The following is a 57,671-nucleotide window of genomic DNA, read 5'->3' as shown; positions in this document are numbered from 1 at the left end:
GCACCTTCCATGAATTGGTCGATGCGGACGTGCTGTCCAATGCCGGTCCTTGTGTTTGTATTACGCTGTTACTGGCAGGCCGGATTCGGTTTGGCTACGACGCAATGGATAATGTGCTGGATGCCCGTGATGGCGCAAAAGCGATTGCGGTGAATCTGGCTCGTCAGTGTGCCTTCAGGCGTCATATTGTTGCCAATGCGCAAGAGATCCGAAAGGTGAACCTGCTGGTGAATCCGGAATGGTTTGATAAAAATAATCTCTCTCTGCCTGAACCGCTCAGTCAGTTCTTGCAAACCCATCTGGCGCGCTGGCGGTGGCAGCCGGATCAGGAAATGCTGCATCTTTGCGAAGAGATCTTAGCGGTAGAACAGGTTGATGACCCCTGGCTGCATCAGTTGATGCTGGAATCGCGAGGGCAGCAGATTCTGATAAAGTTATGCCGGCAACTGGTGAACAGCGAATCGGCACAGTTTCAGCCAAGGAATCATGAGATGCAGCAAATCCCCGATCAGTTATCGGGCGTGGTTGCGTATTTAGAGGCACATTTGCATCATGACGTACGCTTACAGGAGGTGGCTTCGGCATCGGCGATGAGTGTCAGCGTACTACAACGCCGTTTTCGGACCGGACTTGGATGTACCGTTTTCGACTATGTTCGCAACCGTCGCCTGGAAAAAGCGAGGGATATGATGCAGTTGGAAAATATCTCGGTGAGTGAAGCCGCCTATTTATGTGGGTATCATCATCCGTCGAATTTTATTACCGCATTCAAGCGGAAGTTTGGTGTCACGCCGGGTGAGTGTGGTGCGAGCGCTGGCATGGCGGACTCGCCGGTTTTTAAAAATTCGGCTTTTCATCATGAGTCGTAATGACGTTTAAGGAGTGGAACTATGACAGCCGTCTGGATTGTTGCCATCATTTTTGGGGCGCTCGTGTTGCAACAATATCTGCGTCTTCAGGCGAAGCAGCAGGAGAGTGCACGTTTGGCGAGTAAAGAAGCCGAGTTACTGCGGGCTGAGATGAGCGAGCTGAAAGCACGTGTGGCGGTACTGGAGAAAATTGTGACGGACAAAGGTTATCAAATTCAGGATGAGATTGATCATCTGCCTTAACTTAATCAGCCAGAGCAGCTTCCTCTGTCATCGCCTGACTGAGCGTTTGTTCCAGTTTGTCCAGTAACGGTCCGGAACGCATCAGGATCAGTTCTGCTTCCTCGGTGTGCACGAATTGCCCTTGTGAAGCAAGGTTACCGAGTTTGACGATTTCAAGCAGCGCATCTGCCAGATGTTGCTGCAGGATGTTTTCTTTTGCCAATTTGGTTAATCGGGTTGTGAGAGCGAAACGAGAAGAGGGTAAATCTGGCTGATATTGCCGAACAATTTTTTCAATTTCCACCCGCTGCGCAATAAAAGCCAGGGATGTGTCCACCCCCTGGAAACCATTGGTCGGGAGAGCGCCGTCAATTTCTGCCGAAGCTTGTTCGACTTTTTTCAGGACGTTTTTCATTTCAACTTTGATGCCCCCCGGTAATTCCAGTGATTTCAGATATGGAAAAACCCAGGGCAAAGCGGCTAACACCATCAGCACAATGGTAATGGCATCGATATCTACGGAGGAGATAAAGAGATGCACATAGGCCAGAGAGAGAAAGACGATTGAGAAGGTCGTTGAAATGATCATCACGGTTTTCCTTCCGGATAGCACGCCCATGGTAATGACGGAATGAATTGTTCGGATTCCTTTCTTGAGGCGCGTGTGAAGTGAATGCTAATAATGTAGCAGGCAAAAGTTTGCTACACATGTTTCATATAACGTCCGGGTGTGATCCCCATAGCACTTTTGAAATGACGATGGAAATGGCTTTGATCGTGGAAACCGGCTTCAATGGCTGCATCTTTAATTGCGATTCCCTGTTTTAACAGGCGTCTTGCCAGTCTCAGTCTGACCTGTATTTGATAGGCGTGTGGCGGTAAACCAAATTTACGTTTAAACGCGCGCACCAGACTGTACGGGGTCATGCAGGCCAGTGCAGCCAGTTCTGTGAGCGTGATCTGCCAGTTTGGATACTCATCCAGAAACTCTTTCACCATCGCCAGCGCTTTGTCTGAGCCTTTGGCCGGTTTGATATCGATGCGTGAACATCCCTGCCGGATAACCAACTGAGTCAGTGCCGTGTAGATGAGCGTTTCTCTGTATATTGGATCTGATGAATGATCTAAAGTATCAAAGAGTTGCCGAAAATGAGCGGCAAGCTGGTCGTCTCTGACAACCGATTGCCGGAAATAGGGGGCACCGTATTCGGGTTTGCCCAAATCTTCACTGATTTGCTCAAAGAGCTGGGGGAGCGGATACATGGCCCGGTAACTCCAGCCATTCTCTGTGGCGGCATAGCCGGTGTGAATTTCATCGGCATTGACCAGAATGATGGTATTTTGCGGCGCCAGATGTTCCGCGCCGTTATGATAAAACCCTTGTGTGCCTTGACTGATCACACCCACACAGTACCCTTCATGAGCGTGCCGGGAAAACGTCTGCTCGATGTATCTGGCATTGAGATAGTCCAGCCCTTCAATTTCACTGACCTGACCATAAGTGATTGCTTGCTTTTTCTTTGTCATCGGTGCTTCCTGAGTCTTTCTCCCCGCATCCGGTCAATGTACCGTACTTTGCCTGATTTGTTTTGTACAAAGTTGTCTGGGTTGTGGTCGTCAGGTGAAACCGATGCTCAATGGCGGACATGGTCTGGTGATGAAAGCAGGGCTCGCCTCAATTACCCTTTTTCGACCATCTCAACAATCTTTCTTGCCTTTTCGAAGTGATCGAGCTGATGCGTCTGAATCCACCAGGTGGCGGCTTCCATGAGTAATTCCGGGTCATCGTTTTTGTTGGCAAAAAAAGCGTAAAAAGACACACCGACGTTCTCGCCTTTTTGATCAATTTTCTTTTTGCAGACTTGAATGATTTTTTGTCGTAATGAATCGCGCATGTTGATTTCCTGAATAGTGGTGACTGGGTCGTTAAGTCTGATCGGCGAACGATTTGAATTGCGAGTAAACATTGAAAATAATGTTTCCTTGTTCATTCTCTATGACATAGATGGTATATGTGTCTCGAATGTCAATGATAATTTTATTATCGTTTGTTAAATGAACTTTATTACTCCTGCTTGTAGATAAAATTGAGTTTTGAATGAGCAGAGTTAATGTTGATTGCTTTATATCTTTAATGTCACCTTCAGAAAGAAACCATTGGCTTCTATAGCTTTTGGGTTGATATAGTAAAAGTGATTTTGCACCTTCTAAACTGTCAGGAAAACCAAGCTGAGGGAGATTTTCTAATAGAAGGAATCTTTTTTTGTGTCCTGTTTTAGATAGTCGAGTGAGTTGTTTTATATTCTCTGAAGTGGCCGGAATAAAATCGATTTTCTCATGTGAGTACTGAGCGATGATAGTCTCATGAGTCAAAATTGTCTTTTGAGAGAGGCTGTAGTAATAGAGCACGCCAATCGTTACCAATGAGATCAAGATCAAAATGAATAAGTTCTTTATTTTTATCTTGTTATTAATCATATTATCAAAACTTTTTATCTATGGCTTCCGAGTCCTCAATTATAAGGATATGAATCGGAATAGCGATACATTTCTTTTTGTTTAAATTAATTAGATGCTCGTCGATAACTTGTTGTTTTTTAGATAAATATAACCCTCGATGATTTCGGATATAATGCGATGCTCTTTTTTGTCCTCCGTCTGATGTTTATTTTTGCACCCCAAACACCCGAAATTATAGTTATCGGGCGGGAGTGACGCGTTGAGCGGATGACTGGGTTGCCATCTGGTGTTGACGGCGTTTTGTCAGGAATGAAAATGGCAGGGTGATGATGAGGTTGGCCAGCAGAGCCGTGATGACACCAAAAGCAATGCCGCTGAGGGTGAAGGGGATGCCAGGCTTGAAGTTTGTCAGTGTTTTTTCCAGATCGTGAAGCCGGGTTGGATGGAACATATACATCACTTTTGAAAACAGATTGCCTTGTCGGAATACTGTCATCCCGTTTTGCAGCGACTGATAGCGCGCGAGGGTTGCCTTTTTCTGATTGGCATCGGCCCGGACACTGGGCTCTTCATTGGTTAAATGCCTTTCTATCATGGCTTGCACACTGGTATAGCCGAACCGGTGAGCTGTAGCCTGATAACCATTGACCTGCCATTGGGTCGATTCATACATTCCGGCAAGATACTGCTGATAATGATCAGCCAGCAAAGGCAGTTGAAGTGCGAGCAGCAAGGCCGCACCGAATATCAGCTTATCAAGCAGCTTTCCAATCATGGTTTCTCTCCTGCTCAGATCATCAGCCGACAGGCTGCGTTTTCCAGAAATGGTCATCGTGTAAAAGAGCACTTTACACAGTGTCGTGATAACCCGCGACGAAGGAAAGCGACATTTACGGTCTGGATCAAGACATCAATGATTCATGATTGAATGATCGATTCAGATTCAATCAAACCTGATCTTTGTCCCATTTTTAATGGTGACTGTAAATAAAGTAAAAATGACAGGCTGAAACGACATTTGGAAATGTAAATTTTCATTTTAATCAATTGGTTAGCGTGATATTTTTGAGCGAAATATCTCACGATGGATTGATTATGGACAGTGATCGAAAAAAGCAACCGATAAGGTATGTGAACGCGGGATTTAAGCCCCTGGATGATCATCTGTTTTTAAACAAACCGCCTGTTCAAACCCTCGAAAAGACAGAAGAGCCAGCGGCTGACTTTGAATGTAATGTCCTCATTTATTGCACCCCGGATGAGCTTCGTTCGTTACAAACCGGTTTCTGGACCCTGAAACATACAGAAAAAGAAAAATCGATCATGCATTATCCGGTTTAACCCAGGCCCGCATGAAACAGCAAGCTGAACTTGCAGGGATAAATTGGTTTGATGAAGTATTAGTCCATCCCGAGGACTTTGAAGAAGATTCAAATATTCAGCAGTTGTGGCAAAAATTATCGGCGCAGCCGTTAGGAAGCATCACGCCTGAACATTGGGCGGATGAAGTCAGCCGATTCGGTCATTTGTGGATTCATCGGCCCCATGATGCTCTCATCAACCCAGGCTGTACAAGTGCTTATGAGTGGTTTGTGAATAAACCCAACCGAGATGCGAAAGATAATATCGTGAGGCAAAAATTTGAAAACAGTTAATTGGTCATGGCCTTTTATTGCCATTGTATTGTTCAGTCTGGCAGGCTGTTCATCCTTTGGTGAAACCAAAACAATTGCCAGAATCGGTAATGCAGGCTCTCTGGATGGTCGCTACATTCTGAAAAGAATCTTTATTCAAGATGCCCGAGGCGCCTGGGTGAACTTTGGTTATGGTGCCGTGAATGGTTATTCCGGCGCCAGTTCAGATATTGGGGCAATCAGCTATCCGCAATATATTGAGGGGTTCTGGTCAAAAGGTTGGGATAAAAGTGAAAGATACTTCAAGATTTCAGCGCCGATCGATTTGGAATTGGCAAAACAGAAAATAGATACGCTTCGAGACTATTATGTTGATTTTCATGACTTTATAGCGGCATTGATTGTTACAGTAGACGGGCCTCGTATCCGGGTTTTCTATACAATGAATTGTTTTTATGAATATGATGAATGTACGCCACGTAAAAGTGCCGATCCAAATGGTTGGGTTGTACCTTCTTCTCATGGCTTGAATGATGTCGTTCTACTGTTCGACGGTATCGGCGAATCTTCAGATACGCCATTTCCGGGGTCGCCATACGATAAAAAATGATGCAGAGCCTTGTTCTCAATGCTGGTCCGGATCAGCCAATGATTTGCCGGGTTTGATGACAAAGCCGCGCTCAATGCCGGATTGAAACCCGATTTTTTCGTAGAGCTGGTGGGCAGCATGTCGGGTTTCCCCAGAGAGCAGCATGACTTTATAGCAGCCCATTTCCCAGGCCAATGACAGGGCATGTTCGAGGACTTTCCGGCTGAGTCCTTGTCGTCTGAATGCTTCTGCCGTAATTACATGCTCAATGACCCCAAACGGTTTACCACCATTGGTCAGCGTTGGAATCACTCCTAACTGACAGCTTGAGGCGAGCTGGCCGCCGATGTCGGCGACGATAATTTTGGTGTGATGATGATTCAGCAGGTCTTGCCAGCAATCGCGGGCGTTTTGGCCGGAAAGTACCGGATCCTGTGGTCGAAGTGTCCGATAGAGCTGAAGCAGCTTGTCTAAATCATCCCATTGGCAGCAGCGAATCGTTTCCATCAAGGCTTTCCATTAAAGTTTTCCATCAAGGCTTGTCACAAGCGACTCGCAACTGCTTTTCATAAAAGCGGCTCACAATAGCTATACACAAAAGATTTCTGAAAAGATTATCCTAGTTCAGTGGCAATGTTCTGTACTTAGGAAGCCGTGTCCTGATGAACGGCACACAGTCCTTTCCAGTCTTCCAGATCTTGCGCCGGTTTTTCTTTCCGGAAGCGGGCGTACAGTGCAATCCCGGTTTGATCTTCCAGAATACTGACCTGAAGTCCCTTGGCGAGCAGCATCCCCTCATTTCCTGATGCATTGGTCACATCACCAATGACGACGCGGGCAAACCCACGCATGTATAACAAAGTCGCGCAGACGTCACATGGACTCAGGCTGGTAAACAGGGTTGTTTTGCTGAAATCAATCCGGCCGGCATCCCGAATGGCAGAGGTTTCACCGTGGTTATACGGGTGGTCTTCCTGAACCAGAGTATTGTGGCCTTTTCCGACAATCTGGCGGGTTTCATTATCGATGATCACGGCGCCAATCGGACAGCCGCCCTCAAGATAGCTTTTTTCTGCCAGAAGAACGGCAATGCGCATGAAATCGGCATCAGACAGCTGCTGCGTGAAGTTGCTGTCCATCAGTACGGGCAGGCTTCGGGTTGGCATATGGGCGATGGCTCTGAGTGCTGCTTCATGTTTTTGCGAGTCTTTTGTGAGTAAAGGCGTCATGCGGTGCTCTCTTTGAGGTGCTTTTTTGAATAGACAGATGTCATGCCGGAAGTATAACGTCTGTTTGAGTTGTTTCTGCCTGAAAGTGAATCGTTTTTTCTGCAATATGGACGCCCTCACACGATGAGTGGCGCTAACCTGTAACCGCGCGCTGAAGATGTGTTATTGGATGATCTCCAGTACACCTTCATGATTGCTGACCTTGAATTTTTTCCCTTGCAGCGCTTCGAGCGATAGGCCGTTGAGTGTGACAAAGCTGCCAATTTGCGTCCCTTTGCCAAGCTGAACGGCACCGATTTTGAGCGGGTATTTGTTGATGTAGTGACCTTCCGTATCCGCTGTAAACAAACTGTCGAATGAAACCATGCCTGAATGACCGTCTCGGGGAATTTCAGCAAAAAAGTAGTTCACAGAGAGACTGACACACCCGAGTACCAGGAGTGCCGCAAGGCAGATGAGGAATCGTTTTTTCATGGGTTGCTCATTCATCATATTTGTCCTATTTCTTTTTTATGGCTGATGCTGATTGTCTGAGGCGACCTTGTTCAGGATGAGATGAGAACATCTCAGGCGTTTTGGGGAGTCAGCCTGCGACAGATTGGGCAACTTTCCAGATCCGAATACAAAATGCGCCAAAGTCCGATTGGCTGATGAGGTTTCCGGCCGGGTGTGCATAGTTGGATAATTGGCTGTAGAGCTTCGTCTCCGGGGATGAATTATCCAGTACCAGCACAACATATTGATCTTGTTCTACGGCGTTGGAGGATAACTTGCGAAAGTCGTTCTCAAGGTCATTCAGCACTTTCCTTTGATATTGACCGCCGAGTATTTTCAGCTCAATCGCAAAGTGACCTTTTTTGTAGATATCAAATTTATACCGGGTTGCATTGGTGCGCAGATCATTATCATTGAGGTAAAGATAGATATCTCCCTGCATCCACAGTTCCCGACAGCCGCCAATGTTCAGAATTTTCGCAATCTGTGCGTGTCGGTCTTTGAAATACGTTGAAAGCCATGCGACAGCAGGCTGATGTTCCATGCTTTTTGCGAATGCGTCTGTGCCTTCGCATACCTCACTTTCATCGCTGAAATCTGAAACGATGTAATCGTCGTAATCAATTTTCTGATAAGTACCTGCATCGAGCTTGAGGGTATGGAATGCTTCCTCACCGTTTTGATCCGAAAAGTTCACTTCCAGCCAGATTTGATCATCTTCATCGACTGCCCAGACTTTCCAGAGTAAATCTGAGTGCGCCAGTCTGGAATAGGTTTGTGCTGTCGAATAAAGGGGATCATCCGGGTTTTGCGATGCAGAAATCAGGTCTGGTGGCACTTGGGTGACACGGACTAAATAGTGAAGCTTTTTCAAATGAATCTCGTTTGATGTGGTTTTTCTGAAAGTCCTCAGCATAACAAAAATGTATTTCATTGTGCCGCTGAGGACTCAGGTTTTAAAGTTCACCGGATTCTGGAAAGCAAGGACTCATTTTTTTGATAACCAAAAGACTGACCGTGAATCGAAAAATCCTGTGCACTTTTCATTGAAATTATTTTTCCCGGGCTAAATCGATGATCGCCTGAATGGCATGCCTTGCCTGCGGGCTGTTATGCCAGCAGGTTGAACCCATCATGTGAGAGATTTGTTTGGTGATGTCTGCCGGGTCTTCATTTGCCAGTTGCGCGAGCGAAGAAAAGCCGATTTGCTCAAGCCGTGAGACGACCGTTTCTCCAACACCTTTCAGTGCCAGCATTTTTACTCTTTCAGCTTCAGTAAATTTCATCGGTTATACCTCATCCTGGAGATTTGTTGAGACAGAAAACCTATTGGTAAGCCGTTAAAGGGGTGCCTTCAGTCTCACACGCCCTCCGGATTGCAGGTCGCTGTGCCAGTGTTCTTAAATATCGGCCTAAATGTTCGAAAGCAAGCGGTGGCCGGGTCAATTCGCTGGCCCAGTGCGACAGCATGAACAGGAAAAAATCGCAGACGCTGATGTGGTCACCAACCAGAAAATTTTTGCCTGCCAGCGATTGGTCAACAAAAGCGAACATGTCGGTGATTCGGGCTTCCTGTGCGCTGGCAATGGCATTTGCGGTGTCAGGAAGTGTGGTGTGCCTGTCCGGATAAAAATACAGCATCAGTTCTGGCTGAAGGGTAGTTGTCAGGTAAAACAGCCACTGAAAGAAACGGGCTCTGTCCGGATCGCCGATTTCAGGAAGCAGATTGCTTTCCGGGTGTTTTTCGCACAGATGTAAGCAAATGGCCGCACTTTCAGTAATGATTTGGTCATTATCCGCCAGTGTCGGAATGCGCCCGGTCGGATTCAGTTTCAGGTATTCGGGCGATTTTTGCTGTTCAGATTTTCGGTCGACCAGAATCAGTTCAAATACTGTGTCGATTTCTTCAAGCAGCATGTGTGGCGCCCAGCTGGCATTTCTCGGGTAATAAAACAGTTGATACATGGCCATCTCCTTTGGTTTGTGAAATGTCTGGATGGAGTGTCGTTATTTCCGGCCCGGTTCATGGGCTTCGTATTGCGGGAGGTCGATCCCCAGACTGTCCCAGTTGGCTTTGGAGGTGACAAAATTATGGGAGATAGGTCTTTCAGCAATGTCACTGTCGAGAATGCCTAATCTGAGCCGGATTCGGGTGGGATCGGCAGCATTTGCGCTGTAAACCGGGGCCGCACAGTGACTGCAAAAATAGCGTTTTCGGCCCGAACGTAACTCAAAAGACTTCAGTAATGCCTGACCTTGGGTGATCGTGAAATCTTCAAGATTGACAAAGCCGTTGGTGGCGAATGCAGAGCCGGTCGACTTTCTGCATAAAGAACAGTGACAGTGAATGATATCGCTGATTTTTCCAGTGATGGATAGCTGAACACCACCGCAGAGGCAGCTTCCCTGATACATACGATTTCCTTGCTGTTAAGCCAATGAATGTTGTTGAGCCAATAAAGTTGACGTGCATCCCCTGTGAGATTCCCAGACGATTCATCAGGACATCACCGGAAAAATCGGCCTGAGAGTGCTGTCAGGTGCCAAGTATTTTACCTTGGGTCATTGATTGATTTCACGGTCATGATTGAATGGAAATCTATTTTTGTGCGTTTGAGCAACCGGATGAATACGATGGTGCTTCGTTGTGTCAATTCAGGTGATCTGAAATGATCGGCGCCATTCACTGGGCGTGACATTGAATTTACGTTTGAAATGATCCCGCAGTGAAGTGGCGGAGGTAAAACCGGCCTGACTGGCAACGGACTCAACCGGCAATGTAGTTGTTTCAAGCAGTTCCTGAGAACGCTGAAGTCGTTCCGAGAGTAACCACTCACCGGCAGAAACGCCAGTGGCTTTATGGAACTGGCGGGTAAAGGTTCGGCGGGTCATCATCACGCGATCAGCTAGGCTGTCGAGATCATGCTGCAGATGCAGGTGGTTGCGCAGGAATTCAAGCAGACTGTTCATGCGGGCATCCTGTGTGGTGGCGGGCACCGGGCGCTCAATGAACTGCGCCTGTCCGCCGTCGCGATGGGGCGGAATGACCATGCGGCGGGCAACTTTATTGGCTATGGCACTGCCATAGCGCTGACGCAGCAGGTACAGGCAACAGTCCAGTCCGGCAGCCGTACCGGCTGAGGTCATGATGTTGCCGTCTTCGACGTAGAGAGAGTGGGTATCCAGCGTGATGTCGGGGAAGCGATTTTTGAAGTCCTGTTCAAACTCCCAGTGCGTTGAGGCACGGCGGTTGTTTAATAATCCGGCATAGGCCAGCACATAAGTCCCCAGGCAAAGGCCGACAATCTGAGCACCGCGTTGATGGGCTTCACGCAGAGCATTCAGTAAGGCTTCGTCGGGCAGTGCTTTGGTTTTTCGCCAGAAAGGCACCACAATGATGTCGGCGTCACTCAGTCCTTCAAGACCATATGGCGGTTCAACCGTCAGGCCATGACTGGATCGAAGCGGCCCGCTTTCTCCGGCACAGATCCGCAGGTTGAACAGCTTCATATCTGGCAGAATGTCATCAAAAATGATGCAGGGCACCGAAAAATGAAAGGCACTGAACTGATCAAACGCAATCACTGCAACTGTCGGTAACGTCATGTTTTTTTGCTCCTTGCCGTCGCCCTTCACCGGATAGCCTGCCCGGAAACGGGCAGGGCACAACATCATAGAGAATGATCAGGCAAAAGTGTATGACTCACCATCTTCCGGTACCAGTGTCCGGTCTGTCATTTGTTGCTCAGCCAGATAGTCGCGCAGCGCCGGGCGGGACAGCACGGCATGGTTGACCGCTTCCATATGGCTGGCGATCAGGGTTGCTTTTGGTGCGGCCTCATAGACACTGCGGACATCTTCTTTGTTCATGATGATCGGGCCAAGGCCAGTGATTTGTGCATCCCCGCTGTTGAGTACAATCACATCAGGCTGAAATTGCGTAATACTGTTGTGAACATGAGCGTTCCAGACGGTATCTCCGGCAATATAAAGCGTCTGTTCGTCAGGGTGCCGGAACACAACGCCAGAGACTTCGCCCATGCGTTCCCCCAGCACCGCCATTAAATCATCGCTGCCATGCTGGCCGCCGGTCATGCTCAGAGTGATGCCGTCGTAGTCTGTGTGTTCAGACAAAACCCGAATATTGGTGAAACCGGATTGCTGAATGATTGCCGCATCATGTTCATGCTGAGCAAAAATCAGCAGGTCTTTCGGAATGACCTGTTTAGCGACTTCGTCCCAGTGATCCGGGTGGGTATGGGTGACGATGATGGCATCGACATCGAGCAGTGTTTCAAGGGGAAAAGGCAATTCGACTAGCGGGTTTCTCAGGTGGCTGTTGGGCGTGCCTTCGAATCCCGGATAGGTGCCTTTTTCCGCCAGCATGGGATCGATCAGGAATTTTTTTCCTGCATAGTCGATGATGAGGGTGGCGTTACGCACTTGTGTAAATTTCATGGCTGACTCCTGAATGACATGGCACTTGAAAGATTTGTGTGTGGAACAGGCGCCATTATCTTGCTGTCAGCCTTGATGGTGTGAGTGGCCCGTGGGACAGATAACCATGAAATCGGGACAGATTGAAAGATTGAACAGATGGAAATGCTGTGTGATGGATCTGCGTTGTGATTCAGCGCAGGCGCTCACCCCATTGACCGTTGTTTTCCCGCGCACAGTCTTCTTCAGTATCGTAGTGAATTTGGCTGGCCGGTTTTTTCAACCGAATACCGGCTGAATTCAGTTTCTGGCTGATCCGTGCATCGAGTACAGTTTTCCCGTCTTCTGCAAGGAACGTTGACCGATTTTCATTAGTATCGAAGACACAAATGATGCGGAGGCTATTCGGGAAGTCGGCATAATTCACCCGATGGGTAAGCCACTGAAAACCGGTATAGGTTTCAAGGGCATGATTGCAGATATCAGTCAGGATCACTCTGAGTTGGTTTTCAGTTTTCTTGTCAGTTTTTCGCATTTTGGTATTGAGATGTCAGGGTTGATTTCAGCCAATACGGTAACTTTTTCATGGGTCCTGTCAATCTGACATCTTGTTTACAGCCGAGGAAGCCGGGTTTTATTGAACACCAAACTGAATTTCGACAACATTTTTGTCTGAATCCGGCCCGCACCAGGTGTGGTAGACCTCGCGGCTTTCACCGGTCAAGCTGTGTTCCTGATCCCGGATCGCTTTGACAAGCGGCTGATATCCTTTCTCAAATAAATGTTCCAACGGCCCTTCATAGACAGCGCTGGCACACTGGAAACGGGTTAATTCCCGGGCCTGAACGTCGTCATTCAGGAATTCATCGCATTCGCCGGCAACCGGCAGACAGAATTCAATCTCGAATTCAGTGTGATTGTCCTGTGGCAGATTGTCAGCCACAAAATGCCACGGGCCGGTCACATGGAGATTGGATTTATCAATGATGTCCTGAATGATCCGGCAACTGTCGACACTGGCCGGACCGACTTCAGAAATCATCAGGCGGCGGCGGACAGATAACACCTGGCCGATGTGAGTCTCTTTGATTTGCATGGGGAGTCCTATCAATCTGTATAAAAATCATGTGCTGAAAATGCAGCCAGTATTTCAGTAATCTGCCAACGTGACAAAGACAGCGTATGGGTCTGGAATAATCATCACAATATGTGTTCGGTTGCATTTTTTGGTTGAGTGTACCGTGATGCCGGGTACGCTAATCACGCATTGTTCACGCAGTATTTGATCTGGATGAAATCATTCGCAAACGCTGTTGCTGTGATCTGCTCAAGTTTGACTGGCCTGTCGAGCGAACCAAACAGCGGAATGCCTTCCCCCAGCAGCACCGGGGCCTGCGTGACCGTGATTTCCTGAATGAAGCCTAAATTGAGAAAAGAAGTGATGGTTTGCCCGCCATCGACATAGGCATGGGTGTATCCCTGACGGGTCAGGCGAGTGAGCAGCGTCTGAATGTCACCGGCATAGATTTCTACCGGACTGTGGCAATGGGCGGGCGGTGTTTTCAGCGTCTGGCTGAGTACGATGATCGGCAGATCGCCATAGGGCCATTGTTCGGGTGATAAGTGCATGGCGTTAATCACTTCCATGCATTTTCGGCCCATGATCATACAGTCTACGTTGTTGATGAAATCGTTGAACCCCATGTCCTGATTGTCGCCTAAATCTGCATTCGGGTTGCCTGCGGTATGCAGCCATTCAACACCGCCATCGGGGGTTGCAATATAACCATCAGCACTGATGGCGATAAAAACAGAGCATTTCATGGCGAGATTCCTTGTTGCCGTTTGATGTTTGTTATTCAGGCAGTTTACTGTACATGGGAATCTCCTGGAGGTCGTGATCCCAGTGGGCTTTGCTGGATGTAAAAAGATGTGCGGTTGGAGGAATATCAACGGCCTGATTCAGGCTGCCTGCTGGGACAACCAACAGATTTCCTTGTGATTGCAATGTTGGTAATGCCGCGCCACAGACGGTGCAGAAACTTTTCTGATGCCTTGTCGAAGGCAGAGTAAATGTGTTTACTTTTTCCTGACCAGAAAGCCACCGCAGCGTCGCCGTGGTTGAAAACAAATTTGCAGCATGGGCAGAACCTGTGTCTTTCTGGCAACGCTGACAATGACAAAGATAAAAAGCGTCAAAATCACCTTCAATTTCAAATTGAACTGCACCGCATAAGCAAGCCCCCGGTTTAATTCGATGCATCGTCTGATCTCCTCTCGTGGGATAAACCAACAGGAAGTCTTCTGAAGCCCAGAGTTAACCATGATATTGCTTTCATGATGACGCTTCGGCGCCGGTATAAGACATGATGGCAACTAACCCTGAAGATTGTGAGTAATTGATGGTAATCACCCATCTTTCCACGATTTTCGGGCCTTGAATGATGTCATAGGCGGTTGTTCTGAGGTCTCCTGAAGATGAAATGATCTGTTTGGTAAATGTGTAACCACTGTCTTTTTTGGGTAACCAGGCTTCCATGCTGGCCTGGATGTCATCCGGATCACCCTGATGAACAAAAATGGAGCAAAGGTGATTTGCTGCCAGCAGGCTTAACCCATAGTGGCCTTGTTCATTTTCTAACACCCAGGCTTTGCCCGGATTACCATACAGGTAATGTCGTGCAGCATCTGAAGGGGCGGCTTGAAATCCATTTTTTTGTGCCAGTTGCTCAACGGCGGGTAAATCACTTCTCCCGACCACACAGGTGGTCATGAATAATTGAATGGGCTCGGATTTTCTTAACGCGAGCGCGTCACTGTCCTCTGCGGGCGATGTTGAGCTGCATCCAGCGACCCCAAAGCACAGGGTTGAAAGGAGTAAACACATCATTTTTTTCATCGGTTTGCACACCTTCTCTGTCTGTCGCTTTGCTGCTGTTGAGAACATTGGTTGATATATGGAATCCGAACCCCAAGCGGGCTTGGCTGTATTGTGCCAAATGATAGCGGTATATGTAACGAGGTGCATTATCGGTGTGAAAATTTGAGTGGTTGATCGGGTGCGCATCATTCCCATCAGCGCTGCCTATCTCAATCATCCGTGTTTCCGATTATCTATTTATAGGGTGCTTCGCTAACATCAACTGAAATCAATTCAGTGGGTTAGATGCAGATGAAAAAGAATAAAGCACTCGTCGTCGAAGGTGGCGCTATGCGAGGCATTTTTGCCAGCGGCGTTTTAGATGCCTTTATGGAAGATGACTTTCACCCTTATGATCTGGCGATTGGCGTCTCTGCCGGCGCATCGAATCTGTTGGGTTATCTGGCGAATCAGCCGAAGCGGAGCTACCGGGTGATCACGCAATTGGCGACAGATAAACGTTTTTTTAATCCGTCCCGGTTCTTACGTGGCGGTAACTTGCTGGATGTGAAGTGGCTGGTGGAAGAGTCGATGCGACTGTATCCCTTAGATCAGCATCGCTTGTTCGGGAAAACGGCCCTGATTGCAGCGACAACGAACATCGAAACCGGGCAGGCCGATTATTATCACGTGAACGAAGATAATGTCAGTCATGTGATTGAAGCGACCAGCGCATTGCCCGTGGCATACAAAGAGACGCCCTGCTTTTCTGGCGGCTGCTACACGGATGGCGGTGTTGCTGATTCGATCCCGGTTCGTGAAGCCTATCGACGCGGCGCACGAGACATTACGGTCATCTTATCCCATCCACTGAGTTATCAGATGAAACCGGCCAAACATCCCTGGTTGATTCAAAAGCTGTTTGCCCGTCAGCCGCAGATTGCCGGGGCCATGCTGAAACGCTCAGACAACTACAATGCATCGCTGGACTTTATCCGGAATCCGCCGCAAGACGCTACGATTCGGGTGATTGCGCCGCCTGAAAATTTCAGTGTGAAACGGTTGACGATGCGTAAACCAACCCTGGATGAAGGCTATCAGATGGGATTAAAAGCCGGGATGTTACATATCCATCGTCGCCGTGATCTGAATGGTTCCCATGAAGAAGATTGCCATTTTTGTCTCTGAGTGCGTTGAAACGCAAATTTTCTGACAATAATGAATGCAATCTTCAGGTTTTAATGGTTTTTCAGCCCTCGATAATTTTAAACTGCTCAGAAATCACACATGACGAACAGGTGCGCGGGGATGCGGGGAATGAAAGAAAGTGCTTTAGTTTCAACGGATTGGCTTCATCGTGAGTGTCAGAACCCTCAGCTCATCATTCTGGATGCGACGATGGCGAGTATTACCGGTGAAAATACGAGCCTATCGACGAGAAAGTACATTCCCGGCGCGATGATTTTTGATATTCATGGGCAGTTTTCTGATCACACGGCCTCGCTACCACATACGGTGCCGAATGAAGGTGTTTTCCAGCAGGCGGTCAATCAATTGGGGATCAAGCCAGACTCGGTCGTTGTGTTTTACGATGCCAAGGGCATTTATTCAGCCCCGAGGGCTTGGTGGCTGTTGAAACTGATGGGCCATCAGCAGGTTTATGTGCTGGATGGCGGTTTGCCTCGGTGGCAGGCCGAAGGAAAACCGATTGTGGATGCGCCCGCTCCCCCTGTCGCAGGTCGGGACTGGCAGGCAAAACGTCAGCCGACATGGATTGCGGGCTGGCAGGAGATCGCACAAGTTGCCGGTCTTTCAGGGCATCATGTGATTGATGTGCGTGCAGCGGCGCGGTTTTCAGGCCATCAGCCCGAACCGCGTCCGGAACTGAGAAGCGGGCATATTCCTCATGCGGTGAATCTACCTTTTTCCGGTTTTCTGGATGAAGGAAAATATCTTGTGTCAGACAGGTTGCTGGCCTTGTTTGAGAGGCAACAGATTCACGCAAATGATCGGCTGTATTTTAGCTGTGGTTCGGGTGTGACAGCCTGTATTGGATTTTTGGCTGCTTATCAGTGTGGCTACCGGAATCTGGCGGTTTATGATGGTTCATGGGCAGAATGGGGTAAGCGAACTGACTTACCAATTGCCTGAAGTCAGTTTACTTCGATGATGTGAATGGGTGTGTTTTGGATAAAGTTCGAATGCAATCTGTCAGTTTTGTTTCCTTGAGATGAACGATCGAACAGGTTGTTTTAAAACGGAACGGTTCAATCACACTCGAGACCCAAGTTATTCACAGTTCCAGGGAAAAATTCATGGATGAATTTTTAGGTTGTCGGCGCAGGGAGCGCCTACAACCGGCCCGGCGCGCATCAGAATATACCGAGATTGATGTGGAATTGATGCGCGACATACCATTGGACAAAACATAAATTGCAGTCTGAATAAAATACGTTTGCTCCGTTGTGAGTGATGAATCCGGCAGGTTGACGCTACACTTGAGTCAGGGCTGGCCAGCAGATGTGTCATATCAAGGATAAGTGACGACAGATCATGCAAATTTAAGAAACCACCTGATAAGCCTGAATTTTGGGCAGTTTCAGCGAGATCAGCGTGGTCAGTGCCAGAAATGCAAAAGACACCCACAGGCAAGCTGACAATCCGGCAATCTGGAAAACCCAGCCGGACAGGACAGTGCCGATTAACCGACCCATCGCATTCGCCATATAGTAGAACCCGACATCCAGTGAGACCCCGTCATCTTTGGCATAGCTGACGATTAAATAAGAATGCAGCGACGAGTTGATGGCAAAAACAGCCCCGAAGATCATCAGCCCGGCAATAATCACCAGTTCCGGTTGCCATTCCAGTTGCACACCCGTTGCAATCGCTGCCGTAATCACCGCCAAAAGTAATGCCCAGCGCGTTGCGGCATGGCCGTCGGGCACTTTGCCCTGTGACTTACCGGTTAGTCGTGGTGCGAACCCCTGTACAAAGCCATAAGCCATCACCCAGGCTGCCATAAAGCCGCCGACGGCGCTGTGGTTCCAGCCGAACACGGAACCAAGATACACCGGCAGTGCGACGACGAACCAGACATCCCGGGCGCCGAACAGGAACATCCGGGCCGCAGAGAGGATGTTGACGCTTTCTGATTTTGAGAACATCTCGGCAAATTTCGGTTTGTTTTTGGCTTTGCCCATATCTGCTTTGAGCGTGATGAGACTGCTGATAAACACCAGTGCCAGAACACCAGCCATCGCCAGCACGGCATGCTGGAAGCCCATGATGCTGAGCAGCAGACCGCCCAGGAAGAAACCGGCCCCTTTGAGGGTGTTTTTAGAGCCTGTCATCAGCGCGACCCAGTGATACAGGGCACTTTGTTTGTTGTCTGGCACCAGCGTCTTAATCGCACTTTTGGCACTCATTTTATTGAGATCTTTGGCGATTCCGGAGAGGGCTTGCGCGGCCATGACCCAGGGAATGGTCAGCATCGGGTTGGGTACCGCCAGCATCAGCAGGGCGACAATCTGCATGCCCAGACCGATATTCATGGTTCGGTTCAGGCCGAGTCTGGCCCCAAGCCAGCCGCCAACGAGATTGGTGACCACGCCGAAAAACTCATAGAACAGAAAGAGGGAGGCAATGGCGAGGGTGGAGTAGCCGAGTTCATAAAAATAAAGCACGACTAACATGCGCAGGGCGCCATCCGTGACGGTGAAATTCCAGTAGTTAAACGTGACCAGCATGTACTGACGAACCGGCTGGCTGAACTGAGCAAAATACTTGGCAAACATAGACAAGATACTCATTTGAATCGCCGTTTCTCAGATTTCAGCGAAGAAACGGCGATGTTGTGATGATTATGACGCGACCTGATGGATGTAGTCGACCTGTACCGCTTTGGTGAATGCGCCTGGGCGCAACGCCTGAACGGCTTCAATAATGCGGGGCAGGGGCCAGCCCAGCTCCAGCAGTAAGTGCGCCGCGAGCAAACCGGTCCGGCCTGAACCGCCCATACAGTGCAGCGCGATGTCGCCCCCTTGTTCAATCACCGTATGTAAATGCGGGCTGACTGCCTGCCATTGTGCCGTGAACTCGGCCCCGGGCGCGGCATCATCTTCAATGGGGGTATGTGCCCACAACATGCCAGTCCGGACAACAAGCTGGCCTAGTTCTGCGACGTCCTTTTCTGCCATTTCCTGTGCATTGATTGCCGTCACAACGGCCTGAACGCCCTGCGCTTTTAATTGCGCCAGACTGTCGGAGAGGGAAACGCCTTTCGTACCCGGGCAAGGCGTCAGAACCAGTGAACAGGTGTCGGTGATCGGTAAAGACCAGGTTGGATGTGTCATCAAATCGCTCCTTATGCCTGACCGACTTTGCGAACCAGCTCTGCGGTGCGAGTGGCATAGCCCATCTCGTTGTCATACCAGGCATAGATTTTCACCATGCGCTTGCCAACGACCATGGTCGACAGGGCATCAACAATGGTCGAGCGCTGATCGCCTTTGTAATCAATGGAAACCAGCGGGCGGTCTTCATAGCCCAGAATACCTTTCAGCTCATGTTGGGAGGCGTCTTGCAGCAGTTGGTTGACTTCTTCTGCTGTGGTGTCGCGTTTGACGTCGAAAATGATATCGGTCAGCGAAGCGTTCGCCAGTGGCACGCGTACCGCATGGCCGTTAATTTTGCCTTTCAGTTCCGGGAAAATTTCCACAATGGCAGAGGCAGAACCGGTCGTGGTTGGGATCAGACTCATGCCACAGGCGCGGGCACGGCGCAGATCTTTATGCGGCGCGTCGAGAATGGTCTGGGTATTGGTCAGATCGTGAATGGTCGTGAACGAAGACTGTTCAATGCCCAGTTTTTCATGGATCACTTTCACCACCGGGGCAATACAGTTGGTGGTGCAGGAGGCTGCGGTCACAATACGGTGCTGTTCCGGATTGAAGATATGATCGTTTACGCCAACGACAATATTGGCGATGCCTTCTTCTTTCACCGGCGCCGAAACCACCACGCGTTTCACGCCCTGCGCCAGATATTTGTTCAGAAACGCTGTTTTACGGTGCACGCCTGTGGCCTCAATGACAACATCGCAGCCAGACCAGTCGACGGCGTCGATGTCTTTTTCCTGCGTGGTGGCAATGGATTGTCCGTTGATCAGGATCTGGTTGTCTGTGGCCTGAACCTCATGATGCCAGCGGCCCTGCACTGAATCGAATGCCAGCAGATGAGCCAGCGTGGCTGCGTCGCCTGCGACATCGTTGATCTGAACAAATTCCAGTTCCGGCCAGTCAAACGCAGCGCGAAGTGCCAAACGGCCAATGCGGCCAAAACCATTAATACCGACTTTGATTGTCATACCTGATTCTTCCTACAAAAAAATAAACTTCAGTTGTTATGGGCAGCACACTGAACGCTGCTTCATGGTCGCCAGGCGTTCACTGTCCTGCTGATATTCCTGTTCCAGACAGTTCGAATCGACCAGTCCGTGAATCTGCTTTTGCATCCAGCCGGGTAAGTCGTCGGCCAGACGGTAGAACACCCACTGTCCCTGACGCACGTCCACCAGCAGACCACTGGCCCGTAATACCGCCAGATGGCGTGACACTTTCGGCTGACTGACCTGTAAAGCCTCGGTCAGCTCAGCGACACACAGGCTTTGTTCTTTCACGATCAGACGCACACAGCGAACTCGGGTCTCATCTGCCAGCAGTTTGAAAAATTGATGGGGGAGCATGTTGATTACCATATTCGAATTTCCGTATATCTTAGTGCAGTAGTGGTTCGGGTCAATCTCAGCGATGCAACTGTCACGAAAGTTTCACAGAGGGTCGGCAGACCCTCAGGTCTCAGCGTTCTACCGCGGTGCCCGGGTAAGAGCGTTTCATACGAAGGGCGACATTGACCAGCGCAATGAGGACAGGCACCTCAACCAGCGGACCGATCACACCTGCAAGTGCCTGATCGGAATTCAGGCCAAAGACGGCAATGGCGACAGCAATGGCCAGTTCAAAGTTGTTGCCGGATGAGGTGAAAGCGATGGAGGCATTCTGATCATAAGGCAGTCCCATTTTCTTGCCGGCCCAGAAGCTGAGAAAGAACATCACCAGAAAGTAAATGATCAGTGGCAGGGCAACCCGAAAAACATCCATGGGCAATTCGAAAATCATTTCACCTTTCAGACTGAACATCAGCACAATCGTGCCCAGCAGCGCAATGAGAGTGATGGGAGAAATACGCGGAATGAACACCCGGTTGTACCAGTCTTCCCCTTTGAGGCGAACCAGCCATTTCCGGCTCAGAAAGCCAGCCAGAAAAGGAATGCCCAGATAAATCAGCACACTTTTGGCAATGTCGAGCATGGTGATGTCCACGGCAAAACCGCTGAAGCCAAATAACGGCGGGAGCACGGTAATGAACAGCCAAGCCATAAAGCTGTAGGTCAGAATTTGGAATGCGCTGTTCAGGGCCACCAGTGCGGCACCGTATTCTTTGTTGCCACCACCCAGATCATTCCACACCAGAACCATCGCAATGCAGCGTGCCAGACCAATCAGGATGATGCCTGTCATGTACCCCGGTTCATCGCCGAGAAAAATCAGCGCAAGCAAGAACATCAGCAATGGGCCGACCAGCCAGTTCATGATCAGAGACAGGGTGATGGCACGTTTATCACGGGTGACTTTGCCCAGCAGCTGATAGTCAACCTTTGCCAGCGGCGGATACATCATCAGGATCAGACCGATCGCCAGCGGGATATTGGTGTGACCCACTGTCATCGATTCATTCCAGGCCGCAACACCCGGAAAAATGACCCCAATACCAATGCCCACGGCCATGGCCAGAAATATCCAGACGGTTAAATAGCGGTCAAGAAACTGCATTTTACTGCGGGTCTTGAGTGATATCGTGGCTTCTTGGTTCATATTTGCGCTCTCAATTGGGTGAAATGGCGTGAAATTCGGGCTGAATGATGATGAAAGTGAACGGCGAGGGTGCCGTGCCTCTATTTTTGGTCACTGTCTCGATTTCTAGGGTTGTCTCTTCCCCGAAGAAAATCTTACTTATATTCATATTCGAATTTCCATATATGTTAGCCCGAAAATTTCAAAGATCAATCATCAGAAGCCGTTGTCATCAGAAATTCATGATCGAAAAAGCGATGAAGCTGAGGGAGGCGTGGATATGCAGTGGACAGAAAAAGCGTGGCCCACAGGTGTGGGCCACAGGTTGATTGAGCTTGTGTAAGCCTGACTCGTTTTAGTTCGACAACTCGACTGAGCTGATTGAACAAATTGAAGCCAGTGGTGGCAGTGCAGCAACGCAATTGATGTTGATTGCGTTTTCACTGTCAATATCAGCGCCAGCAATGGTTGCTGTGGACGTGATTTGCTCATTGGACAGAACACCGGCTTTCACCGTCACCACACCATCAGTATTGACGGTCAGCAGAGATGATTCGGTTGCAAAGTAGGCCACATTGCTGTTATCGATCACCATGCTGGTGCCATCCGTAAAGTAGGCTTTGGTGTACACATCAAAGATGCTGGAACCCAGTAGCTGAATGTTCAGATCACCCAGATGATCAGACTCAACGCGAACCCGGTCCACTTCAGCAGCAGTGACATTCAGTGCGGTGGTATCGTTTGTTCCATCATACTGCCCCGTGATGTTTACTGCGCCTTCCGACAGACCCTGAACCAAACCGGAAGTGACTGTTGCCACAGCGGTGTTGCTGCTCAGCCAGTTGACCAGCTCGGTGACATCCTGCGTTGAACCATCCGTAAAGGTTGCGATAGCTTGTAACTGTTGTTTCAGACCATTGGCCAGATCAAGCACTGCTGGGGTGATATCCAGTGAGGTGATTGTTTCTGGCGTGACCGTCAGGTTGGCTGGATCGCTGAGTGTGGTCAGGTACTGCGCAACAATGTCGGTTGCACCCTGATCTAACGACTGAACCAGACCAGATGGATCGACCGTTGCAACGTTTGGCGCACTGCTTTCCCAGCTAACCAGATTCGTCACATCCTGCGTTGAACCATCAGAGAAGGTTGCAATCGCATTCAGTTGTTCCGTTGTACCTTTGGCAAGGTTGGCGGTTAATGGCGTAATATCCAGTGCAGTCAGCACTGCGGCAGTGACGTTCAGCAGGTGATCCGCACTGTCAACACCTTGCAGATGTGCTGAAATCACGGTATTGCCTTCACCGACCCCTTGTGCCAGACCGGTTGCTGAGATGGTTGCGATACTGGTATCGTCACTCAGCCAGTTGACCTGAGCGGTGACATCAGCCGTGCTGCCATCAGAGAACAATGCAGTGGCTTGATACTGTTGTGTTGTGCCATTGGCAATTGAAGCAGGTAACAGTGGGTCGACAATGATTGACTGAATGGTTTCAGGGGTCACATTGACATTCGCCAGGTTACTGTCGACATTCATGAAGGTTGCGGAAATGGTTGCTGTACCCACATCTAACGCCTGCACGGTGCCAATCAGAACCATGTCTGCGACAGCAGTATCACTACTTACCCAGTTGGCTAAGCTGGTCACATCCTGAGTTGTGCCGTCAGAGTATGAGGCAATCGCTGTAAAGAGCTGTGAAGTGCCTTTTGCCAGATTGAGGTTCCCGGGGGTGATTTGCAGTCCTTCCAGTGTTGGATTGTTGATGGTGATCAGCACGCCGTCACTGTTGACGCCATTCAGGTTCGCTGAGACGGTTACTGCACCATCCAGCAGGGCAACCAGCAGACCTTCCTCTGAGACGGTTGCCAGCGCAAGATCGCTACTGTTCCAACTCACTTGCGCAGTCAGATCCTGTGTTGTGCCATCCGAGAAACGGCCAATCACTTTCAGTTGCTGCTCTGTACCCACGGCCAGAACAAGGCTGGATGGTGTAATTTCCAGAGACACCAGGGATGCGGCAGTGACGGTCAGGTCTGCGATGTTACTGGCAATGCCATTCAGTGTACCGGTGATTTCTGTGACGCCTGAAGTGTCTGCGGTCGCGGTGCCGTTGACATCAATGGTGGCGACACCGGGCACGCTGCTGCTCCAGACAACCTGGGCAGTGACATCCTCACGGGTCCCGTCATGATAGAAGGCGAGTGCAGTAAACTGAACTTGGGTGCCTTCCGCCACAGAGCTAACCCCCGGAGTGATTTGCAGCTGTTTGACGGTATGACCGCCTGTCACGCTGATGACGAGGCCACCCACATTGATACCGCTGTAGTCACAGGAAATTGTGGCTTCACCGGCTGCGACCCCCTGAAGCACACCATGCTCACTCACGGCTGCAATAGACACGTCACTGGAGACGCAGGCGGCCTGAGCGGTCACATTCACCGTTTCGTCGTTACTGTAGGTGGCTTCGACGATAAAGTTGAGCAAATTACCGGCTTCGACTGAGCTGGCGTCCGGAATAATATTCAGGGCACTGATACTCTGTCCCCCTTTATCGGTGAGTGTTGCGCCTGTACCGTCTTTCTGGCTTGGCAGGCCACTGCCATCGCCCCCACAGCCTGCTAAAGCGAGCACCAGTACCATTAAGAAATAACCCAGCCATTGTCTGATACGATGACAAATATGCTTGTTCATTGGTTTGCCTTCCTTGTAAATTGAGGTGATGTCAGGACGACACGACGGTTCATTGCTCGGTTTTCCGGTGTGTCATTACTGACCAGAGGTTTCGTTTCCCCAAATGCTTCGTAATTGATTCGATCGGGAGTGATCCCTTGGTTTTCAAAGTACTTCACAACACTCTGCGCCCTGCGTTCCGAGAGCTGCATGTTGTAGGGTGCTGATCCGACGTTATCCGTATGGGTTTCAACGTGGAGCATGGATTCGGGATAAATGGTTAAGTGTTTCACCATCGGCTGGAAGGCGGCCTTCATATCTGGGCGCACTTCTGCTGAGTTGAATTCAAAGATGGCATTGGATTGGGTGCCGTCGACCTTTAACGTGAAGGTTTCCTGAACAATGACCTGAGGCGGCAAAGGTTCAGCGATCACGGGCTGGGGAGGATCTTCTGAGAAGCGGTAACTGAAGCTCAGCATCAGCGTATGCAGATCGGCGCCTTTGGTGTGCTCATCACCAACGTTATTTGCAAACTGGTAGCTCAGACCGGTTCGCCAGCGGGGCGCGAAATCCCAGTCGATACCCAGGCCCGCCACCGGAGAAAAGCCATTGTCATCATTGGATGTTTTTTCTCCGATTTCCTGACCATCGGTTGAGACATGCCAGGCAAGAGCCCCTGCTTTCCCCACCAGCGAAACCACGTCAGAAAGGGGATAGCGATAGCCCAAGGTCGCGGTTAATCCCAAGACATCCCCTTCGTAGTCCGCGGCCACTGTCGGGTCGGCAATGGCTGGGTAAGTTGCATCAAACTGGCCGTAGTAATCATAACCAATCTCAATTTCCCAGCGGGGAGCCCAGGAATACTGATAAAAAATGCCACCACCGACGGCATCCTTATCACAGCTGAGATATTGTGCTTCACATGCGCCATCCGCATGGGTGAAATCGGCACGAAGCCCAATACGGTACTCCGAAGCGGCAGTGTGGGAAATACTCAGGGTGCCTGCTAAAAAGCAAGCCACTGGCAGACAGAGACGCTGATTCATTCTGTGTTCATCCTCATCCTTGAAGTGAATATCAAACGGGTTGGGTATCGTGATTTTGATGCTTTAAAGGTATATAGACCTCAAAATAGTACATAGGTCACACCTGTGCGAATAAAATTTCAACCGTTTGATTTTTTATTGTGATGAGGTCTTTATCAATAGAAGGATTACAAGAAATGACTATGCCTTTAGGGAATTTTTGCGGTGCTTGTCAGTCTAATTGTGCCTTTGAATAAAGTTGCAACAGGCATCAATGCAACAGAGTGATGGTTGCTGCATGTAGCATAACCAAGGCTTAGCATGAACAGGTGTCTTAATTCTGAGACATAGCGTGACTTTATATGCAGACAAAGGAGGCTGGCAGGTGGGTGAACATGACGTCAGGAAAGTGGCGGCGGCCGGATAAACAAGCATCAAAAAAATACCCCGTCCGGAAAGCCGGTACGGGGTAGATCGGGGATGACGCGGATTAATTCATGTGATCGTGCGGCATCTCATCATGGTTCATGGGGTCATGGTTCATCTCATCATGATTCATGTTGTGATGTTCCATAGCTTTGCCGCTGCCCATTTGGTAGTCTGCTTTTTCCACTTTGACTTCCACATCGACTTTTCCGGCGTTCTTGAAGTACAGCGTTAGCGGGAAGTGCTCACCCAGTTTCGGCACAGACTTCAGGTTGAACATCATCACGTGATAACCACCCGGTTGCAGCATCTGTGTTTTATGAGCCGGAACCTGAATGTCTGCGACCTGACGCATTTTCATCATGCCATTTTCGTGCGCATGTTCGTGCAGCTCCACTTTTCCGGCAATCGGCGATTCAGCACGCAACAGTACATCGTTTTGATCGCCATGGTTTTCAATCGAGAAAAAAGCCGCTGCCACGGAAGACATCGGTGGCACTTCTTTGGACCATGGGTGATCAATATGCAGTTGGCCGGTTTTAAATTCATGTGCCTGAGCCAGTCCGGCAGTGAAGACAGAAACGACCAGCAGCAGAGTTTGTAAAGTTTTCATTGGATTCTCCATGTAGAAATTGTTTAGCAATGGATTGAATTATTGTTCAGAAATTGCTGAATTCTGGCGGAGATTGTTTCGGACCGAATAACGTATACAGCTTGTTATTGGCCCAGACTCTGGAAGTCACCCGGATGCCGGCAAAAATAGCGATGGCGATCAAGATAACATGCTGGAACGGATCTAAGTCGGGACTGAGTGGTTGCAATGGGCTTAACAGCGGGCATTGATTCTGCCAGTGCGCCCGTCCCGGTTCGTCCTGCTGCGTGGTTAACTCTGAAACAGAGATCCATTGCAGACCGTGAACCGTACAAATCAGCACCTTATCGCCGGTCAGCCAGTGCTGGTTGCTTTGATGATAATCCGGGTTGATCACCACAATCGCAGACAACAGATTCAGCCAAAGGACAGACGCCAGCATGAGGGTCATCATGCCGGTGCGGTGTCGTACTGAATTCAGCGTGTATGTCATGGGTGACAGTCTGTGGTCAAAGAAGGCTGAAATAGTAGCAGATGAACTGTATTTTCCGTAGCAACTTCTTGCTAAGTCGCTGAAAAAGAGGGTGTCATTTTATGGGCCTGTCAGATTCTATGATCAGCCCATAAAAATTGTATTGATAAGCAATGCATTGCGCGCTCTGGTTGTGCGTGGTTGAATAACGCACCTGAAAGACGGAGGACATGGAAAGCATGAAAGTTGCAATTTTGGATGATTATCAGGATGTTGTCCGGACATTACCTGGCTATGCCGGACTGCGTGAACACGAAGTGACGGTCTACACCACACCCGCCTCAAATCGCGATGCGCTGATTGAACGGTTGAAAGACAAAGAAGCCCTTGTACTGATTCGTGAACGAACGGTGATCGATGACGCCCTGCTTCGACAGTTATCTCAGCTGAAGCTGATCAGTCAGACGGGTAAAATCAGCCATCATCTGGATCTGGCGGCCTGCACCCGGCATCAGGTCGCGGTCGCGGAGGGAATTGGATCACCCATCGCGCCGACTGAACTGTGCTGGTCGCTCATCATGGCAGCCAGTCGTCATCTGTTGGCTTACTGTGAACACCTGCAACAGGGACAATGGCAACAGTCGGGCAGTCTGGGACTGGGCCGGGTGCTCAATGGCCGGACGATCGGTGTTTGGGGCTTTGGTAAAATCGGCCAGCGGATTGCCCGTATCGCAGCCGCTTTTGAAATGAATGTGCTGGTTTGGGGCAGCGAGGGATCGCGTGAACTCGCAGTCAGCCAAGGCTATCGTGCGGCAGCCAGCAAGGCAGAATTTTTTGCTCAGTCAGATGTGCTGACACTGCATTTACGGTTGAATGAGATGACGCGTCATTGTGTGACCGCGGCTGATCTGGCTCTGATGAAACCTGACGCCTTATTTGTAAACACCAGCCGCGCCGAACTGGTGGAAAGCGGTGCCTTGGTTCAGGCTTTGCAGGCAGGGCGGCCAGGGTTTGCGGCTCTGGATGTCTATGAAACAGAACCGGCTTTGCCCGGAGACGAACCGTTGCTGACCATGCCGAATGTGCTGTGTTCGCCACATCTGGGGTTTGTCGAGCAAGACAGTTATGCGCTGTATTTTGAGAAAGCGTTTGCGAATCTGATGCGCTATAGCAACGGGCAACCGACGCACATTGCAAATCCTGAAGTGCTGACGACAGCACGCCATCAGTAAAAAGCCAGGGAGGCGCTGGTACTCTGGTGTCTCAGCGACTGGCTGTGTTTCCGAGAACCCCCGCAGCCGCTTATTGCGGGCTGCGGTATTTTCTTTCAGGCCGTCCCACACTGCCGTAGGACACTTCGGCACAAAGCTCATCTGTGCTGACCAGATATTCCAGATACCGGCGTGCTGTGGTGCGGCTGGCCCCGATTTCCTGACCGACCTGTTCCGCATTCAGGTGGATTCCGGGACGGGTGAAGACATGACGGATTTTATCCAGCGTCAGGCTGTCGATACCTTTCGGCAAACGAGGGGTACTGGAATGACCGTTGTTCAGATTGGCCGCATCTGAGTTGGCGGGCTGGAACAGGCCATCGACATCACTTTGTACCAGCGATTCCATATCCGACAGTTTATTGAGGTGTGCGCTGTAGTGAAACAGGGCTGACTGCAAGCGCTCAAACACCACGGGTTTGAGAATGTAGTCAAAAATGCCGCTTCGCATTGCGGTGCGCAGTGTATCGACTTCCGTTGCCGCGGTAATCAGAATCACATCTGTATGGTAATTTTCGGCTCTGATTTCACGAAGCAGCTCCAGCCCTGTCCCGGTCGGGAACTGATTATCCAGCAAGAGCAGCTGGGGCCGGAAGACATCGATTAAATCGCGGGCTTCGTCTAAACCGTGGGCGATGCCCACCACCTGATAGCCCGGTGTTTTCTCAACAAATCTGCGTTGTATTTCCGCGATCTGCGGATCATCTTCAGCAATAACGACAGAAATGGGTGCTGTCATTGGTGTTCCTCACTTCCATGTACGGCGCTGTCAGCGTGGCGCAGCGATTTTGGGATATAAACGGTAAAGCGACTCCCGGAAGGCTCGGCCGGCTCAACGGTGATGAAACCGCCCAGATGCTCGGTCAATTGTTTGACCAGATGCAGGCCGATACCGTGTCCTTCTTTGTTTTTTGTGGTGTAGCCGCGGGTGAAAATTTTATCTTCGTCGCCGGCAGGAACACCCGGCCCCTGATCATCGACTTCAAAAATCAGTTCTTTGCCGAAGTCGCTCATGCTCAGGGTGACAATCCCGCCAGAACCCTGATGATGCAGGGTGGCTTCCAGCGCATTGTCGATCAGATTGCCGAGAATGCTGACCAGTTGTTCCCGGGGCAAAGCCGGGGGAATATCCGACATCTGGCTGTTGTCTTCAATTTGCAGCTCCAGGTTCAGTTCCCGGGCACGATTATATTTCCCCAGCAGGCATCCTGCGAGAATACTGTCTGATGTTGCTCGCATAATTGTTTGAATAAAACTCTGATGGCTGGACGTTTCCTGACCGATCAGGTTCAGCGCCTGTTCGACAGCCCCGATCTGAATCAGACCGGCGATCGTGTGTAGCTTGTTATTGTACTCATGAGACTGGCTGCGGAGACTCTCGGCATATTGCTGGATGCGAGTGAGTTTACGGCTGACCAGATCGACTTCATTTTTCAGCCGGAAACTGGACACCACGCCCGTGACTTCACTGTTCTGGATCAGCGGGAAACGGTTGGCAATCAGGTTGTGATCATGGAGCCAGATTTCTTTATCGAAATGGTGCTCGCCGCTTTTCAGCACAGCCAGCATCCCGTTGTCGGGCAGCACATCGGTAATGTGACGCCCAATGTAGACTTCGTCTTCCGGCAGTTGCAGGGTTTTAATTGCCGCGTGGTTGAAGGTCGTGATGATGCCATGCTGATTGATGGCGACAATCCCTTCCCGTACGGTTTCCAGTGTGGCATTTCGTTCCTGGAACATCCGGCCAATTTGTTCCGGTTCCAGATTAAAGATGGCTTTTCTGAAATGATCGGCAAACCACAAAGCCATTAGCACGCTGAACAGAAACGCCAGAGTGATGGCGACAATCATCGAGAGCTGGTGGCGGCTGACAATACTGTCAACTTCTGTCAGCAAATAGCCGACGGAAACAATGCCGATAATGCGGGAACCATCCGCACTGAAGACTGGTGCTTTACCGCGGATTGACCAGCCGATACTGCCCTGATCCAGTGCGACATAGGACTTGCCGTGAATCAGCGCCTGGCTGTTATCGTCGGTGTCGTCGTCCGACATAGATTTACCGAGTCGCTGCGGATTGAGATGCGCAAGACGGATCCCTTTTTCATCACCAATCACCACAAAACGTGCCTGCGCTGCCTGTGCCATTCGGATGCTGAGCGGCTGGAGGAAGGCCGTATTTTTTTCTGAAACAGCACGGATGACGTCCGGTGAAGCCGCAATCGTCTGCGCGACCCGCATGGCCTGCTGACCAATCTGTTCATGTAACACACTGTCAAGATAACGAATGGTGAACTGGCCGAGGGCACCGGTTTGCAGGATCGCGATCAAGCCCAGAATCAGGATCATTCTGGTTCTGAGTCGAAAATGGCGCAGAGACAACAGCTTAGTCATGACAGGTGAGTTCCATCCACCGGAGTAACACAAGCGAAACAGTGTACCGTCAGTGGGGTGAAATTGCTGTGAACAATATGAACTTAATACACTTTAAGCCCAATATTCACATTATTTTTACAATCTTTTCATATTTCCGGGGCTGACATACTTTCATTCTGGATGAAAGCAATATCAGAGCCTGAGCCGGCAAACCGGGGTGACAGACCGGTACGGCGAATCAGGCCAGGGCAATGGAACCCAGTCTAATAACGAGGAAAAGGTATGTTTAATCAGTTTATCTCCCGCAAACGTGTGTCTGTACTCGCTGCCGTGATGGCTTCCGCACTGAGTATGAGCGCTCAGGCGAAAGTCGATACGATTCATTTTCTGGTGCCGGGCGGTGCCGGTGGCGGTTGGGACAGCACGGCTCGTGGAACGGGTGAAGTCCTGTCACATGCCAAGCTGGTCGACACCATTTCATATGAAAATATGTCGGGTGGTGGCGGCGGTAAAGCGATTGCTTACCTGATCAAAACAGCGCAACAATCGACCGACACTTTAATGGTGAACTCCACCCCCATTGTGATTCGTTCGCTGTCAAAAGTGTTCCCGCAATCTTTCCGCGATCTGACCCCTGTTGCTGCAACCGTTGGTGACTATGCTGCCTTTGTTGTCCCGGCAAATTCCAAGTACAAGAGCTTTACTGAGATCGTCAACGACTACAACAAAAACCCAAGCAGTATTACGGTTGCCGGTGGCTCGGCCCGGGGCAGCATGGACCATCTGGTTGCTGCGCTGGCATTCAAAGCCGGTGGTGGTGAACCGCGTCGTCTGAAATATCTGGCTTATGATGCTGGCGGTAAAGCCATGGCGGGCCTGCTGTCTGGTGAAACGACGCTGCTGTCGACCGGTCTGAGTGAAGCCTTGAGTCTGGCTGATGCCGGTGAAATCCGTATTCTGGCGATGACAGGCGACAAGCGTTCTCCGTCTGCACCGGATGTCCCGACCCTGAAAGAACTGGGTTATGACGCGACCTTCGTGAACTGGCGTGGTTTCTTCGCGGCACCGGGGATCAGCGAGCAAAAAGCGGATGAGTTTGCCGAAGTGCTGGGCAAAATGTACGGCACGGAAGAGTGGAAAACCGTTCGTGACCGCTATGGCTGGACAGAAATCTACAAGCCACGCAAAGAGTTCGTTTCCTTCCTGGCCCTGCAGGAAAAAGAAATCGGTGACCTGATGCGTGAGCTGGGCTTCCTGAAATAATCCCTGTCTGAATGACGTTGTTGCGCACCGCCTGCCGGGTGGTGCGCGTAGTAACAAAGCGGCCTTGGTCATGAAGGCTGGGTCTGATAGTGGTGAGGATGACCATGACGATAACGAAAGATCATATCGGTGGGCTGGTGTTTTTATGCCTGTCCATCGCCTACGGATACTACGGCAGTGAAATTGTTTTGTTCCCCGGAGATGAATTTCAGCCGTTCCACGCGAAATCTCTGCCGCTGGCACTCGCCGGAATGGGCATTATTTTTTCATTGTGTCAGTTACTGACCGCCAGCCGCAGCGAGGTCGACAAACTCGACCTGAGCGGACTGGATTTTGTCTTGATGGCCAAATTACTGGTACTGATGCTGATCTTTGCCGCAGCACTGGAATGGATTGGTTTTCTGCTGTCGACCGTTGTGTTTCTGGTGGGCGGTTACTGGCTGCTGGGCGAGCGTCGTCCGAAGATGCTATTGCTGGCGTCTGTCCCCTTTGCTGCCGGTTTCTGGTTTTTGCTGACCCAGCTCCTCGACATTTATCTGGCGCCTGGTCGTCTCATCACTGGTCTGCTGGGAGGATAACCCGATGTTTGATGGAATCTTATCAGGATTGAGCACGGCGGTTATGCCGTTCAATCTGATGATGGTGGTTGTGGGTTGCTTTGCGGGCACCTTTATCGGCATGCTGCCGGGGTTGGGGCCGATTTCTGCGATTGCCCTGATGATCCCGATTACTTATGGTCTGGACCCTTCTTCCGGCATCATTCTCATGGCGGGTGTCTATTATGGCGCGGTATTTGGCGGTTCGACATCTTCCATTCTTATTAATGCACCGGGCTGTTCAAGTACAGTCGTGACGGCATTTGATGGTTTCCCACTGGCCCAGAAAAATCAGGCCGGGAAAGCGCTGGCACTGGCGGCCTATTCGTCTTTCACCGGGGGTACCGTTGGCGCCATTATCCTGCTGTTTGCGGCCCCGGCACTGGCAAAAGTGTCGCTGAGCTTCCAGTCGAGCGACTACTTTGCCCTGATGATTCTGGGTTTGACGGCAGTTGCGGCTTTTTCTGGCAAGGGACAAGTGCTGAAAGCTTTGATGATGACAGTTTTCGGCCTGATGATTTCTACGGTCGGAAATGACGTGATGACCGGCGTGCCACGTTTTACCTTTGATAATGTGGATCTCATTGATGGCATCAGCTTCCTGCTGCTGGCGATGGCAACTTTCGCACTGACTGAAGTTGTGATGACCGTGCTGCGTGGTGAGCACAAGCAGGAAGACGCCCAGATGGATATGAATAATCTGGGCAGCATGAAGCTGAGCAAAGAAGAAGTGAAGCATGTGGCCCCAACAGTGGCACGTTCTTCCGTATTCGGTTTTCTGGTGGGTGTTTTGCCGGGCGCAGGGGCGACGATTGCGTCTTTCCTGAGTTACGGTATGGAGCGAAATCTGGCCCCGAAAGCTGAAAAAGAGAAGTTCGGTAAAGGTGCCCTGCGTGGTCTGGCGGCACCGGAGTCCGCGAATAACGCCGCTTCAACCGGTTCGTTTGTTCCACTGCTGACGCTGGGCATTCCGGGGTCGGGGACGACTGCCATTATGCTGGGCGCATTGATTGCTTACGGCATTCAGCCGGGCCCGCGTCTGTTTGTCGATAACCCGGATGTATTCTGGTCGGTCATCATCTCGATGTACTTTGGCAACTTGGTGCTGCTGATACTGAACCTGCCGCTGATCCCGTATATCTCACGGTTGCTGGTGATTCCGCGTCCGATTCTGATCCCGTTGATCCTGTTCTTCTCGATCACCGGTGTGTATCTGGTTAGCTTCAACGCCTTCGATATTCAACTGATGGTGTTGATCACGGTTATTGCGACTTTCCTGAAATTGCTCAACTTTCCAATGGCACCCATGCTGCTGGGGTTCATTCTGGGCGATATTCTGGAGAAAAACCTCAGTCGCTCACTGACACTTTCTGATGGTTCTTTTGCCTTCCTCTGGGAGCGTCCATTGACATTAACCATCATGATTCTGGCGGTCCTTGCATTGCTGATGCCTTTATTCAGTAACTGGCGTGACAAGCGCAAGCTTGCTGCCAAAGCTGCTGAGAAAGGACAGGCACAACAGGTGTAACAAAACCAGCCCAAAAAGTGTACTTTGCAAATATCGATCAAAGGCAGTCCCAGTCGGGGCTGCTTTTTTATTTGTCACCCCTGAACCACCGCCGATGGTGGTAATTGTTTGTCCTGAGAATAAGCAGACGCTTTTTAGGGATGAACCCTGAAAATATTAAATGACGCTGAAACAGAATTTTAGATTTTTGATCTCTGTTCCTATCCTCAATGTCGCTTTGTTATCAATCTTATTGCGCAAGAAATTGTTTTGATATTCTGACAACCTGTTTTTTCGAAAAATAATCATGCTGCTTCCTGATGATCAGGCAGGCATCTGTACTGGCTTGTCCTTTTCTCCTTCACGCAAAAGAACTGCCAAAAAATAAGAATAATCTCACCAAATAACAACATAGTAGATTTCACATGTCGTCAGATAAAAAAGATCAAAATCAATGGAATGATAACCTCCCTGAAGAGTGCTATCCAAAAGCGGGCTATGAGCCGTTGGTTGATATGGAATGTTATGCCTCACAGCTACCACCCGTTGAATCAAAGCGAGAAATCATTCCTGAGCATCAAATTGTGGTTGAAGTTGCCGGACAGTTCTCTTCGACTCACACAAAACTGAAGCTGTCAAAAACCGCTGAGCAGTGCGACAAGGAGAAAAGACACGATATTGATTTTCTGGCGAAGCATCGCAGTTTAGTGGTGTTCAGTTCTTTGCAAACGGAACCCCGAAACGTATCGATGTCTCTGTCACAGCAAGGCGGATTTCCACCGTTGAATCTGCTGGTGGCGCGCGATGTGCAGCCCGTGGAAAAAGGGACCACTAAAGCGGAATGGGAAAATGTATTCGTCCCTTTCCGTGCCATGGTTTATCTGGATGAAAGCCAGGACAAGGCAAAAGTAGCAGACCTGAAGGGTGGCTTTTTGTATCTTTTCTGGAAAGGAAAGGCCTGGCGCGAGCTGGAGATTACATCCGGTGGCTTATATAACGAGATTGATGTTGAGTATTACCGGGCCCGTGCAAAATATGAGGCAGAAGAGCGCCGTGTATCACAGTGTTTTTCGTCTCCTCTGGTTTGGGTTCCTTATAAAGTTCAGGGGGAACCGCAGCAAAAATCTAACGGTATCCAAGTTTATTTCTCCCCTCAGCAACTGACCGTACAGCAACTGGACGAGCTGGAACAAAGACCCGACAGCCTTGCACAAGTTGCGACGTCACTGGATGAATTTTCTGTGTATTCAGAAAAACAGGGGTTTGGCATTCAGAAACATATTGCTGCGATTGATACAGTTCAATTACCTGCAGGTCAGGCATCAGAAGAAAAGCCCTGGCTTGATTTCATGGGATTGATGATGGGGAGTTTAAAGGATTCCAAAACAGCTGTCGTATATCTGAAAGAGCCACTCAATGATGTCCCGAAGTTTGAGTACGCGGTTGAACTGACCTGCTCGGAAGACACATTCAAAGCGCTGAAATTAGATGAAGCCATCACCGTTGCGCCCACCGCGGCGGAAGCAGAAACGGAAGCATTGCAGCGCATCGAAAACAAAGATGCAGTGGTGTATGTCTCAAAGCTGCGGGTGCATGAAGCGAAGTCACTGCATGTGAAAAGTGGTGCAGGTGTGCTGAAAACCTCCATTGATTCGGTGATGCCAGACCCGGTCAACACTCTGAAAGCGCACGATGCGTTTATGCCGGTACAGTTGGCTGTCGAAATCGGACACCGGTTAGCTCTGCCGACTTCAGGTTACTATTACCATTTCATGGCCGATGCTCTGCTCCATGAGTATAAAATCACAGAAGATGATGAGAACTGGCAGTATCAGGTTACGAAGTCGGTCGCGGGCCAGTTATCCGATGAATTGCTGGACGACCATGAACTCAGCACGCTGATCCTGCCGTGGCGGATGCAGGATCAACCTGCGAAACGGCAGCATCTATTGTATTCCCCGCACAAGCTGACCCAGCAGGAATTTGATCGGATGGATGGGGCGTGGCTGGATAAACATGCCACCCTGCTCGATCTGGATGCCATGCGCAAAACTGCGCAGCAGAATCTGGTGGATGTGGTTCAGCATCAGGGGCAGGGGCAGCTGTATACCATCCAGAAAGGGGATACCCTGACTGCGATTGCCAAAGCTCATGAAATCGAACTGAGCGAGCTGCTTGAAGCGAATCCGGATTATCAGGTTGGTGATCGTAAAGACCATATTTTCCCCGGTGAAACCTTGATATTACCGGTGGAAGTACCAGACGCCGCCGAAGCAAGCCCGGTATTGAGCATTGATTATTTTCCGGTGAAAAAAGATGCCACCCTGGATGAAGTGGCGGCGAGCGCCGGTATCTCCAAAGCAACGCTGCTGGACTACAACCCCTATCTCAAGGAGATGAGCGAGACCGAACGGGTGATGGCCGGGGATGTGGTGATTGTGAATAAAACGCCAGTGGATAACCCAGAGCCGAGAACCCACGAGGTGAAAGCGATTAATGATGCATTGGGCCATGAGAGCTTGAGCAGTATCGCTGCGCTTTATGATCTGTCGCCGAAACAACTGGCTGAATTCAACGGGCTGGATATTTCTGATCCGCTGTTCAGTCTTCGTGTCGGTCAAACGCTGAAGATCGATCCGCCACAGAACCAGGCAGAAGGGGTGCAGCGGAATACCTTCCCGGCCGTGCTGATTGAAGATTATAACCTCGCCGAGAATATGCTGTACCACTATGCACAGCCGAAACTTGGCGGGGACTTCGCGCCAATGACTCAGGAAAACCTGCTGGCGCCTCAGGCCACCGTGGTGCGCGTGGCATCTTTAACGACCGCAGCAGATATTCAGACCATCAAGCTCTGTCTGGGCCGTTATGCGCTGGATGAGGTTGAAGCGCCTTATAATCAAAGTCTGGTTCTGGCGCAGAAGCAGGGCAAACACCCGATTCAGGCAGCCTTAAGTGAAAAATACAAGGTTCATGCCCATCCGCTTGCGAGCGAAACGGCGCATTCGCTGACCATTCGCCAACTGCGTGAAGGTTATGTGTATGTCTACTATGTCGCAGCGAATACGAATCTGGCGGCACGTTACCCGCACGCCGATGAATTGCATGAGTTTCGCTATACCGAGGGTTTGTTTGAGCGCAACGATGAGAAAACCCCTTATCTGCCATGCCACAGTCTGAATGGCCGGGCCTACATCGTCTTTTCTGAACGGGAATGGACAGAAAAACAGCGCAGCCAGTTTACGGGCGATCCGGAATTCCGTCAGGCGCTGACGAAAAATGCCGGGGCCGTTTACGATTTCAACCAAAGGCTGGTCAGCACAAAAGGTGAAGAAGAAGTCTTCAATGACTTGCCTCAACTGGTTGCCGACATTGATGCCGGCCCTGCCATTCAGGATCACCGCTTTGCCGATACCACCACGCCGACGAATCAAGCGGACACCGATGTTAAACCCGGCAGCAACGATAAGGATGCTAAGGCAGAAAAAGATGCCAAGGCAGAAAAAGAGCATTTCACACCGGTTCAGTCGAACCAACCCTATCTGGATACGATTGATCCGGAAAAACCCCTGCATGCCGATATCCTGATTATCGAAGATGGCATTGCACTGGCGGAAGACAGCCTGAAACTCACCATTCTGGCCAATGATCTTCGGTCTCAGTGGCAAGAGAAAAACCTACCAGAACTGAACCTGGCAAAAGCAGTCGGGGATTTTTGTAACCTGAAACCTTTACCGGATGATCCACTGGCGAAAGAAGTGGAAGGTGATGAGTTGTTGCAGGCGAAATTGACGAAGGCTGTCAACGATGGTCTGGTTTATTTGCATGCGATGAACAGTCTGGATGAAAAGGGACTTAAAGATTTCGAATCCGATGTGAAAAACATGTACGACTATGATGGTAGCTTGAATTATTTTGATATTCTTGAAGAAAAAACGAATGTCTTAGGGATACAAACGAAAAATCCGATGAGGGAACGTCAGAAAGAATACTATAAAAAATCGAAAGAACTGACAAAGTGGCAAAGCCGAGTTTTATTAAATGATGTAAATGAAGTCATTGTGAAACAAACTGAGTCAAAGATCGCCTACAATAATTGGGTTCAGTATATTTCTAAATGTTCTTTTGTGACGCTCAATATGTTGGGAGTCTCACCTGAACATTTATCTTTTGATTTGGAGTGTGAAGAACAATCCGATGAATTCGTCTCTTTTGTCACAAACTTTCAATTTGGTCTTGAGCATACTCTTAAAGGGAATGATCTGATACAGCATAAAAATCAGTTTAATCCTGGCGAGCCATTGATAAACATCATCGGAAGTTTGATTTATCAAGGAAGTCAGACGTTAAAAAATAAATTTGAAAAGTATATAAGGTATCTTATTGAACACGGACCGAATGATGCGTTCAATCATCTTGCTGAAATGGGTTTTGAGCATGGACAATTGAGTCAGCTCATTGAAGAGTCGCATCAGTGGCATCTTCAAGGTTCGCGCGCAGACCAGTCTGCTTTGACTGTCGGTGTTGTGAGCTTTTTTGGCGCTTTCAAAGAAGAATCCCTTGAAAATTGGAATTGGTATGAGACTAATATTCTTAGTCGTTATCGAAATATAAAAAAATCGTTTATAAAAGGTGCTGAAAACCTTCTTTCACAGCAGGTTATTTTTTCTGTGAACCGCCTTATTCAACATTCATTAAGTGAACAGCTGAGACTTTCTGTAAATGTGATAGAAACGGCCCCCGAAATGAAATGGGGAACAAGGTGGATATCTTCATTAATATCGAATCAAATAGTAAACGGTGAGATTTACTTATCGAAAGGAATGAAGGATGAACTGGTTAAGTTGCGTGACCAGGAGAAAAGAGCAATTCACTGGTTGATCTATATGGAGGTGGAAGGGGCTGGAAATGCAACGCTGGAAGATATTGAGGCACAAAGAGACAAGATACTGAAAATTAGAAAGAAAATATTTGATATTTTTGATTTTGAAAATAAAAAAGTTAGAAGAATATTTAAAGCTTTCATCATTAACCAAGCCGAAAAGTTTTATGATGCAGTGGAGAGTTTTGGTTCGCGAGGACTCCACCTTACGATTACAAGCTTAAACTTCTTGGCATTGATTGAGGATACTCAAAATATATCTAAAAAACATAAAAAGGATGATAAAGACGAATATACCATTAAGTATCGCGTGGGTTATGCGATTGATTCGGTTTTGAGCATCAATAAGTCTGCTTACTTAGCTGAAGCTCGAGGGATGTTGGATGCTTTAAAATCTAGTCATTATGAAGAGAATATTTATAAATCACTCAAGTCCAGAAATTTATTTAGTACAATAAAAGGGATGGATGCTCTAGAAATCGAAAATCAGATCATACTTCGTCGAGCCATTATGGTTGGTTTAGGTGCAAATTTAGCATTGGTATATGCAGCAGGATATGAGACATATCAAATAATCGTGTATGACTTTATGAAAGCTAAGGGATTTACGCGGGTTATTCACGCGCTTAAGGCTACGTCAACGGCCACATTCGCACTTACAGGGGCATTAGAAATTGCAGCTATGGCTGGGGCTGCTATACCGTTGTGGTTGTTAACGGGGCCAGCTTTGGTTGCTGGTGTGGTTTATGCTTTTTGTACTGCTTACTTGAACTATATTCGGGAAGATGACGTCACCAATTGGTTAGTTAAAACGCCTTGGGTGAATTTATCTGAGTTTGGTGATGAAAACATTGTCAGGGAGTACAGTCTTAATGGTTATCGTAAAGCATTTGATGCGTTGGCACGACTGAAAAATAAACCGACAGTCTATTATCAACCGACTCTAGCGAACCGCTATAAAGATCTTCCTGTTCCATATAACCATCAGATGAGTGACTCTCTGTATGGAGTCAATGGGTACTGGATAATGGTTGATTTTCCTCAAGAACTGCAAGAAAAAGTGGTGCGTATTGAAGCGTTGTGGTACAGCAAGAACAATTCAAAGAGCAGCTATGTGCAGGTGGGGAAAGAAGATGCTTTTTTCCCTGAATGGATTAAGAATAAAAGGCCATTTTCACCAGTGAAAGTGGGTATGGAACCCCGTTTGCCGACTAAACCAAACGATAATGTTAACTATATCAATACCTGGCCTGAAACAGGATTAATGAATCATCTCTATCGCTTCTGGTTGCCTCGGCCTTACGGAAATCAACTGGATTCTTTATTGCTATTGGTGTGGTATCCTGATGCTCTAGAAAGTAGAAAACAGCCTCAAAGTCATGTAACGCCACATTGCTTTGATATGCAGGCATTGCCAGCATCATTTGATGCACCCGGTATTAATGCACAAGGGATGAAAGCAGCAGTTAAAAAAGTTGAAAGTGCTTTTGGGGATGATTTGATCGATTTAAAAGCTTCTTTACCCTATTCTAATGTATTGAAATTCGGAGCCAGTGAAAAAACACAATTGGTTACTATTGGCTACAAGTAAAGAGTGTAAAATGAAAGATTTAGATAGTATTAAGAAAAAATATAAGCATGTTCAACATCAGTTAAACACTGCACCTAATTTAGAAGACTGGGCTAAAAGATATGCACAATGTCGTAAGATTTATAAAAATCAGGTCAAGAAAGAACCTGCAATATTAGAGTGGGAGGTTGACTATTGGGGCCGATTTGGAAAATGGGGCTTACCAGTGTTTGTGCTGTTTGCTTTTACCTTTGTTCCACTTTTTCCACTATACTGGTTGGCAGGTGATCAAGAAGATATATATCAGATCCTGTTTATGTGTTTTTGTGTATTGCCATTACCAATCTTGATCATGGTACTTGGTGCTGAATGGTTCCCCACACGCTACTACCAGAAAATCACAGCATCTGGATTTTACTCCTATGGTGTAAAGCTTGGCCGTGAACGGCGTCAAAAGATGGCGAAATATTGCATGATGGGTGGTTTTGCAATCGCCATCATTTTGCTCTTTTTTGCAGGACCAATGGTATTTGCTGGAGTTGGTGCAGCTTCGCTGTCTTTTTTGAAATTAGGCTCGATTCCAGAATCTGAGCCAGAAGAGAGTGCCTGGCCTTGGTTGGGGATTTATAGTCTTGTGTTATTGAAGAAGCCATTTTTGTATCATCTTTATAAGGTAGGAACACATGGTGACAACTATTTGATCTTAACAAAAGAACAATTAGTACAGGTACAAGAGATTTTAAAACAATATGGTCAGCATGAAGTTGATATTTTGGATAAAGAAGAGGGTGTATTTTTTAGCCGTTGGTGGCAGCATCAAGAGACGATGCCATTCCGTAGAGTAAAAGCGCCAAACCGTGAGATGCCAGCAACAGATAAATAAATTGGAAAAGGTGAGCTTAAGCTCACCTTTTTTGGTTGAATGTCTTAACTAGAATATCTAAATGTCCGCAATAAATAGTATCGTCTGAGAATGACTCCTTATATATGGAACACATTAAAAAAAGATACCAACAGGTGCAACAACAACTCAATAATGATCCCAATTTAGAATATTGGAAAGATCAACAAGATAAGTGCCGTGAAATTTACGTGAAAATTGTAAAAAGTGAAACTGCCATTATGGAATGGGAGGTTGACTACTGGGGGAGATATGGTAAGTGGGGGTTACCATTCTTTGCATCATTTCTGTTTACTTTTATACCTATGTTTACAGTCTATTGGTTTGCAAGAGATCATGAAGATATATTAATGGGGTTGCTTGCTGGTTTTTTTGTAGTTCCACTACCAATAATTGTTTTGGTTTTAGGTGCTGAGTGGTTCCCTACTCGTTATTATCAGAAAATAACCGCATCTGGGTTTTATTCATATGGCGTTAAAGTGGGAAGCGAAAGACGAAAAAAAATGGCTAAGTATTGTATGATGGGCGGTTTTGTTGTTGCTGTGATATTACTCTTCATTGCCGGGCCACTTATTTTTGCAGGTGCCGGTGCAGCCTCTCTATCATTTTTGTCGCTCGGAAATATCCCAGAGCCTGATCCGGAGGAGAGTGCCTGGCCTTGGCTAGGTGTATATAGCATTGTGAAAGAATATAAACCATTTCTATATGACAAGTATAAAGTCAGAACGCATGGGAAAAATTATCTCATCTTAACGAAAGAGCAAATTTATGAAGTGAAAAATATTATTTCTCAATATGGACAGCATGAATTAGATGTGATTAATCGAGTAGAAGATAGCTTTTTTGATCGATGGTTTGATCATCAGGAAACAATGCCATATAAAATGTGATGATTTTGAAAGGTGAGATTATCCTCACCTTTTATTGATGATTGTTTTATTTAATTTAATCCCTAAACTATCCGTCATAGATTAAAGAAATAACCACGTATGATTAGTCTGCACATAGATCAGATAAAAAAGAAATATCAACAGGTACAGCATCAACTCAACACAGACCAAAGTCTTGAACACTGGCTTCATCGTCAGGAGAAATGTGAAGAAATTTATGCGCAGATCGTGAAAGATGAACCCGCAATAATGGAATGGGAAGTTGACTATTGGGGACGCTATGGTAAGTGGGGTTTACCATTTTTTATGTTCTTCTTTATTGCATTTATTCCATTGCTATTTATGTATGTTGGGCTAAGAGATCATGAACTTGTATACCAATTATTGTTATTTGGATTTTTTTTGATTCCTTTTCCAGTAATAGTGATGACATTAGGCGCTGAATGCTTTCCAACACGATACTACCAGAAAATCACAGCATCAGGCTTCTATTCCTATGGCGTAAAAGTCGGAAGTGAACGACGAAAAGATATGGCGAAATATTGTATGATGGCCGGATTTGTAATCGCTGTGATTTTGCTTTTTGTTGCAGGCCCACTTGTGTTTGTTGGTGCGGGTGCTGCATCCCTGTCGTTTTTGAAATTAGGGACGATTCCAGAGCCAAAGCCCGAGGAAAGTGCCTGGTCTTGGTTGGGTATTTATTGCTTCGTTGTCACAAAACCAGTCTTATACACTCAGTATAAAGTGAGTACACATGGTAATAATGATTTGATCTTAACAGCGGAGCAGCTAGCGCAAGTGAAATTACTGATTCAGGAATATGGTCAGCATGAACTTGATCTAGTAGAGAAGAAAAAAGGTGTCTTTTACAGTCGTTGGTGGGATCATCAGGAGACGATGCCATTTCGTCATTATAATAATCCCAGATAGTGTGTCAGCGCATGAGAGGAAAATAGATGTCGTTCTTGGAATAAGATTCTGAACTGGCGTTTTACGATTGTTGATTGCTGTTGTGGAAAGCACTGCGCCAAAAATGAATTGGCGCAGTTTGATGTAAAAATTTATTTTTTGTCTGCCGCGGTCAGTGGCTCTGACTCAGACGTTTCTTCCGATACCTGATCGTCTGGTGCCTCAACTAAGCTGATATAGTAAACGTCTTTCTCGTCACCTTCATGGTGGTCAATGCTGAGCTTGAAACCTTCTGGAATGTCCTCGTCAGTAATTTGAATTGCATTTTCAAGTGACTCAGCGACAGCTTGCTGATATTCCTGTAAAGCAGAGTTGGTGACATAGTTAGCAATACCACAAATCAAGAACCCAACACTGGCAATCGGGCCTGGGTAAGCTTGCAGTGTTTGTATGAATGTCATTCCCTCATATGCGTTGTAATAAATTTTACTTGGGCCAAATATGGCAAATAAGACGCCAACAATTGCAATCCCCAGACCGATAAACATTAAAAAAGAAGCACCACCAGAATTGGGTTCTTCTGGCAAGGTTATTTTTACTTTCGAGGGCAAGTCATGAATCGTAATTTGACTGGGGGCTTTTATACTCATTGATATTTACCTTTGACGAATATTGTTTTTCTTTTAGCCAATGGAAGAGGCAATCTCCTCCAAACGCGTTGTGGTTGAACAAATATTCTAAATTAGGATTATTTTGACCACAACATAGGTTCATAACCGTTGTGCCATTAAATAAATTCTTTGAAGCAATACCAAAGAATAAAGATTTAAAGACTTGTACCAGGTCAAAAATAGATAACTTTTATTCATGAAATATCTGGTTTATTTCGGATCTGCCGGGAAAATAAAGTCTTTGAGAAATGGGTGTGTTTCATGCTGATAAAGGCGACGATGGATCGAAAGATTCAGAAATGCGGCTTTGACATTCAGTTTGCCTCAGAAGAACGTGTCTCTGTTACAATGACTTCCGCTGGAAAAGATGCAGGTATTCGGGACCCATGACAGTCAGTAATCAACATCAGAAAAAGACACAGGATTTATCAGGCTCAGCTTTTCAGGATGAATCACAAGACAAATCGACGCTGCCGCTGATACTCGCCGGGCCGGTATTACGGCGGTGTGATGCGCAGTCGATAACGGTGTGGATGATGACGACTGAGAAACTTGTCGGGCAGTTCGAGCTTTTCCATGCCACAGAAGAAGCGGCATTTTTTCAGGCGGCACTGACTGCTGAGCAGCAGATGCAGGTTGGCCGTTCAGCCTGGGTTGTGATGGCGCAGTTCAAAGGTCAGTTCCCGCTGGACTGTGAACTGGCTTATGAGATTCAGACACAGCAAGGGCCGCTGAGTGCCCTGATGCCTGAATTATGCTATCCGGGAGAAAAACGTTTATCGCTGATGATTAAATCACGTGCGGATTACATTCAGCATGGCTCTTGCCGGAATCCTCATTTTCCCGGCAAAGACAGCCTGGTGGCGGCAGATAACAAAGTGGCTTCGCTGGCTGTTGAGGAACGTCCGGCCTTGTTGATGATGAGCGGCGACCAGATCTATGCCGATCATGTCGCCGGGCCGACGCTCGATGCCATCAGCCAGGTCATTGATTTACTTGGCTTACCGGATGAAGATTTTCCGGATGCTGCTTACGCATCTTTGTCCGCACTACGAGGCAGTGATCACCAACTGTATGGGCGTGATCAAATTTTGCCCGTTCATGAAGATACCGGAAACTGGTTGTCGGATACCCGTGGATTCAACTGGCTGCCTCAACGCCGTCGGCCCGTTTTCAGCTCCAATGACTGTGAAAACCATCTGATCGGTCTGAGCGAATTCTTGGCGATGTACCTGCTGGTGTGGTCGCCGCAGGTCTGGCGGTTAGTGGATCATGGCAGGCTGGCAGAGCAAGGATTCCAGTGCGGCACGCAGGTGCTGGCTGAAAAATGGCAACAGCTCTGGCAGCGGGAAAAGACGGAGATCGATGGTTTTATTTCAGGTCTGACTCAGGTGCAGCGTTTGATGGCGCACATTCCAACCTACATGATATTTGATGATCATGATGTCACGGATGACTGGAATCTGACCGTGGGCTGGGAACAGGCGGTGTACCAGCATGCCTTTTCCCGTCGCATCATCGGCAACAGTCTGTTCGGGTACTGGTTATGTCAGGGATGGGGGAACGACCCGTCCCAGTTTGACGAGCGTTTTATGACGTTGTCCCGGGCATTTTTCGCGCAACCTACGGAGGAGAATCATGATGCGATGATCAGCCTGTTGTATGACTTTGAGCACTGGCATTACGAGATTGCGACTCAGCCGAAGATCATGGTGTTGGATACGCGCACCCGGCGCTGGCGGTCGGAGTCAAAAATGAACAAGCCTTCAGGTTTGATGGACTGGGAAGCGCTGACAGAAATGCAGCAGGCGCTGATGCATGAACCTGCGGTCATTATTGTCTCTCCGGCACCCATGTTTGGTGTGAAGTTCATTGAAGCCCTGCAACGCATTATGACCTGGCTTGGCAAGCCGCTGATGGTGGATGCAGAAAACTGGATGGCCCATCCGGGCGCTGCCAATACGTTGCTGAGTATTTTTACGCATACTAAAACACCAACGAATTTTGTGATCCTTTCCGGCGATGTTCACTATTCTTTTGCCTATGACATCAAGCTGCGCTTTCGGCGAAATAGTCCCCATATTTATCAGATCACGGCCAGCGGGATTAAAAATACGTTTCCCGAGAAGCTGCTACGCTTTTGTGAGCGGATGGACCGATTACTCTATACGCCGTCTTCACCGCTGAACTGGCTGACGAAGCGTAAAAGAATGAAGATCGAGAAACGGGATCCGGATACGCCGGGGCACGGGCGTTTGGTCAATACCAGTTGTATTGGCGAGCTTTGGATGAATGAAGCGGGGCAACCGGAGCGCATCGCAATTCTGACGGCAGAAGGGAAGACGATCAGTTTCCCGCCAACCCGACTGGAATCAAAGCGGCTGGCGAAGACGGAGGAGAAACTGAGTTCCGGCTCCTGATTTTCTGGTCTTCTGATATCCGGAACAAAGCTGCGCCTGTTTCACAAAATATTAACAAAGCGGGCGTTCGTCGTTGACATTGGTCGAACGTCCGATTAAATCTTTTGTATAAAGTTTTGTTTCAATCTTAGCTGTGACAACTGACCCCCACATAAAGATGGTTGTGTATTAAACATCACAAGGAAAACACCATGCTGAATCTTGCCGCTGCACTACAACGAAATGCTGTTTCTCAACCGGATAAAATCGCCATGATTTGTGGCGAGATACAGATCACTTACGCTCAGTTCAATGCCATTGCCAGTCAGATTGCCAACGGCCTGAAAGCCAACGGCGTTCAGCCTGGGGATCGCATTGCACTGAGTTGTCCGAATCTGCCATTTTTTCCGCTGGTGTATTACGGGATTCAAAAAGCGGGTGCAGTGGTTGTGCCATTGAATGTCCTGCTGCGTGAGCGGGAAATCCAGTACCACCTGGAGGACTCGCAAGCGAAATTCTATTTCTGTTTTGAAGGCACGGCTGAATTGCCGATGGCAGACGCCGGAATTGCTGCTTTTCACAAAGTCGACGGCTGTGAGCAAATGGTGGTGATGACAGCCAATCAGTCTCAGTTGGCATATAAAGGTGTGCCGACCCTGTCTGCTTTGATGCAAGATCAGTCTTCAAGCTGCGACTGCGCCCCCCGGAGTGCCGAAGATACGGCGGTGATTCTGTATACCTCGGGCACGACGGGCTTACCGAAAGGCGCTGAACTGACACAGAGTAATCAATATATCAATGCGCTGGCAGCGCAGAATTTAATGCAGATGCGGGGCGATGATATCCACCTGGTGACGCTGCCTTTGTTTCACACCTTTGGTCAGACGGTCAACATGAATGCGTCGGTCAGCCTTGGCTGTACCCTGGTGCTGGTGCCGCGGTTTGATGCGGCGCTGGTGATGAATCTGATCGAGCAGCATCGTGTGACGGTGTTTGCGGGTGTGCCGACAATGTACATTGGCCTGAACCATTGTCAGGCTGATCATGATATTTCCAGTTTGCGTCTGGGTGTGAGTGGCGGTGCATCCTTGCCGGTTGAAGTGCTGCGAACATTTGAAGCCCGGTTTGGTGTGCCTGTCCTCGAAGGTTACGGCCTGTCAGAAACCAGCCCGATTGCCAGTTTCAATCATCTGGATAAACCCCGCCTGCCCGGTTCTGTGGGGCAACCAATCCAAGGCGTTGAAATCCGAATTGTCGACGATACTGATCAACCGCTCCCTCAGGGCGAGTCGGGTGAAATTATCATCCGGGGCCACAATGTCATGAAAGGTTATCTTAATCGTTCGGAGGAAAATGAAAATGCGCTGCGCAATGGCTGGTTCCACTCTGGAGATATCGGTCGTTTCGATGAGCATGGCAATCTGTTCATTGTGGATCGCGTCAAAGATCTGATTATTCGTGGCGGGTTCAATGTTTATCCCCGTGAGATCGAAGAAGTGTTTATGACGCACCCGGATGTGGCAATGGTGGCCGTGATTGGGATTCCATGCCAGCAGTACGGCGAAGAAGTGAAGGCGTATGTGGTTCTGAAAGAAGGTGCAACAGCGACTGATTCTGAATTACAAGCCTGGGGGAAAACTCAGCTGGCAGCTTATAAATATCCGCGGCAGGTTGAAATTCGTCAGGCCCTGCCAATGAACGCCACGGGTAAAATTCTCAAAAAAGAACTGAAAGCGGAAGTCAGAGACGCAACTGCAGCCGTCTGATCTTTTCGCGACATTGTCGGGTCACATGGCCCGACAATTGATTCAAAAGCCACACTTTTTCCTGATCCCCACTACACTTATCCTGAACTTTTTCATTCCCTCATTCGCTGGCTTTTGGAGGCAGATATGCAAACCACGCATGGTTTATTTTTTGAAGTGGACAGAGATGGCGATCACTTTTTCATGGAACTGAAAGCGGTCGGTAAACTGACTCATGAAGATTATGAGCAGATCACGCCACTGATTGATGAGGCGCTGGCAGGGATCGAGCATCCAAAGGTGAATGTGTATTTTGATGGTTCAGATTTCGAGGGGTGGGAACTGAAAGCGGCGTGGGATGATCTGAAACTCGGCCTGAAACATGGAAAGAAATTTAACCGGATTGCGATTTATAGTGATAAGAAGTGGATGGATGTGATGGCGAAAGTTGGCAACTGGTTTATTTCCGGGGAAGTGAAATGTTTCGATACCCCGGTGGATGCGCTGGCCTGGCTGCGGGAAGAATAAAGCACTGGATAAGTAGCTGCCCCTTGTTTTGATTCAGATTTTTGCTCGTCTGAATTTCAGGGACTTGCTATGATGCGGCAATACCCGGGCAATGGCCCGGCAAGCCGTGATTTCAGGAGGCAGCTTTGCAGGTTCTTACATCTTCTATGGTCCCTTTCGCTTCTGCGTTGCTTGTGGGCTGTCTGTTCAGCGTGGGCGCACAGGCCAATCTTGCTCAGCCTTCGACGGCGGGAACTGCTGTTGCCGGCACAGAACAACAGGCTGATGCCGAACCGAAAGAAGACAGCCGGTACTTTTTGGGGTTACGGGGGGGCGTGAGCCTGATGGGGCTGAACGATAAAGCCACAGTGTCCGGCCAGACTGAAACCGCGAAAGATGCCGATGGAAACGGGTTCTGGGGCATTGATTTCGGTTATTACACCCCGGAAGGACGCAGCCGAATTTATTACAGTTTTGAACGGCATCAAAGTGACAGCCAGTTTCCGTCATCCGGTCTGAGTTATCAGAATCAGGCGAATCTTCATTTGCTGGGCACAGATTACTTCTTTTTGTATCACAAAGATTTTTCACCTTATGTCGGTTTGCACCTCGGCTATGCCAGCGTGAAATCCAACTCGGATTATCAACATGACTATGATGTGAGCGGGGTTATTTTCGGGATGCAGACGGGGTTGGCCTGGCGGGTGTCTTCTGACATGACTCTGGAAGCCGGATTCCGTCACAGTATGCTGCCAAGTAAGATGACAAACTGGCAGGGAAAGGACGCGCAGGGCAATTCAATTGAATTCCAGTCTCAGCAGCGGGGTGTCAGTTCCCTGTTTCTGGCGGCGAATTATCGCTACTGAGCATTAGATATCATGCGCGGGTTTCGGTTTACTCCTTCGACTGTCCGCGTATAATGCCCAGCTCCGTAAACGACTATCATTTCAGTAAGGACGTCAGCGTGAAGCTATTTGTCAGAGATCTCACCGTTATTGATGCCTCATACCTATGCCCGGAACGGGGGATGGTGGGCGACAGCTGGATACTGGACGTGGTGATGTCTGGCGAGCTGAACGAAATGAGCATGGTGCTGGATTTTGGTCGCGTCAAAAAGCAGATCAAAAAACTGGTGGATGAATATGTCGATCACCGTCTACTGGTGCCTGTGAATCATCCCTCGGTGCAGATCGCTGAAACCACCCCGGGTTATGCCACAGTGGATCTGCTGCGCGGCGATCAAAGTATTCATCTGCACTGTCCGGAAGAGGCGTACTGCTTAGTCGAAGCCGAAGCCATTACCATCGACACTGTGACTGAGCACCTTTACCAAGTGCTGGCAGGAGAGCTGCCAGAGAATGTTCAGGGGCTGGAGCTGGTGCTGCGACATGAAAAGATTGACGGCGCTTTTTATCATTACAGCCATGGTCTGAAAAAGCATGATGGCAATTGCCAGCGTATTGCGCATGGGCACCGTTCACCGATTGAACTCTATGTTGATGGTCAGCGGGACAGCCAGTTGGAAGCAGACTGGGCGAAGCGCTGGACAGATATTTATCTGGGTACGGTGGAAGATCAGGTCAGCGTGACGGCACTGAACCTCAGCGAGCACGCGAAGGATGTGACAGACGAGACCCATTACGGTTTCCGCTATACCGCACCGCAAGGTTTGTTTGAGCTGGCGATTACCAAGCGCGAAACCGAGATGATCCACACCGATACCACCATTGAACTGCTGGCGCACTTTATTGCGGCAGAAGTGAAGCCAATGGTCGGTGACAACCAGCATCTGGAGGTTGTGGCTTATGAAGGTGTCGGAAAAGGCGCGATGGCGAGTCTGTAATTGAGACGCTTGAAACACATGAACACCCCGGCATATTCGCTGGGGTGTTTTTTATGGTCACTCAGTCGATAGCAGCGTTGATGACAGGCACCCCAGTCGGCATTTTTTCAGCAACTTTATCGCAGATATAGTCAGCAATCGGCATGGCGGACGTTGCGGCCGGTGATGGCGCGTTACATACATGCAGGCTGCGCGGGCTGTCCGCAAACAGAAAATCGTGGACCAGCGTTCCGTCTTTCAGCACTGCCTGCGCCCGAACCCCCGCCGGATACGGCTCAAGATCCGCCAGCACCAGACTCGGGCAATACTTTCGGACCCGCTTCAGATAACCCGCTTTCCACCAGGCATCCCTGAATTCCTGCAATCCGGTTTTGAGGTGTTTAGCCGTGACCTGCCAGAAGCCGGGAAAAGACAGCATTTCAGCGCAGTCTCTGAGGCTGAAATTGAATCGTCCGTAGCCTTCCCGCTTCCAGCCCTGCACCGCATTCGGGCCAACGGTCACGGAACCGTCGATCATCCGGGTTAAATGCACGCCAAGAAAAGGCAGGTCGGGATCGGGAATCGGATAAATGAGGTGTCTGACAATCTGATTGTGCCGGGCGGCAAGCCGGTAATATTCACCCCGGTAAGGGATGATCTGAAAGTCGGTGTTCAGCCCCAGCATCCGGGTGAGCCGGTCGGCCATCAGGCCACCGCAACTGACCAGAAAACGGCCCCTGACGGCAAATGGCTCAGCACTGGGAACACCGGGCTGGCGGCACGTGAGTGTGATGGCATCATCGTTTTCAGCAATCGCAGTCACTTCTGTGTGCAGGGCAATTTGGCCGCCCTTGGCCTGAAAATCCTGCGCCATGGCTTCCGTGACCCGGCGATAATCCACAATGCTGGTCGAAGGGACAAAAATCGCGCCCAGTCCGGTAATCTGCGGTTCACGCAGACGAAGTGCTTCGGCGTCCAGCTGCTCAGCATCGATCCCGTTTTCTTTGCATCGCTCAAACAGGGCTGCCATCCGGCTGAGTTCGGTCTTATTGGTTGCGACCAGCAGTTTGCCGCAACTTTCGACCGGGATGTCATGCTGCTCGCAGAATGTCAGGGTGCGTTGTACGCCTTCCTTACAGAATCGGGCTTTCAGGCTGCCGGGGGTATAGTAGACACCGGCGTGAATCACACCGCTGTTGTGGCCGGTCTGATGGCGGGCAAGCTGGCTTTCTTTTTCGATCAGCAGAATTTTATCGTCGGGGTAACGGCGTTGCAGTTCACAGGCGGTTGCGACGCCGACGATCCCACCACCAATCACCAGATAGTCGTAATTGGGACTCATGGCATCACCTTTTGTTGTTTTGAGGGGGACGATGTCTCTGACGGGCCAGATTTTGTCTGAATGCCTTTGCGGTCGTTTCGAGAGGTGTAGACAAAGAGCAGGGCAAAAAGTACGGCCGCAACAGCCCGCCACCACCAGTCGATGTCGGGCCAGAGCAGAACGACCGCATCTGCGATCAGCAGCAGACGGCTGAACCCATTCAGTTGACCTTCCAGATAGCCTTCGATGGCAGCGATGAGTGCATAGGTGCCGATGATGGCAAAGCCACCGATCACAATCACCTCGCCCCAGTCATGACTGACGAGTGCGGTATAGGCGATCAGCAACGGCACCAGATATAGTCCTTTGGCAATTTTCCAGGCCGTCAGACCAGTCCGCATCGGCGGCGTGCGTGCAATTGTCGCGGCTGCAAATGCAGTCAGGCAGACCGGTGGCGTGACATTGCTGTCCTGTGACAGCCAGAAGATAATCAGATGTGCCGACAGCAAGGCTAGCGTGACCGTACTGGCACCGAGGCTTTGTTCCAGCAACATGGCTTTGAAATCGGCAGGCACCAGCGCCAGCAGGCTTTGTGCTTTTTCGACCGGCATCGGCGCATTGAGGGCTGCCAGTTGATCGGGAGCGGCCAGCATGAAAATCGCTTTAGCCTGTTCCGGCAACTGGCCCTGAACCAGTAAGTCCAGCAACTGGCTTTCAGCGATCAGCTGATAAAGCGCCGGTGCCGACAGTGTACCCAATACAATGTAGGCCGCAGTGACGGGCAAACCCATCCCGAGGATCAGCGAAGCCAGCGCGATCAGCAGCAGCATGACCAGCAGGTTGCCGCCGGCCCAGTCGTTGATCATCAGCGAAAAGGTGTTGCCGATTCCCGTGGTACTGATGACATTGACGACCAGTCCGATACCGACCAGCAGCACGGCGGTCGTGGCCATGTTCCGGCCGCCCATCGACAGGGCTTCGACAATGGCTTTCGGCCCCATTTTATTCGGGGACAGCCAGGACGCGACAATCACCGACAGAATCGAAATTCCTGCGGCATAGGTCGGCGTGAAGCCTTTCACCAGTAACACCACCAAGACCCCGATGGGGATCAGGTTGTGCCAGCCCCGGAGCAATACTTTCAGAAACGGCTCGCTGTGGGTCTCAATTTTGTGCACACCGCTGCGTTTGGCTTCAATGCGGACAAAAAAGGCGACGGACAGAAAATAAATCATCGCGGGTACGACTGACACTGCCACGATATCGACATAAGGCACCTGCGTATAAGAGGCCATGATGAAGGCGCCGGCACCCATCACTGGCGGCATCAGTTGTCCGCCCGTAGATGCCGCCGCTTCGACGCCTGCGGCAAACCGGGCCGGAAAACCCGCTTTGCGCATCATGGGAATGGTGATTACCCCGGTTGAAACCGTATTGGCAACACTGGAGCCGGAAACCGAGCCCATCAGTCCGGAGCCGAGCACGGCGATAAACCCGGGACCGCCGATGATTTTGCCCGCTGCGGCTTTCGATAAATCAATGATGAAATCTCCCACGCCTGAGCGCACCAGAAAGGCGCCGAACAGAATGAACATGAAGACATAGCTCCAACTGATGCGGGCAATCGGGCCGAACATGCCATCGGCACTGTAAAAGCTCCGGTAAAGCAGGGTTTCCATGCTCAGGCCGGGAAACTGAAACATACCCGGTACCCATTTCCCCCACAGCACCACATAGCTGAGGCAAATCACAATCAGCACCGGAATAAACAGCCCGATGGTGCGGCGAATGAGCTCAAGCACGATGGCGATCGCCAGCAGGGAAAATACCCAGTCAGCAGTGACAAATTTCACGCCGCGGGCATACAGTGCATCTTCGGCCAGCGGGATATAGACCAGACAGGCCAGCGCCGCAAGGGCAATCAGTAAATCGATGGCTAACGCAATTTTGCTGTGCCGCCAACGGGCATGGGCCGGGTAAAGCAGCGCGCAGATGACGGCGAATCCGGCAAAGTGTGTTGCGGAGACCCACAATTCCGACAGGGTTGAGAGGGTATTGAACCAGAGATGCAAGACGGCTAAGACGACGGCAAATGCGGTGATGAAACGGGTCAGCCAGGGAAAATCGCTGCGTGTGGTCAGCTCGAACTGTTGCAGCGCTTCCTGCGCTGTGGGTTGGTCTGGTTTTGGATCAGGGTGTTGATTGGCGTTTTGCGTCATCCTGTACACTCATTCGGTTCAAACATGATTTTCTAAATATGACGTTTGGAACATAGCTTCTCGAAAATAACTTGTGAAAAGAGGCGGCCAGCCCAGTCAGGACTGACCCCTAAGCTTCTATCGAAAGCTAGTATTGAAAGCTTACTTCGCGATTAAGCGTTCCGGAATCGTAATTCCGACCTCGCGGTAGTATTTGACCGCACCCGGATGAAGCGGCACGGGCAGTCCGGCAATGGCTTTTTCAATCGCCATGGCTTTGGTCGCCGCGTGGATGCTGTTCAGGAAAGGCAGGTTCTCGTAAATTGTTTTGGTCAGCAGATAGACATCCTGCTCGGAGATATCATCCCGTACAGCCAGGAAGTTGGGCTGCGCAATGGTCTGAACATCTTTTTCCTGCCCGGGATAGGTTCTGGCCGGAATGGTATAAGGCGTCCACAGCTCATAGTTCTGATTAGCTTCTTTCACCTGTGCATCGGTAAAAGACAGAATGGTGATATCTTTCCCCAGAGAAGCGAATGCCCGGGTCACGGCACTGACCGGCACGCCCGCCGGGGTATTCATGCCATCGACAGTCCCGTTTTGCATGGCATCAGCGCTGGCACCGTAGCCCAGATAGGCCAGATTAAAACTGTCCGGATTCACCCCCAGCCCTTTCATGATCTGGCGGCCAGACCCTTCCGTGCCGGAGTTTTTGCTGCCAATGGAGAACTTATGGCCTTTCAGATTGGATAAGTCGGCGACGGTGCCGGTTTTTGCCAGATCGGAACGCACCACAAAATGTTCGACGTTTTGCCATAGCATGGTCACGGAGCGCAGTTTTTCCTGACGGCCGCTGTTGGCAAATTGTCCTTCACCATTCCAGGCCCAGGCACCGTACAGACCCTGTAAAATCGCAAACTGTGCTTCGTTTTCATTCATCAGTTTGACGTTTTCACCGGAACCCGCCGAGCTGATGGCCGACAGTGAAAATTGGTGGGCCGGCTCCAGCTTGACTTTGCTGAGCGTTGCCAGAGCCACACCTACCGGATAGTAGGTGCCGCCGGTGGACGCTGTAGCCAGAATATAATTCCTGTTCTCTGCGGCCTGTGCGCCTGCGACTTGTGTCCCTGCGATCAGGCACGCACTGAGTGTTGCGGTAGTGATGACGGTTCTGAAGGTACGTTTCAACATCCTGTAAAGCTCCTTGCGATTGCCGGGGTCAGCCGACCCCGGAGACCGGCACATTCCACTGTGGGTGCCATGACTAGAATAAGGTATTGATCTCCCTGATTAATATTAGCCAGTTCCATTTGATTCGCCGCTACTGATTGTTTTCTCTGTGAACCGGATCGGGCTGTGGTGTTCAAACTGCGGCATTGGCATGAACTCGAATCCACGCGGCTTGCGATTTTATGCATCCAGTGGTTTAATGCCCGCATCCTTTCTTTCGGAGTGAACGCCACAATGAATCACTAATCCCTGACATCCTTTGAACTTTATTTTTGGATCCGCAGGGTTAGTGGGCGTTCACCGTCTTTGTCTGTGCCATTTATTAATGGCTGTACGTCGCTTCGTATGATGGCTTGTTGTTTCGCGACGATCATGTTCAGACATCTCCGTAATATCACTTCTGACGGTCATGCCGCTCCCTGCTTTTGCACAGGAGGTCGATATGACATTACTGCACGCACAATCACTCACTGTTTTGCTCCCGCACGGCGAGCCATTATTTTCTGACCTATCAATCACACTTCAGCGGGAAGTGACGGCACTCGTCGGTAAAAACGGCAGCGGCAAATCGGTGCTGGCGGCGGTGCTGAGCGGTCAGCGTCAGCCGGATGAAGGGAAAATCACCGCTGACAGTAATATTGTCGTTCTGCCACAGCTCACCGAGACCGCAGATTTGTCTGCACTCGGCACCGTGGCAGAAGCGCTGGGTCTGGACACCTGCTTACAGGCGCTGTCGCGTATTGAAGCAGGCAGTTGCGACCCGGCCGATTTTGAGGCCGTGAACGACCAGTGGGATTTACCGGTTCAGCTCTCGCGACAACTGAAAGCACTGGGACTACCGGATGATCCCTGGCAACAATGTTCAAATCTCAGTGGCGGAGAGCTGACCCGGCTGCGTCTGTGGCTGTGTTTTCAAAGTGAAGCCGGGCTGCTGATTCTGGATGAACCATCAAACCATCTGGATCAGGCGGGCAGGGCCTGGCTGGCTCAACAGATCACAGATTTTTCCGGCGGGATCTTCCTGATCAGCCATGATCAGCAATTGCTGAAATTGGCCGATTGCATTTATGAACTCAGTCATACCGGGCTGGCGTGCTACGGGCATGATATTGCCGATTACCGACTGCAAAAGCAGCAGGAGGCACAGGCGCTGACCAACGGGCTGGCGAAGGCGAAGCAGCAAATGACCAGCCTGACCCGGCAGCATCAGCGCAATGAAGAGAAAGCGCAAAAACGGGCGGCTTCCGGTAACCGGGACAGACGCAGTAGCAGTCAGTCTAAACTCCTGCTGGATTTTCAGAAAAACAGTGCCGAAAGCGCGGCATCTTCCCGGAAACAGAAGCAGGATCAGCAACTGACTCAGGTCAGAGAAAAGCTCAAAACGCTTCAGGCGAAAGTGGATCCGGCTAAACCCCTCAGCTTCAGTACAGAAGCGGTCAGAAAGCAAAGTGCACGCTTACTGACTCTCACTGAACTGGCACTTGTGCGGGGGAAAGTACCAACGGTGAGCCGTAGTGTCTGGTACGGTGACAAAATTCACCTGCAAGGGGATAACGGAATGGGGAAATCGACCCTGCTGAAAACCCTGCTTGGTGAATTACCGGCAAAAAGCGGCGAAGTACAAAGACACGGGTCGGTCTGTTATCTCGACCAGCATTTTTCCCTGCTGAACCTGAACGACAGTATTCTGGAAAACCTGCTGCGTTTGTGTCCGGCGTATCCGGCCAGTGAGCTGAGAACGCTGGCCGCCTGCATTGGTTTCCGGCGCGAACGGGTGACGCAGCTGGTCTCGACCCTGAGTGGCGGCGAGCGGATGCGGCTGGCGATGCTGGTGGTAAGCCATCAGTATCAGGAAGGGCTCTTGCTGCTGGATGAGCCGGATAATCATCTGGATCTGGCAGGAAAAGCGCTGATGGCGCAGGCGCTGAATCAGCATCAGGGCAGCTATATTCTGGTCAGCCATGATCCGGCGTTTGTTTCTGAGTGTGGTGTGAATCAGCACTGGGCATTCACACAATAATTCCATTATGCTATTTGAAGCATTTCAATCAGGAGATCATCATGTCTGAAACGACACCCTCACAACATCTTCAGGGGCACTGCCTGTGCGGTAAAGTCGGACTGGCCTCAACCAGCGGGACGCTGCATGCAGAAGCCTGTCATTGCGGTATGTGCAGAAAATGGGGCGGCGGCCCGTTCCTTGCGGTGGCTGCGGGCACTGAAGTGACCTTGACCGGTGAAGAGAACATCACCCGGTTTGCGTCTTCAGAATGGGCTGAACGCGGCTTCTGCAAACAGTGCGGCACACACCTGTTCTACTTCCTGAAGCCAACCGGCCAGTACATGGTTCCGGCAGGCTTGCTGGATCAGGAAAATAAGCTGGAGATGGATCAGCAAATCTTCATCGATAAGAAACCCACTTATTATTCCTTCAGCAACGACACTGAGGATCTGACGGAAGCGGAAGTCTTCGCGAAGTTTTCATCCTGATGTACGAAAGCCCCCGGGCTGTGACGGCTCGGGGGTGTTTCGTCTGCCTGCGACTTCCCCCGGTCAGGGCTGTATTACAAGGACAGACACCTTAAGAAAAAAAGACACCTTAAGAAAAAAACACCTCTATCATTTTCATCAGTTCAAGACCGATCTCTCGCCTTCATCACTTATTCCTTTCCCCTAAAAACAAACTGAAATACTGTTCATTCATGGCGCTGTTCTCATAAA

At 49.5% G+C, this 57,671-nt stretch carries 54 protein-coding genes (1 of these 54 running past the window's edge); 21 read left to right on the top strand and 33 right to left on the bottom strand.

Going from position 1 to position 57,671, the window contains the following annotated elements:
- Together EA58_RS19375 and EA58_RS19370 are read left to right on the top strand one after the other, a co-directional pair.
- Positions 1–869, top strand: partial view of a helix-turn-helix transcriptional regulator gene (locus tag EA58_RS19375; protein ID WP_161781083.1) — the 3' portion only. 187 nt of this gene lie to the left of the window's left edge; 869 of the gene's 1,056 nt are visible here — the last part of the coding sequence; the start codon falls outside the window, past its left edge; the stop codon is at positions 867–869.
- A 21-nt stretch (positions 870–890) separates the two neighbouring features.
- On the top strand, positions 891–1,112 hold the full coding sequence (locus tag EA58_RS19370; protein ID WP_036756806.1) for a hypothetical protein: 222 nt from the start codon (positions 891–893) through the stop codon (positions 1,110–1,112).
- A 1-nt stretch (position 1,113) separates the two neighbouring features.
- Here EA58_RS19370 and EA58_RS19365 read toward each other — a convergent pair whose 3' ends face one another.
- From EA58_RS19365 to EA58_RS19345, 4 genes are all read right to left on the bottom strand, one after another.
- Positions 1,114–1,680 (bottom strand): DUF4145 domain-containing protein, encoded by a 567-nt coding sequence (locus tag EA58_RS19365; RefSeq protein WP_051642249.1) that lies wholly within the window; start codon positions 1,678–1,680, stop codon positions 1,114–1,116.
- 113 nt (positions 1,681–1,793) lie between these two features.
- Complete coding sequence (locus EA58_RS19360; protein WP_036756804.1) at positions 1,794–2,618, bottom strand: AraC family transcriptional regulator; 825 nt, start codon at positions 2,616–2,618, stop codon at positions 1,794–1,796.
- A 152-nt stretch (positions 2,619–2,770) separates the two neighbouring features.
- Positions 2,771–2,986, bottom strand: a complete 216-nt coding sequence (locus EA58_RS19355) for a DUF6500 family protein (RefSeq protein ID WP_036756801.1) — start codon at positions 2,984–2,986, stop codon at positions 2,771–2,773.
- An 803-nt stretch (positions 2,987–3,789) separates the two neighbouring features.
- The gene (locus tag EA58_RS19345) at positions 3,790–4,326 is read right to left on the bottom strand and encodes a DUF2937 family protein (RefSeq protein ID WP_036756795.1); all 537 of its coding nucleotides are present in this window, start codon (positions 4,324–4,326) and stop codon (positions 3,790–3,792) included.
- A 577-nt stretch (positions 4,327–4,903) separates the two neighbouring features.
- On the opposite strand from EA58_RS19345, the gene EA58_RS19335 reads away from it, so the two are divergent.
- Together EA58_RS19335 and EA58_RS19330 are read left to right on the top strand one after the other, a co-directional pair.
- Complete coding sequence (locus EA58_RS19335) at positions 4,904–5,206, top strand: hypothetical protein (protein ID WP_036756792.1); 303 nt, start codon at positions 4,904–4,906, stop codon at positions 5,204–5,206.
- Entirely contained in the window at positions 5,193–5,795 is a 603-nt protein-coding gene (locus tag EA58_RS19330) for a hypothetical protein (RefSeq protein WP_200872208.1), read from the top strand. Before EA58_RS19335 ends, EA58_RS19330 begins: the two co-directional genes overlap by 14 nt.
- 15 nt (positions 5,796–5,810) lie before the next feature.
- Here the strand turns inward: EA58_RS19330 and EA58_RS19325 are convergent, their stop codons facing one another.
- The 14 genes from EA58_RS19325 to EA58_RS19260 form a co-directional block, all read right to left on the bottom strand.
- Complete coding sequence (locus EA58_RS19325; RefSeq protein ID WP_036756790.1) at positions 5,811–6,281, bottom strand: GNAT family N-acetyltransferase; 471 nt, start codon at positions 6,279–6,281, stop codon at positions 5,811–5,813.
- 137 nt (positions 6,282–6,418) lie between these two features.
- The gene (locus EA58_RS19320; protein WP_036756788.1) at positions 6,419–7,003 is read right to left on the bottom strand and encodes a nucleoside deaminase; all 585 of its coding nucleotides are present in this window, start codon (positions 7,001–7,003) and stop codon (positions 6,419–6,421) included.
- 162 nt (positions 7,004–7,165) lie between these two features.
- Positions 7,166–7,477, bottom strand: coding sequence for a hypothetical protein (locus EA58_RS19315; protein WP_036756785.1), 312 nt, complete (start codon positions 7,475–7,477; stop codon positions 7,166–7,168).
- A 109-nt stretch (positions 7,478–7,586) separates the two neighbouring features.
- Positions 7,587–8,372: a hypothetical protein gene (locus EA58_RS21910; protein WP_200872207.1), complete on the bottom strand. Its 786-nt coding sequence runs from the start codon at positions 8,370–8,372 to the stop codon at positions 7,587–7,589.
- A 178-nt stretch (positions 8,373–8,550) separates the two neighbouring features.
- On the bottom strand, positions 8,551–8,784 hold the full coding sequence (locus EA58_RS19305; RefSeq protein WP_036756782.1) for a hypothetical protein: 234 nt from the start codon (positions 8,782–8,784) through the stop codon (positions 8,551–8,553).
- A 40-nt stretch (positions 8,785–8,824) separates the two neighbouring features.
- Positions 8,825–9,463, bottom strand: coding sequence for a glutathione S-transferase family protein (locus EA58_RS19300; RefSeq protein WP_036756779.1), 639 nt, complete (start codon positions 9,461–9,463; stop codon positions 8,825–8,827).
- Between the two features lie 42 nt (positions 9,464–9,505).
- The gene (locus EA58_RS19295; protein WP_036756777.1) at positions 9,506–9,913 is read right to left on the bottom strand and encodes a GFA family protein; all 408 of its coding nucleotides are present in this window, start codon (positions 9,911–9,913) and stop codon (positions 9,506–9,508) included.
- Positions 9,914–10,153: 240 nt separating this feature from the next.
- On the bottom strand, positions 10,154–11,104 hold the full coding sequence (locus EA58_RS19290; RefSeq protein ID WP_036757044.1) for a helix-turn-helix domain-containing protein: 951 nt from the start codon (positions 11,102–11,104) through the stop codon (positions 10,154–10,156).
- Between the two features lie 78 nt (positions 11,105–11,182).
- A complete protein-coding gene (locus tag EA58_RS19285) occupies positions 11,183–11,956 on the bottom strand; it encodes an MBL fold metallo-hydrolase (RefSeq protein WP_036756774.1) in 774 nt (257 codons plus the stop codon).
- 172 nt (positions 11,957–12,128) lie between these two features.
- Complete coding sequence (locus tag EA58_RS19280; protein WP_036756771.1) at positions 12,129–12,470, bottom strand: hypothetical protein; 342 nt, start codon at positions 12,468–12,470, stop codon at positions 12,129–12,131.
- A gap of 99 nt (positions 12,471–12,569) precedes the next feature.
- Positions 12,570–13,031, bottom strand: coding sequence for a hypothetical protein (locus tag EA58_RS19275; RefSeq protein WP_036756768.1), 462 nt, complete (start codon positions 13,029–13,031; stop codon positions 12,570–12,572).
- Between the two features lie 164 nt (positions 13,032–13,195).
- On the bottom strand, positions 13,196–13,759 hold the full coding sequence (locus EA58_RS19270; protein ID WP_036756766.1) for a dihydrofolate reductase family protein: 564 nt from the start codon (positions 13,757–13,759) through the stop codon (positions 13,196–13,198).
- A gap of 31 nt (positions 13,760–13,790) precedes the next feature.
- On the bottom strand, positions 13,791–14,198 hold the full coding sequence (locus tag EA58_RS19265) for a GFA family protein (protein ID WP_036756763.1): 408 nt from the start codon (positions 14,196–14,198) through the stop codon (positions 13,791–13,793).
- A 72-nt stretch (positions 14,199–14,270) separates the two neighbouring features.
- Entirely contained in the window at positions 14,271–14,834 is a 564-nt protein-coding gene (locus EA58_RS19260) for an NMCC_0638 family (lipo)protein (protein ID WP_152548129.1), read from the bottom strand.
- Between the two features lie 273 nt (positions 14,835–15,107).
- Here EA58_RS19260 and EA58_RS19250 point away from each other — a divergent pair, with 273 nt between their 5' ends.
- Both EA58_RS19250 and EA58_RS19245 read left to right on the top strand, forming a co-directional pair.
- Positions 15,108–15,983 carry a patatin-like phospholipase family protein gene (locus tag EA58_RS19250; RefSeq protein WP_036757041.1) on the top strand — a complete coding sequence of 292 codons (876 nt, stop codon included), beginning with the start codon at positions 15,108–15,110 and terminating at the stop codon, positions 15,981–15,983.
- 99 nt (positions 15,984–16,082) lie between these two features.
- On the top strand, positions 16,083–16,946 hold the full coding sequence (locus tag EA58_RS19245; RefSeq protein WP_081819766.1) for a sulfurtransferase: 864 nt from the start codon (positions 16,083–16,085) through the stop codon (positions 16,944–16,946).
- Between the two features lie 410 nt (positions 16,947–17,356).
- On the opposite strand, the gene arsJ is transcribed toward EA58_RS19245, so the two are convergent.
- From arsJ to EA58_RS19195, 9 genes are all read right to left on the bottom strand, one after another.
- Positions 17,357–18,607: an organoarsenical effux MFS transporter ArsJ gene (gene arsJ / locus EA58_RS19240; RefSeq protein WP_235199653.1), complete on the bottom strand. Its 1,251-nt coding sequence runs from the start codon at positions 18,605–18,607 to the stop codon at positions 17,357–17,359.
- A 51-nt stretch (positions 18,608–18,658) separates the two neighbouring features.
- On the bottom strand, positions 18,659–19,150 hold the full coding sequence (locus EA58_RS19235; protein WP_036756748.1) for a phosphatase domain-containing putative toxin: 492 nt from the start codon (positions 19,148–19,150) through the stop codon (positions 18,659–18,661).
- A gap of 11 nt (positions 19,151–19,161) precedes the next feature.
- Positions 19,162–20,163, bottom strand: a complete 1,002-nt coding sequence (locus EA58_RS19230) for an ArsJ-associated glyceraldehyde-3-phosphate dehydrogenase (RefSeq protein ID WP_036756745.1) — start codon at positions 20,161–20,163, stop codon at positions 19,162–19,164.
- 36 nt (positions 20,164–20,199) lie between these two features.
- Positions 20,200–20,541 (bottom strand): ArsR/SmtB family transcription factor, encoded by a 342-nt coding sequence (locus EA58_RS19225; RefSeq protein WP_036757038.1) that lies wholly within the window; start codon positions 20,539–20,541, stop codon positions 20,200–20,202.
- A 112-nt stretch (positions 20,542–20,653) separates the two neighbouring features.
- Positions 20,654–21,730: an ACR3 family arsenite efflux transporter gene (gene arsB / locus EA58_RS19220; RefSeq protein ID WP_036756743.1), complete on the bottom strand. Its 1,077-nt coding sequence runs from the start codon at positions 21,728–21,730 to the stop codon at positions 20,654–20,656.
- Between the two features lie 334 nt (positions 21,731–22,064).
- Positions 22,065–24,398: a beta strand repeat-containing protein gene (locus EA58_RS19210; RefSeq protein WP_036756737.1), complete on the bottom strand. Its 2,334-nt coding sequence runs from the start codon at positions 24,396–24,398 to the stop codon at positions 22,065–22,067.
- Entirely contained in the window at positions 24,395–25,423 is a 1,029-nt protein-coding gene (locus tag EA58_RS19205) for an OmpA family protein (RefSeq protein WP_036756734.1), read from the bottom strand. The genes EA58_RS19210 and EA58_RS19205 overlap by 4 nt, the downstream gene beginning before the upstream one ends.
- A 469-nt stretch (positions 25,424–25,892) precedes the next feature.
- A complete protein-coding gene (locus EA58_RS19200) occupies positions 25,893–26,441 on the bottom strand; it encodes a copper chaperone PCu(A)C (RefSeq protein ID WP_051642248.1) in 549 nt (182 codons plus the stop codon).
- A gap of 46 nt (positions 26,442–26,487) precedes the next feature.
- Positions 26,488–26,913: a hypothetical protein gene (locus EA58_RS19195; RefSeq protein ID WP_152548128.1), complete on the bottom strand. Its 426-nt coding sequence runs from the start codon at positions 26,911–26,913 to the stop codon at positions 26,488–26,490.
- Positions 26,914–27,131: 218 nt separating this feature from the next.
- Here EA58_RS19195 and EA58_RS19190 point away from each other — a divergent pair, with 218 nt between their 5' ends.
- The gene (locus EA58_RS19190) at positions 27,132–28,124 is read left to right on the top strand and encodes a D-2-hydroxyacid dehydrogenase family protein (RefSeq protein WP_036757033.1); all 993 of its coding nucleotides are present in this window, start codon (positions 27,132–27,134) and stop codon (positions 28,122–28,124) included.
- 70 nt (positions 28,125–28,194) lie between these two features.
- On the opposite strand, the gene EA58_RS19185 is transcribed toward EA58_RS19190, so the two are convergent.
- Positions 28,195–28,902, bottom strand: a complete 708-nt coding sequence (locus tag EA58_RS19185; RefSeq protein ID WP_036756730.1) for a response regulator — start codon at positions 28,900–28,902, stop codon at positions 28,195–28,197.
- Positions 28,899–30,557 (bottom strand): ATP-binding protein, encoded by a 1,659-nt coding sequence (locus EA58_RS19180; protein ID WP_051642247.1) that lies wholly within the window; start codon positions 30,555–30,557, stop codon positions 28,899–28,901. The genes EA58_RS19185 and EA58_RS19180 overlap by 4 nt, the downstream gene beginning before the upstream one ends.
- A gap of 264 nt (positions 30,558–30,821) precedes the next feature.
- Between EA58_RS19180 and EA58_RS19175 the strand changes: the two genes are divergently transcribed.
- The 7 genes from EA58_RS19175 to EA58_RS19145 all read left to right on the top strand — a co-directional run bounded on the left by EA58_RS19175 (position 30,822) and on the right by EA58_RS19145 (position 43,078).
- Positions 30,822–31,802, top strand: coding sequence for a tripartite tricarboxylate transporter substrate binding protein (locus EA58_RS19175; RefSeq protein ID WP_036756727.1), 981 nt, complete (start codon positions 30,822–30,824; stop codon positions 31,800–31,802).
- Positions 31,803–31,906: 104 nt separating this feature from the next.
- On the top strand, positions 31,907–32,380 hold the full coding sequence (locus EA58_RS19170) for a tripartite tricarboxylate transporter TctB family protein (RefSeq protein WP_036757026.1): 474 nt from the start codon (positions 31,907–31,909) through the stop codon (positions 32,378–32,380).
- 4 nt (positions 32,381–32,384) lie between these two features.
- Complete coding sequence (locus EA58_RS19165; RefSeq protein WP_036756724.1) at positions 32,385–33,926, top strand: tripartite tricarboxylate transporter permease; 1,542 nt, start codon at positions 32,385–32,387, stop codon at positions 33,924–33,926.
- A 404-nt stretch (positions 33,927–34,330) separates the two neighbouring features.
- Entirely contained in the window at positions 34,331–40,378 is a 6,048-nt protein-coding gene (locus tag EA58_RS19160) for a LysM peptidoglycan-binding domain-containing protein (protein ID WP_036756722.1), read from the top strand.
- A gap of 10 nt (positions 40,379–40,388) precedes the next feature.
- Positions 40,389–41,240 carry a UbiA prenyltransferase family protein gene (locus EA58_RS19155; RefSeq protein WP_036756719.1) on the top strand — a complete coding sequence of 284 codons (852 nt, stop codon included), beginning with the start codon at positions 40,389–40,391 and terminating at the stop codon, positions 41,238–41,240.
- Positions 41,241–41,344: 104 nt separating this feature from the next.
- Positions 41,345–42,148 (top strand): MFS transporter, encoded by an 804-nt coding sequence (locus EA58_RS19150; RefSeq protein WP_036756717.1) that lies wholly within the window; start codon positions 41,345–41,347, stop codon positions 42,146–42,148.
- 99 nt (positions 42,149–42,247) lie between these two features.
- Positions 42,248–43,078, top strand: a complete 831-nt coding sequence (locus EA58_RS19145; RefSeq protein ID WP_036756715.1) for a hypothetical protein — start codon at positions 42,248–42,250, stop codon at positions 43,076–43,078.
- 131 nt (positions 43,079–43,209) lie between these two features.
- Here the strand turns inward: EA58_RS19145 and EA58_RS21180 are convergent, their stop codons facing one another.
- The gene (locus EA58_RS21180; protein WP_051642246.1) at positions 43,210–43,707 is read right to left on the bottom strand and encodes a hypothetical protein; all 498 of its coding nucleotides are present in this window, start codon (positions 43,705–43,707) and stop codon (positions 43,210–43,212) included.
- 407 nt (positions 43,708–44,114) lie between these two features.
- Here EA58_RS21180 and EA58_RS19135 point away from each other — a divergent pair, with 407 nt between their 5' ends.
- The 5 genes from EA58_RS19135 to EA58_RS19115 all read left to right on the top strand — a co-directional run bounded on the left by EA58_RS19135 (position 44,115) and on the right by EA58_RS19115 (position 50,222).
- Positions 44,115–46,148 carry an alkaline phosphatase D family protein gene (locus tag EA58_RS19135; protein ID WP_152548127.1) on the top strand — a complete coding sequence of 678 codons (2,034 nt, stop codon included), beginning with the start codon at positions 44,115–44,117 and terminating at the stop codon, positions 46,146–46,148.
- 191 nt (positions 46,149–46,339) lie between these two features.
- Positions 46,340–47,893: a long-chain-fatty-acid--CoA ligase gene (locus tag EA58_RS19130; RefSeq protein WP_036756713.1), complete on the top strand. Its 1,554-nt coding sequence runs from the start codon at positions 46,340–46,342 to the stop codon at positions 47,891–47,893.
- Positions 47,894–48,019: 126 nt separating this feature from the next.
- A complete protein-coding gene (locus EA58_RS19125; RefSeq protein WP_036756710.1) occupies positions 48,020–48,400 on the top strand; it encodes a SpoIIAA family protein in 381 nt (126 codons plus the stop codon).
- Positions 48,401–48,525: 125 nt separating this feature from the next.
- On the top strand, positions 48,526–49,245 hold the full coding sequence (locus EA58_RS19120; RefSeq protein WP_152548126.1) for an outer membrane beta-barrel protein: 720 nt from the start codon (positions 48,526–48,528) through the stop codon (positions 49,243–49,245).
- Between the two features lie 98 nt (positions 49,246–49,343).
- Positions 49,344–50,222 carry a 6-carboxytetrahydropterin synthase gene (locus tag EA58_RS19115; RefSeq protein ID WP_036756707.1) on the top strand — a complete coding sequence of 293 codons (879 nt, stop codon included), beginning with the start codon at positions 49,344–49,346 and terminating at the stop codon, positions 50,220–50,222.
- A 61-nt stretch (positions 50,223–50,283) separates the two neighbouring features.
- On the opposite strand, the gene lhgO is transcribed toward EA58_RS19115, so the two are convergent.
- From lhgO to EA58_RS19100, 3 genes are all read right to left on the bottom strand, one after another.
- Positions 50,284–51,543, bottom strand: a complete 1,260-nt coding sequence (lhgO, locus tag EA58_RS19110; RefSeq protein WP_036756704.1) for an L-2-hydroxyglutarate oxidase — start codon at positions 51,541–51,543, stop codon at positions 50,284–50,286.
- Positions 51,540–53,741 carry a TRAP transporter permease gene (locus tag EA58_RS19105; RefSeq protein ID WP_051642244.1) on the bottom strand — a complete coding sequence of 734 codons (2,202 nt, stop codon included), beginning with the start codon at positions 53,739–53,741 and terminating at the stop codon, positions 51,540–51,542. Before EA58_RS19105 ends, lhgO begins: the two co-directional genes overlap by 4 nt.
- Positions 53,742–53,882: 141 nt before the next feature.
- Positions 53,883–54,911: a TAXI family TRAP transporter solute-binding subunit gene (locus tag EA58_RS19100; RefSeq protein ID WP_081819765.1), complete on the bottom strand. Its 1,029-nt coding sequence runs from the start codon at positions 54,909–54,911 to the stop codon at positions 53,883–53,885.
- Positions 54,912–55,392: 481 nt separating this feature from the next.
- Here EA58_RS19100 and EA58_RS19095 point away from each other — a divergent pair, with 481 nt between their 5' ends.
- Complete coding sequence (locus EA58_RS19095) at positions 55,393–56,970, top strand: ATP-binding cassette domain-containing protein (protein WP_036756701.1); 1,578 nt, start codon at positions 55,393–55,395, stop codon at positions 56,968–56,970.
- 41 nt (positions 56,971–57,011) lie between these two features.
- The gene (locus EA58_RS19090; RefSeq protein ID WP_036756698.1) at positions 57,012–57,440 is read left to right on the top strand and encodes a GFA family protein; all 429 of its coding nucleotides are present in this window, start codon (positions 57,012–57,014) and stop codon (positions 57,438–57,440) included.
- Positions 57,441–57,671 lie beyond the last annotated feature (231 nt).

It is taken from the genome of Photobacterium galatheae (assembly GCF_000695255.1).
Taxonomy (GTDB): domain Bacteria; phylum Pseudomonadota; class Gammaproteobacteria; order Enterobacterales; family Vibrionaceae; genus Photobacterium; species Photobacterium galatheae.
The sequence above is the reverse complement of the archived record's forward strand: the minus strand, read 5'-3'. Positions and strand labels throughout refer to the sequence as shown.

Coding starts and splice junctions, on each gene's coding strand:
- EA58_RS19370 (WP_036756806.1), top strand. CDS start 891: ATGACAGCCGTCTGGATTGTTGCCATCATTTTTGGGGCGCTCGTGTTG.
- EA58_RS19365 (WP_051642249.1), bottom strand. CDS start 1,680: ATGATCATTTCAACGACCTTCTCAATCGTCTTTCTCTCTCTGGCCTAT.
- EA58_RS19360 (WP_036756804.1), bottom strand. CDS start 2,618: ATGACAAAGAAAAAGCAAGCAATCACTTATGGTCAGGTCAGTGAAATT.
- EA58_RS19355 (WP_036756801.1), bottom strand. CDS start 2,986: ATGCGCGATTCATTACGACAAAAAATCATTCAAGTCTGCAAAAAGAAA.
- EA58_RS19345 (WP_036756795.1), bottom strand. CDS start 4,326: ATGATTGGAAAGCTGCTTGATAAGCTGATATTCGGTGCGGCCTTGCTG.
- EA58_RS19335 (WP_036756792.1), top strand. CDS start 4,904: ATGAAACAGCAAGCTGAACTTGCAGGGATAAATTGGTTTGATGAAGTA.
- EA58_RS19325 (WP_036756790.1), bottom strand. CDS start 6,281: ATGGAAACGATTCGCTGCTGCCAATGGGATGATTTAGACAAGCTGCTT.
- EA58_RS19320 (WP_036756788.1), bottom strand. CDS start 7,003: ATGACGCCTTTACTCACAAAAGACTCGCAAAAACATGAAGCAGCACTC.
- EA58_RS19315 (WP_036756785.1), bottom strand. CDS start 7,477: ATGAAAAAACGATTCCTCATCTGCCTTGCGGCACTCCTGGTACTCGGG.
- EA58_RS19305 (WP_036756782.1), bottom strand. CDS start 8,784: ATGAAATTTACTGAAGCTGAAAGAGTAAAAATGCTGGCACTGAAAGGT.
- EA58_RS19300 (WP_036756779.1), bottom strand. CDS start 9,463: ATGTATCAACTGTTTTATTACCCGAGAAATGCCAGCTGGGCGCCACAC.
- EA58_RS19295 (WP_036756777.1), bottom strand. CDS start 9,913: ATGTATCAGGGAAGCTGCCTCTGCGGTGGTGTTCAGCTATCCATCACT.
- EA58_RS19290 (WP_036757044.1), bottom strand. CDS start 11,104: ATGACGTTACCGACAGTTGCAGTGATTGCGTTTGATCAGTTCAGTGCC.
- EA58_RS19285 (WP_036756774.1), bottom strand. CDS start 11,956: ATGAAATTTACACAAGTGCGTAACGCCACCCTCATCATCGACTATGCA.
- EA58_RS19280 (WP_036756771.1), bottom strand. CDS start 12,470: ATGCGAAAAACTGACAAGAAAACTGAAAACCAACTCAGAGTGATCCTG.
- EA58_RS19275 (WP_036756768.1), bottom strand. CDS start 13,031: ATGCAAATCAAAGAGACTCACATCGGCCAGGTGTTATCTGTCCGCCGC.
- EA58_RS19270 (WP_036756766.1), bottom strand. CDS start 13,759: ATGAAATGCTCTGTTTTTATCGCCATCAGTGCTGATGGTTATATTGCA.
- EA58_RS19265 (WP_036756763.1), bottom strand. CDS start 14,198: ATGCATCGAATTAAACCGGGGGCTTGCTTATGCGGTGCAGTTCAATTT.
- EA58_RS19260 (WP_152548129.1), bottom strand. CDS start 14,834: ATGAAAAAAATGATGTGTTTACTCCTTTCAACCCTGTGCTTTGGGGTC.
- EA58_RS19250 (WP_036757041.1), top strand. CDS start 15,108: ATGAAAAAGAATAAAGCACTCGTCGTCGAAGGTGGCGCTATGCGAGGC.
- EA58_RS19245 (WP_081819766.1), top strand. CDS start 16,083: ATGACGAACAGGTGCGCGGGGATGCGGGGAATGAAAGAAAGTGCTTTA.
- arsJ (WP_235199653.1), bottom strand. CDS start 18,607: ATGAGTATCTTGTCTATGTTTGCCAAGTATTTTGCTCAGTTCAGCCAG.
- EA58_RS19235 (WP_036756748.1), bottom strand. CDS start 19,150: ATGACACATCCAACCTGGTCTTTACCGATCACCGACACCTGTTCACTG.
- EA58_RS19230 (WP_036756745.1), bottom strand. CDS start 20,163: ATGACAATCAAAGTCGGTATTAATGGTTTTGGCCGCATTGGCCGTTTG.
- EA58_RS19225 (WP_036757038.1), bottom strand. CDS start 20,541: ATGCTCCCCCATCAATTTTTCAAACTGCTGGCAGATGAGACCCGAGTT.
- arsB (WP_036756743.1), bottom strand. CDS start 21,730: ATGAACCAAGAAGCCACGATATCACTCAAGACCCGCAGTAAAATGCAG.
- EA58_RS19210 (WP_036756737.1), bottom strand. CDS start 24,398: ATGAACAAGCATATTTGTCATCGTATCAGACAATGGCTGGGTTATTTC.
- EA58_RS19205 (WP_036756734.1), bottom strand. CDS start 25,423: ATGAATCAGCGTCTCTGTCTGCCAGTGGCTTGCTTTTTAGCAGGCACC.
- EA58_RS19200 (WP_051642248.1), bottom strand. CDS start 26,441: ATGAAAACTTTACAAACTCTGCTGCTGGTCGTTTCTGTCTTCACTGCC.
- EA58_RS19195 (WP_152548128.1), bottom strand. CDS start 26,913: ATGACATACACGCTGAATTCAGTACGACACCGCACCGGCATGATGACC.
- EA58_RS19190 (WP_036757033.1), top strand. CDS start 27,132: ATGAAAGTTGCAATTTTGGATGATTATCAGGATGTTGTCCGGACATTA.
- EA58_RS19185 (WP_036756730.1), bottom strand. CDS start 28,902: ATGACAGCACCCATTTCTGTCGTTATTGCTGAAGATGATCCGCAGATC.
- EA58_RS19180 (WP_051642247.1), bottom strand. CDS start 30,557: ATGACTAAGCTGTTGTCTCTGCGCCATTTTCGACTCAGAACCAGAATG.
- EA58_RS19175 (WP_036756727.1), top strand. CDS start 30,822: ATGTTTAATCAGTTTATCTCCCGCAAACGTGTGTCTGTACTCGCTGCC.
- EA58_RS19170 (WP_036757026.1), top strand. CDS start 31,907: ATGACGATAACGAAAGATCATATCGGTGGGCTGGTGTTTTTATGCCTG.
- EA58_RS19165 (WP_036756724.1), top strand. CDS start 32,385: ATGTTTGATGGAATCTTATCAGGATTGAGCACGGCGGTTATGCCGTTC.
- EA58_RS19160 (WP_036756722.1), top strand. CDS start 34,331: ATGTCGTCAGATAAAAAAGATCAAAATCAATGGAATGATAACCTCCCT.
- EA58_RS19155 (WP_036756719.1), top strand. CDS start 40,389: ATGAAAGATTTAGATAGTATTAAGAAAAAATATAAGCATGTTCAACAT.
- EA58_RS19150 (WP_036756717.1), top strand. CDS start 41,345: ATGGAACACATTAAAAAAAGATACCAACAGGTGCAACAACAACTCAAT.
- EA58_RS19145 (WP_036756715.1), top strand. CDS start 42,248: ATGATTAGTCTGCACATAGATCAGATAAAAAAGAAATATCAACAGGTA.
- EA58_RS21180 (WP_051642246.1), bottom strand. CDS start 43,707: ATGAGTATAAAAGCCCCCAGTCAAATTACGATTCATGACTTGCCCTCG.
- EA58_RS19135 (WP_152548127.1), top strand. CDS start 44,115: ATGACAGTCAGTAATCAACATCAGAAAAAGACACAGGATTTATCAGGC.
- EA58_RS19130 (WP_036756713.1), top strand. CDS start 46,340: ATGCTGAATCTTGCCGCTGCACTACAACGAAATGCTGTTTCTCAACCG.
- EA58_RS19125 (WP_036756710.1), top strand. CDS start 48,020: ATGCAAACCACGCATGGTTTATTTTTTGAAGTGGACAGAGATGGCGAT.
- lhgO (WP_036756704.1), bottom strand. CDS start 51,543: ATGAGTCCCAATTACGACTATCTGGTGATTGGTGGTGGGATCGTCGGC.
- EA58_RS19105 (WP_051642244.1), bottom strand. CDS start 53,741: ATGACGCAAAACGCCAATCAACACCCTGATCCAAAACCAGACCAACCC.
- EA58_RS19100 (WP_081819765.1), bottom strand. CDS start 54,911: ATGTTGAAACGTACCTTCAGAACCGTCATCACTACCGCAACACTCAGT.
- EA58_RS19095 (WP_036756701.1), top strand. CDS start 55,393: ATGACATTACTGCACGCACAATCACTCACTGTTTTGCTCCCGCACGGC.
- EA58_RS19090 (WP_036756698.1), top strand. CDS start 57,012: ATGTCTGAAACGACACCCTCACAACATCTTCAGGGGCACTGCCTGTGC.